The organism is Apolloniradiicaulis salifontis (assembly GCF_053756655.1).
This window is the reverse complement of sequence record NZ_CM132387.1, coordinates 285,068-341,925: the sequence shown is the minus strand read 5'-3', so window position 1 is coordinate 341,925 and position 56,858 is coordinate 285,068. Positions and strand designations below refer to the sequence as shown.

The 56,858-nt window shown below is 67.0% G+C and carries 48 protein-coding genes (2 of these 48 running past the window's edge); 15 read left to right on the top strand and 33 right to left on the bottom strand.

Annotated features, from left to right (window positions below; translation table 11 throughout):
* The 3 genes from ACWCOP_RS01560 to ACWCOP_RS01550 form a co-directional block, all read right to left on the bottom strand.
* Positions 1–1,856, bottom strand: the 5' portion of a protein-coding gene (locus ACWCOP_RS01560; RefSeq protein ID WP_478249465.1) for an error-prone DNA polymerase. It extends 1,393 nt beyond the left edge of the window; only the first 1,856 of its 3,249 coding nucleotides appear in the window; the start codon lies at positions 1,854–1,856; the stop codon falls past the left edge of the window.
* 154 nt (positions 1,857–2,010) lie between these two features.
* Positions 2,011–3,543, bottom strand: a complete 1,533-nt coding sequence (locus tag ACWCOP_RS01555; protein WP_478249464.1) for a Y-family DNA polymerase — start codon at positions 3,541–3,543, stop codon at positions 2,011–2,013.
* On the bottom strand, positions 3,479–4,342 hold the full coding sequence (locus ACWCOP_RS01550; protein WP_478249463.1) for a hypothetical protein: 864 nt from the start codon (positions 4,340–4,342) through the stop codon (positions 3,479–3,481). Before ACWCOP_RS01550 ends, ACWCOP_RS01555 begins: the two co-directional genes overlap by 65 nt.
* A 404-nt stretch (positions 4,343–4,746) precedes the next feature.
* Between ACWCOP_RS01550 and ACWCOP_RS01545 the strand changes: the two genes are divergently transcribed.
* Both ACWCOP_RS01545 and ACWCOP_RS01540 read left to right on the top strand, forming a co-directional pair.
* Positions 4,747–4,902, top strand: coding sequence for a hypothetical protein (locus ACWCOP_RS01545; protein WP_478249462.1), 156 nt, complete (start codon positions 4,747–4,749; stop codon positions 4,900–4,902).
* Between the two features lie 133 nt (positions 4,903–5,035).
* The gene (locus tag ACWCOP_RS01540) at positions 5,036–5,167 is read left to right on the top strand and encodes an entericidin A/B family lipoprotein (RefSeq protein ID WP_478249461.1); all 132 of its coding nucleotides are present in this window, start codon (positions 5,036–5,038) and stop codon (positions 5,165–5,167) included.
* Positions 5,168–5,351: 184 nt separating this feature from the next.
* Here ACWCOP_RS01540 and ACWCOP_RS01535 read toward each other — a convergent pair whose 3' ends face one another.
* Positions 5,352–5,606, bottom strand: coding sequence for a GlsB/YeaQ/YmgE family stress response membrane protein (locus ACWCOP_RS01535; protein WP_478249460.1), 255 nt, complete (start codon positions 5,604–5,606; stop codon positions 5,352–5,354).
* A 336-nt stretch (positions 5,607–5,942) separates the two neighbouring features.
* Here ACWCOP_RS01535 and ACWCOP_RS01530 point away from each other — a divergent pair, with 336 nt between their 5' ends.
* The 4 genes from ACWCOP_RS01530 to ACWCOP_RS01515 all read left to right on the top strand — a co-directional run bounded on the left by ACWCOP_RS01530 (position 5,943) and on the right by ACWCOP_RS01515 (position 8,283).
* A complete protein-coding gene (locus ACWCOP_RS01530) occupies positions 5,943–6,383 on the top strand; it encodes an RrF2 family transcriptional regulator (RefSeq protein ID WP_478249459.1) in 441 nt (146 codons plus the stop codon).
* A 140-nt stretch (positions 6,384–6,523) separates the two neighbouring features.
* Positions 6,524–7,171 carry a peroxiredoxin gene (locus ACWCOP_RS01525; RefSeq protein WP_478249458.1) on the top strand — a complete coding sequence of 216 codons (648 nt, stop codon included), beginning with the start codon at positions 6,524–6,526 and terminating at the stop codon, positions 7,169–7,171.
* Between the two features lie 83 nt (positions 7,172–7,254).
* Complete coding sequence (locus ACWCOP_RS01520; protein WP_478249457.1) at positions 7,255–7,743, top strand: DsrE family protein; 489 nt, start codon at positions 7,255–7,257, stop codon at positions 7,741–7,743.
* 54 nt (positions 7,744–7,797) lie between these two features.
* Complete coding sequence (locus tag ACWCOP_RS01515; RefSeq protein ID WP_478249456.1) at positions 7,798–8,283, top strand: prepilin peptidase; 486 nt, start codon at positions 7,798–7,800, stop codon at positions 8,281–8,283.
* Between the two features lie 16 nt (positions 8,284–8,299).
* Here ACWCOP_RS01515 and ACWCOP_RS01510 read toward each other — a convergent pair whose 3' ends face one another.
* The 19 genes from ACWCOP_RS01510 to ACWCOP_RS01420 all read right to left on the bottom strand — a co-directional run bounded on the left by ACWCOP_RS01510 (position 8,300) and on the right by ACWCOP_RS01420 (position 30,731).
* Entirely contained in the window at positions 8,300–8,806 is a 507-nt protein-coding gene (locus tag ACWCOP_RS01510) for a hypothetical protein (protein WP_478249455.1), read from the bottom strand.
* Positions 8,803–9,546: a type II secretion system protein N gene (gspN, locus tag ACWCOP_RS01505; protein WP_478249454.1), complete on the bottom strand. Its 744-nt coding sequence runs from the start codon at positions 9,544–9,546 to the stop codon at positions 8,803–8,805. The genes ACWCOP_RS01510 and gspN overlap by 4 nt, the downstream gene beginning before the upstream one ends.
* A complete protein-coding gene (gene gspM / locus ACWCOP_RS01500; RefSeq protein WP_478249453.1) occupies positions 9,543–10,049 on the bottom strand; it encodes a type II secretion system protein GspM in 507 nt (168 codons plus the stop codon). Before gspM ends, gspN begins: the two co-directional genes overlap by 4 nt.
* Positions 10,046–11,320, bottom strand: a complete 1,275-nt coding sequence (gene gspL, locus ACWCOP_RS01495; RefSeq protein ID WP_478249452.1) for a type II secretion system protein GspL — start codon at positions 11,318–11,320, stop codon at positions 10,046–10,048. The genes gspM and gspL overlap by 4 nt, the downstream gene beginning before the upstream one ends.
* Entirely contained in the window at positions 11,321–12,313 is a 993-nt protein-coding gene (gene gspK / locus ACWCOP_RS01490; protein ID WP_478249451.1) for a type II secretion system minor pseudopilin GspK, read from the bottom strand.
* Positions 12,310–12,972, bottom strand: coding sequence for a type II secretion system minor pseudopilin GspJ (gspJ, locus tag ACWCOP_RS01485; protein WP_478249450.1), 663 nt, complete (start codon positions 12,970–12,972; stop codon positions 12,310–12,312). The genes gspK and gspJ overlap by 4 nt, the downstream gene beginning before the upstream one ends.
* Positions 12,969–13,334, bottom strand: coding sequence for a type II secretion system minor pseudopilin GspI (gspI, locus tag ACWCOP_RS01480; RefSeq protein ID WP_478249449.1), 366 nt, complete (start codon positions 13,332–13,334; stop codon positions 12,969–12,971). The genes gspJ and gspI overlap by 4 nt, the downstream gene beginning before the upstream one ends.
* Positions 13,331–13,867, bottom strand: a complete 537-nt coding sequence (locus tag ACWCOP_RS01475) for a GspH/FimT family pseudopilin (RefSeq protein ID WP_478249448.1) — start codon at positions 13,865–13,867, stop codon at positions 13,331–13,333. The genes gspI and ACWCOP_RS01475 overlap by 4 nt, the downstream gene beginning before the upstream one ends.
* Before the next feature lie 8 nt (positions 13,868–13,875).
* Positions 13,876–14,343, bottom strand: coding sequence for a type II secretion system major pseudopilin GspG (gene gspG, locus ACWCOP_RS01470; protein WP_478249447.1), 468 nt, complete (start codon positions 14,341–14,343; stop codon positions 13,876–13,878).
* A gap of 29 nt (positions 14,344–14,372) precedes the next feature.
* On the bottom strand, positions 14,373–15,599 hold the full coding sequence (gene gspF, locus ACWCOP_RS01465; protein WP_478249446.1) for a type II secretion system inner membrane protein GspF: 1,227 nt from the start codon (positions 15,597–15,599) through the stop codon (positions 14,373–14,375).
* Entirely contained in the window at positions 15,586–17,070 is a 1,485-nt protein-coding gene (gene gspE, locus ACWCOP_RS01460) for a type II secretion system ATPase GspE (RefSeq protein ID WP_478249445.1), read from the bottom strand. Before gspE ends, gspF begins: the two co-directional genes overlap by 14 nt.
* A 3-nt stretch (positions 17,071–17,073) precedes the next feature.
* A complete protein-coding gene (gene gspD / locus ACWCOP_RS01455; RefSeq protein WP_478249444.1) occupies positions 17,074–19,077 on the bottom strand; it encodes a type II secretion system secretin GspD in 2,004 nt (667 codons plus the stop codon).
* Between the two features lie 22 nt (positions 19,078–19,099).
* Complete coding sequence (locus ACWCOP_RS01450; protein WP_478249443.1) at positions 19,100–20,029, bottom strand: type II secretion system protein N; 930 nt, start codon at positions 20,027–20,029, stop codon at positions 19,100–19,102.
* Between the two features lie 147 nt (positions 20,030–20,176).
* Complete coding sequence (locus ACWCOP_RS01445; RefSeq protein ID WP_478249442.1) at positions 20,177–22,777, bottom strand: TonB-dependent receptor domain-containing protein; 2,601 nt, start codon at positions 22,775–22,777, stop codon at positions 20,177–20,179.
* An 83-nt stretch (positions 22,778–22,860) separates the two neighbouring features.
* A complete protein-coding gene (locus tag ACWCOP_RS01440) occupies positions 22,861–25,644 on the bottom strand; it encodes a beta strand repeat-containing protein (protein WP_478249441.1) in 2,784 nt (927 codons plus the stop codon).
* A 308-nt stretch (positions 25,645–25,952) separates the two neighbouring features.
* On the bottom strand, positions 25,953–27,710 hold the full coding sequence (locus ACWCOP_RS01435) for a SulP family inorganic anion transporter (RefSeq protein ID WP_478249440.1): 1,758 nt from the start codon (positions 27,708–27,710) through the stop codon (positions 25,953–25,955).
* 3 nt (positions 27,711–27,713) lie between these two features.
* Positions 27,714–29,435, bottom strand: coding sequence for a bifunctional protein tyrosine phosphatase family protein/NAD(P)/FAD-dependent oxidoreductase (locus ACWCOP_RS01430; RefSeq protein ID WP_478249439.1), 1,722 nt, complete (start codon positions 29,433–29,435; stop codon positions 27,714–27,716).
* A gap of 66 nt (positions 29,436–29,501) precedes the next feature.
* Positions 29,502–30,392 (bottom strand): MBL fold metallo-hydrolase, encoded by an 891-nt coding sequence (locus tag ACWCOP_RS01425; protein WP_478249438.1) that lies wholly within the window; start codon positions 30,390–30,392, stop codon positions 29,502–29,504.
* A gap of 15 nt (positions 30,393–30,407) precedes the next feature.
* Positions 30,408–30,731 carry an ArsR/SmtB family transcription factor gene (locus ACWCOP_RS01420; RefSeq protein ID WP_478250712.1) on the bottom strand — a complete coding sequence of 108 codons (324 nt, stop codon included), beginning with the start codon at positions 30,729–30,731 and terminating at the stop codon, positions 30,408–30,410.
* Between the two features lie 208 nt (positions 30,732–30,939).
* Between ACWCOP_RS01420 and ACWCOP_RS01415 the strand changes: the two genes are divergently transcribed.
* From ACWCOP_RS01415 to ACWCOP_RS01405, 3 genes are read left to right on the top strand one after another with little or no spacing between them, the layout of a single operon-like run.
* A complete protein-coding gene (locus tag ACWCOP_RS01415) occupies positions 30,940–31,371 on the top strand; it encodes a YeeE/YedE family protein (RefSeq protein WP_478249437.1) in 432 nt (143 codons plus the stop codon).
* Positions 31,372–31,384: 13 nt separating this feature from the next.
* A complete protein-coding gene (locus ACWCOP_RS01410; protein WP_478249436.1) occupies positions 31,385–31,795 on the top strand; it encodes a DUF6691 family protein in 411 nt (136 codons plus the stop codon).
* A 56-nt stretch (positions 31,796–31,851) separates the two neighbouring features.
* Positions 31,852–32,646: a DUF1295 domain-containing protein gene (locus ACWCOP_RS01405; RefSeq protein ID WP_478249435.1), complete on the top strand. Its 795-nt coding sequence runs from the start codon at positions 31,852–31,854 to the stop codon at positions 32,644–32,646.
* A 3-nt stretch (positions 32,647–32,649) separates the two neighbouring features.
* On the opposite strand, the gene ACWCOP_RS01400 is transcribed toward ACWCOP_RS01405, so the two are convergent.
* The 4 genes from ACWCOP_RS01400 to ACWCOP_RS01385 form a co-directional block, all read right to left on the bottom strand.
* On the bottom strand, positions 32,650–32,850 hold the full coding sequence (locus ACWCOP_RS01400; protein ID WP_478249434.1) for a hypothetical protein: 201 nt from the start codon (positions 32,848–32,850) through the stop codon (positions 32,650–32,652).
* A 90-nt stretch (positions 32,851–32,940) separates the two neighbouring features.
* Complete coding sequence (locus tag ACWCOP_RS01395) at positions 32,941–34,359, bottom strand: hypothetical protein (protein WP_478249433.1); 1,419 nt, start codon at positions 34,357–34,359, stop codon at positions 32,941–32,943.
* A gap of 100 nt (positions 34,360–34,459) precedes the next feature.
* On the bottom strand, positions 34,460–36,391 hold the full coding sequence (locus tag ACWCOP_RS01390; protein WP_478249432.1) for a hypothetical protein: 1,932 nt from the start codon (positions 36,389–36,391) through the stop codon (positions 34,460–34,462).
* Between the two features lie 166 nt (positions 36,392–36,557).
* Positions 36,558–37,508, bottom strand: a complete 951-nt coding sequence (locus ACWCOP_RS01385) for a hypothetical protein (RefSeq protein ID WP_478249431.1) — start codon at positions 37,506–37,508, stop codon at positions 36,558–36,560.
* A gap of 162 nt (positions 37,509–37,670) precedes the next feature.
* Here ACWCOP_RS01385 and ACWCOP_RS01380 point away from each other — a divergent pair, with 162 nt between their 5' ends.
* The 3 genes from ACWCOP_RS01380 to ACWCOP_RS01370 all read left to right on the top strand — a co-directional run bounded on the left by ACWCOP_RS01380 (position 37,671) and on the right by ACWCOP_RS01370 (position 43,714).
* The gene (locus ACWCOP_RS01380; RefSeq protein ID WP_478249430.1) at positions 37,671–39,773 is read left to right on the top strand and encodes a glycosyltransferase family 2 protein; all 2,103 of its coding nucleotides are present in this window, start codon (positions 37,671–37,673) and stop codon (positions 39,771–39,773) included.
* Between the two features lie 61 nt (positions 39,774–39,834).
* The gene (locus ACWCOP_RS01375) at positions 39,835–42,273 is read left to right on the top strand and encodes an FtsK/SpoIIIE family DNA translocase (RefSeq protein WP_478249429.1); all 2,439 of its coding nucleotides are present in this window, start codon (positions 39,835–39,837) and stop codon (positions 42,271–42,273) included.
* Positions 42,274–42,346: 73 nt separating this feature from the next.
* On the top strand, positions 42,347–43,714 hold the full coding sequence (locus ACWCOP_RS01370; RefSeq protein ID WP_478249428.1) for a M24 family metallopeptidase: 1,368 nt from the start codon (positions 42,347–42,349) through the stop codon (positions 43,712–43,714).
* Positions 43,715–43,738: 24 nt separating this feature from the next.
* On the opposite strand, the gene ACWCOP_RS01365 is transcribed toward ACWCOP_RS01370, so the two are convergent.
* Together ACWCOP_RS01365 and ACWCOP_RS01360 are read right to left on the bottom strand one after the other, a co-directional pair.
* Positions 43,739–44,212, bottom strand: coding sequence for a thermonuclease family protein (locus tag ACWCOP_RS01365; protein ID WP_478249427.1), 474 nt, complete (start codon positions 44,210–44,212; stop codon positions 43,739–43,741).
* A 133-nt stretch (positions 44,213–44,345) separates the two neighbouring features.
* A complete protein-coding gene (locus ACWCOP_RS01360) occupies positions 44,346–46,502 on the bottom strand; it encodes a TonB-dependent receptor domain-containing protein (RefSeq protein ID WP_478249426.1) in 2,157 nt (718 codons plus the stop codon).
* Positions 46,503–46,691: 189 nt separating this feature from the next.
* Here ACWCOP_RS01360 and ACWCOP_RS01355 point away from each other — a divergent pair, with 189 nt between their 5' ends.
* Positions 46,692–47,711 carry a DUF6607 family protein gene (locus ACWCOP_RS01355; RefSeq protein WP_478249425.1) on the top strand — a complete coding sequence of 340 codons (1,020 nt, stop codon included), beginning with the start codon at positions 46,692–46,694 and terminating at the stop codon, positions 47,709–47,711.
* Positions 47,712–47,789: 78 nt separating this feature from the next.
* On the opposite strand, the gene ACWCOP_RS01350 is transcribed toward ACWCOP_RS01355, so the two are convergent.
* The 4 genes from ACWCOP_RS01350 to ACWCOP_RS01335 form a co-directional block, all read right to left on the bottom strand.
* Complete coding sequence (locus ACWCOP_RS01350; protein ID WP_478249424.1) at positions 47,790–48,965, bottom strand: acyl-CoA dehydrogenase family protein; 1,176 nt, start codon at positions 48,963–48,965, stop codon at positions 47,790–47,792.
* Between the two features lie 272 nt (positions 48,966–49,237).
* Positions 49,238–50,665, bottom strand: coding sequence for an efflux transporter outer membrane subunit (locus tag ACWCOP_RS01345; protein ID WP_478249423.1), 1,428 nt, complete (start codon positions 50,663–50,665; stop codon positions 49,238–49,240).
* Complete coding sequence (locus tag ACWCOP_RS01340; protein ID WP_478249422.1) at positions 50,662–53,793, bottom strand: efflux RND transporter permease subunit; 3,132 nt, start codon at positions 53,791–53,793, stop codon at positions 50,662–50,664. The genes ACWCOP_RS01345 and ACWCOP_RS01340 overlap by 4 nt, the downstream gene beginning before the upstream one ends.
* Before the next feature lie 14 nt (positions 53,794–53,807).
* Entirely contained in the window at positions 53,808–54,899 is a 1,092-nt protein-coding gene (locus tag ACWCOP_RS01335) for an efflux RND transporter periplasmic adaptor subunit (protein WP_478249421.1), read from the bottom strand.
* 170 nt (positions 54,900–55,069) lie between these two features.
* Between ACWCOP_RS01335 and ACWCOP_RS01330 the strand changes: the two genes are divergently transcribed.
* Complete coding sequence (locus ACWCOP_RS01330; protein WP_478249420.1) at positions 55,070–56,062, top strand: helix-turn-helix domain-containing protein; 993 nt, start codon at positions 55,070–55,072, stop codon at positions 56,060–56,062.
* Between the two features lie 4 nt (positions 56,063–56,066).
* Positions 56,067–56,858, top strand: partial view of an alpha/beta hydrolase gene (locus tag ACWCOP_RS01325; RefSeq protein ID WP_478249419.1) — the 5' portion only. It continues 459 nt past the right edge of the window; only the first 792 of its 1,251 coding nucleotides appear in the window; its start codon is at positions 56,067–56,069; its stop codon lies off the right edge, out of view.

Here is a 56,858-nt window from a genome sequence, read left to right as displayed (position 1 = left end):
AGATAGGGGTGAACCATGTCACCCTGGATCGGGCCGGGACGCACGATCGCCACCTCGATCACCAGATCGTAGAATTTGCGCGGTTTCAGGCGCGGCAGCATGGTCATCTGCGCCCGGCTCTCGATCTGGAAGACGCCCAGCGTGTCGGCCTTGCAGATCATGTCGTAGACGCGGCTGTCCTCGGCCGGAACTTCTGAAATGGTGAGATCGCGGCCATAGGCCTCTCTGATGATCTCAAAGCTCTTCTGGGTGGCGGTGAGCATCCCCAGCCCCAGCACGTCCACCTTCATCAGGCCCAGCGCGTCGATATCCTCCTTGTCCCATTCAATGGCCGTGCGCTCGGGCATGGCGGCGCGGCGCACCGGCACGATCTCGTCCAGGCGCCCCAGCGTGATGACGAAGCCGCCGGGATGCTGGGAGAGATGGCGGGGAAAGCCCTGCAGCGCGCGCGCCGCCCCCAGCGCCCGGCGCAGGGCGGGACTGTCGGGATCCAGGCCCAGCTCATCGCGGATCACCGCGTCGGTGATCCCCTCGCGCCAGCCCCATACCGCTTTGGACAGCGCCGCGATGACGTCGCCGGACAAACCAAAAGCCTTGCCCGCCTCGCGGATCGCGCCGCGGGGGCGATAGCAATTGACCACCGCGGTCATGCCGGCGCGCCGGCGTCCGTACTTTTGATAGACGTACTGGATCACCTCCTCGCGGCGCTCATGTTCGAAATCCACGTCGATATCAGGCGGCTCGCCGCGTTCCGCCGAGACGAAACGTTCAAACAGAAGGTCGATCTTGGAGGGGTCCACCTCGGTAACGCCGATGGCGAAGCACACCGCGGAATTCGCCGCCGAGCCTCGCCCCTGGCACAAAATGCCCTGGCTGCGCGCAAACCGGATGAGATCGTACACGGTGAGAAAATAGCTGGCGTAATCAAGCTGCTCGATGAGCCCCAGCTCGTAATCGATCGCCTTGCGGGTCTTGTCCGGCGTGCCTTGCGGCCAGCGGCGCGCCTCGCCTTCGCCTGTGAGCCGGCGCAGGGTCTGCATGGGCGTTTCGCCCGGCCCGATCACTTCGTCGGGATAGTCATAGACCAGCTCGGTGAGTTGAAACTCGATTGCGTCGGCGAGTGCGGCGGTGCGCGCCACCGCCTCTTCATAGCCGGAAAACAGGCGCGTCATTTCTGCGCCGGATTTCAGATGGCGCTCGGCGTTGGCCTCCAGCATCCGGCCGGCCGCCTCGATCCTCACATGCTCGCGAATGCACGTGACCACGTCCTGCAGAAGCCGGCGTTCGGGCGCGTGATACAGCGCGTCGGTGGTGGCCACGGTCTCCACCCCCAGATCCAGCGCCAGCCGGCTCTGGCGCAGAAGCCGCGCCCCGTCGCGCCCGTCAAAGCGGCGCACCAGCGCCAGATGCACCGGGCTGGCGCTGGCCCGCACGAAGGCCGCGGCGCAGCTCATCCAGCAGGCGTCCTCGTCGGGGGGCGGGATGAGGATCTGCACCTGATCCTCGCCCAGCTGCTCCCCCGCGGCCGCGAGGCTGACATGGGGATCGCCCGGCTCCCCGGCGAATTGCGCATCGGTGAGAAAGCGCGACAGGCGGGCGTAGGCGGTGCGGTTTTTCGGCAGGCAGACCAGCTCCACCCCCTCGCCCGTCACCAGCCGGCATCCCACCAGGATCTTCACCCCGTGCTCACGGCCCGCCAGATGGGCGCGCACCACGCCGGCAAGCGTGTTGCGATCGGCCACCGCCAGGGCGGCGAGCCCCAGGCGCGCCGCCGTCTCCACCATCTCATGGGGATGGCTCGCCCCGCGCAGGAAGGAGAAATTGGTGGCGGCGGCGAGCTCGGCGAAAGCGGTCATGGCGAAGCCTTGAAGCGTTGCGTCCTTCGAGGCTTTTGCTTTGCAAAAGACTCCTCAGGATGAGGACAGTCAGCGTCCAAATTCATCCTCATCCTGAGGTGCGAGCCAAAGGCGAGCCTCGAAGGACCGGCGGGATGGAGCGCTCCGCGCTCCATCACCCGGCTCCGTGGACGAACCAGGCGGGACGGTCGGTTTCGCGCCCGTAGAGGCCCTCGCGGTAGAGCCAGAAGCGGCGGCCTTCGCCCGTCTCGACCCGGAAATAATCGCGCACCTTGCCAGGGCCCGAGCCCGGCGGGGCGCGCCACCATTCAGGCGCGATGCGTTCGGGGCCTTCGGCGCGCAGGACCGTGTGGCGCACCCGGCGCCAGGTGAAGAGCCGCGGCGGCCCGTCGGGAATCTCGGCCACCGCCTGCGCCGGTTCGGCGCGCTCGAAGATCAGCAAGGGCCGGCGCTCCAACCGGTTCGGCCAGGCGCACGGCGGCGCCCCCGCCCCCACCCCGGCCCAGCGCGCAGCACGTTCGGGGATATGGCTGTTTCCCGGACGGGCGCGCCGGGCGGCGCCCTCGCCCAGGCGGGCATCCAGCCGGTCGGCCAGGCGGGCCGCGTCGGAACTGGCGCCGGCCTCGCCGGTGAGATCGGTCTGGGCGTGATCCAGGCGCCGGGCGAGCGCCGCGCCGGCCTCCACCAGATCGATCCCGAAGCCGATATCAATGCCGGACCGCTCCAGCCGCTCGCCCATGAGGCGGGAGAGATGGGCCGGGTCCCGGCTGGGCGCCGCCGCCCCGATCATGAGATCGCGCGCCGCGCCGTCCACCCGGTACAGCGTCAGGCGCAGGCGGGTGGCGCCCAGACCCTCGGCCTTCAGCGCCTCGCACAGCTTTTCAATGGCGCGCGAGACTGCCTCCTTGATGGCGCTTTGCGTCTGCAAGGCTTCCGCAAACCGCACCCGCGCGCGCAGATCGGCCTGGGGCTTCAACGGGGTGAGGGTTTCACGCTCGGCGCCGGACGCCTGATCGAGGCGGCGCACCAGCGCCAGGCCGAAACGTTTGGCCAGCGAGGCGCGCGGCAGACCCAGAAGATCGCCGGCGGTCGCCAATCCGAAGCGGCGCAGCCTGGCGGCCGTATCGCCGATGCGCAGCGCCTCCACCGGGACCGCGTCCAGCGCCGGGCGCGCCGCATCGACGCTGACCCAGCCGCACCGGGCCTGAACGGCGCTGGTGCGCGCCAGCGCCCAGGCCAGCCCGATCGTGGGCGCGGCGGCGGCGCTGGCGGTGAGGCCCAGAGCACGCGTCTCGTTCACCAGCTGGTCGAGCAGGCGGTCCTCGCCGCCAAAGACCTGCGCACATCCGGTGATGTCCAGCAGCACCCCGTCGAGGCCCGGAGTGAGCGCATCCGGCGCGGTCCACGGCGAGAACCGTCCGCACCAGCGCGCAAAGCGAATGAGCGCCGCCCGGTCGCCCCCGGAATCGGCGGCGCGCGCGGCCATGAGCGGCGCCAGGGCGCGCGCATCGGCCACATTCATGGCCGGGCTCAATCCCGCGCGCTCGGCGTTGGGCGTCAACGCGTAAAGCCGCTCCCCGCCGGCGCCGGCCTGCGTGAGCACGAAGGGAGTCGCCTCGCTGTCAGCCGGTTGCGGCTTGAGGCGCTCGGTGGGCCAGCGCGGCAGGCTCAAGGCGGCGTAGCGCATCGTCTTCCCATTCCAGTTCGAACCGGTCCGGCGCGCCGCCGCGACGGCGCTCCAGCACGGCGATGAGTTTCTGGCTTCCAAGCCCCTGCAGCCCGCCCGCCCCGCGCCAGGGCGCCGGCGCGCCGGGCGAGGCGGCGATGCGCCAGCGGGTGAGCGCGGCGCTGGTCCCGTCCGCGTCATGGGCGCGCGCCACCAGGATCTGGCCGCCCTTGGCCTTCGCCGCCGCATGAAGACGACGCGAGGCGGTGAGGTCATAGCCCCTTGCGGCGCCGGCCTCGCCGAACACCAGCGCGCCAGCTTTCAACGCCTCCTCCATGGCCCACAGCGCGTCCGCGCCGGGGCGCGCATCCACGCGCATGAGGCGGGCCGGATCGAGCCCGGCCTGGCGCAGCCCGTCGGGGCACGGCGCGCCGAAATCAAGCCGGCTCTCCCCGCTGGCGCGCACCCAGACCAGCAGGCGGTCGCCGGGCAGGCCCGCCAGCCAGCGCACTGCAAAGGCATAGGCCGCCGGCGCATCGAGATAGGTGTGCGGCCTGAGATCATGGAGCCCGGCCTGGGCCCGGAAGCCCGCCAGCGGATCGGCGTCGTTCGCCGCCAGAGCGGCGGGAGAGGCCGCAAGAGAAGCCGGCGTGCGCGGCGCCTCCAGGCGCGGCCGTCCCGGCTGCACGAAACCGTGCCCGTCCGCCTCAAGGGCGGCGATCTTCGCCTTCAGCGCAGCCAGGCGCCCTGCCCGTTCGAAGACGGCTCCGGACCCGGCGCGCAGGCTCTCGGTCTCGCGCTCGCGTGCGGCGCGGGTCATGGGACGCTCTCCCGTCATCACCGGATCAAAACTCGCCGCCGCACCCGTGAAGGCGTTTCGGCGGGCTTTCCAATTTCTATGTTCTATTTTTGTTCTTGTCCCTGACGGAGTCAAGGGCGCCATGCGGGGGAAATCGCCCCCGCTCCATCAGCGCATCGGCGTGGCGAGTCCGGTAAAAACCCAAGCTAAACTGGAGTAATTAAGAACTCGATTTAGTTCTTTATAAGAATCTTGCGGAAAATAATATATTACAAATATATAGTTTCAATTTTTATTTATTCGTGCTTTATGAGCTCACCCATAGCCAGCGTGTGTTCATCTCCGGGCGTGGGCGCTTTGCGTCCCAACGTCAAAATTCATTTCCGCCCGCGCCCTGTGCGCGGCCGCGGGCAGGAGACACGCCCATGACCCGAAACCTTTCACCCCGTCTGCTCTATGGCCTCGCCGCCGTCCTGCTCGTGCTTGTCGGTGCGGTCGGCTATGCGCTCTGGCGCGACAGCCAGACCCGTTCCATCGAGTTCTCCGTCGGCGACAATGGCATCTCGATCTCGGAAAACTGATCCAGTTTCGAGCCTCCACAGCGCCACGACCGCCCTGTTTTCATCCGCATTTTTTTAATCAAGCAGCTGACGCGTACCGCGCGTATCATGCGCCGTATCGTCAATGATCTGCCCTCACACAGGAGACATGCCCATGTCACGCATCGCCACCCTTTTCGTCTGCTTTCTCATGCTCGTCAGCCTGACCGCCTGCAACACGATGCGCGGCGCCGGCCAGGATCTGGAAAACGCCGGCGAAAGCGTCCAGGACGCCGCCGAGGGCTGATCCAGCCCGCCTTCAACAGAAAAACGCCCCGCCGGAGCTTCCGGCGGGGCGTTTTCATAAAGCCCGGACGAGCGCCCCGCCTGGAGCGATTGAGGTCGATTCTGATCGCCCAATATCGCTCTAGACCTTTGACTTGCGGCCTTTGCGAACCGCGAACCCAGCACCCGCTTTCGCTGAAAAGACGCTAGATGCGCCGGATCAGACGCAGCAGCAGCAAAATGATCACAGCGCCCACCGTGGCGCCGATGATTGAGCCCACAATGCCTTGACCGCTGGCGATGCCCAGCTGACCGAACACCCAGCCGCCGACAAAGGCTCCAATGATCCCCACAACGATATTGCCAAGCAAACCCAACCCATAGCCCTTGACGATCAGTCCGGCCAACCAGCCGGCGACCGCGCCGATAAGCAGCCAAATCAGTAACGTTTCAATTGTCATTTTAATATTCCCGATGCCTGGATGGCACGTACTTATAATACACGAAATTTAACTTTAATGCACTTTTAAATTTATAAAATCTTCTTTGTATCCCACACCCGGCCTTTAGGCGTTTCTCTAAGCCAGTTCTGCATCCATAGCTTTTCGCCGACGCCGGGCGGGTGTTCGATGTCCGCTTGAATGCGGGCGCCTCCTGCGCCTTCCGGCTTGGCCCTGCGCCGGGCGGCCGGCCGGACGGGAGGCCGGCCGGCGGGTTTGTGCACCCGGGCGCGCCCCGATATACAAGCGGTCCGGCCCCGGCGACAGGACGCGTGGCTCACACCTGTGGAGGCGGCGATGCGTCTGACCAATTTCTCCAACTACGCCCTGCGCATCCTGCAGTTCGCGGCGGTCCGCGATCCTGACCATGTGCGCATGGAGGACGTGGCCGCCGCCCACGGCATCTCCCGGCACCATCTGCTGAAGGCGGCCAATTTCCTGGCCAAGAAAGGCTTTCTGGAAATCGTGCGCGGCCGCGGCGGCGGCGTTCGCCTGGCCCGCCCGGCGAACGCCATCAGCGTCGGCGAGGTGGTGCGCCAGACCGAAGGGCCCATCGAGCTGGTGGAATGCTTCAACGCCCAGACCAATACCTGCCCGCTGATCGGCGTATGCCGGTTGTCGGCTGCGCTGAAACGGGCCCTGGCCGCGTTCCTGGACGAGCTTGACCCCGTCACCATCGCCGATATCGCCGCCAACCGGGAGGCGCTGTCCCTGCGCCTCGGCCCGCGCGGCGAATAGGCCGGACCTATGCGGCGCCATGCCGCTATCGAAAGGGGCTATACCCGGCATCGCTAAAAGTAGTAAGATAAATACGAGTTTTAGGGAGATCCTCTCCAGACGCCGCCGCATCCCGCGGCCCTGACCGAATGGAATGACCTATGAACACGCAACCCACCGCCGCCCGCCTGCCCGGCATCAACCAGCCCGCGCCGGACTTCACCGCCCCCACCACCCATGGCGAGCGCTCGCTCGCCGATTACAGGGGCAAATGGCTGATCCTGTTTTCCCACCCGGCCGACTTCACGCCGGTCTGCACCACCGAATTCATCGCCTTCGCCAACGCCCAGGAGCGTTTTGCGGCGATGAACACCGAGCTACTCGGCCTGTCCATCGACAGCCATTTCGCCCACATCGCGTGGATGCGGAACATCAAGGAAAAGTTCGGCGTGGAGATCAAATTTCCAATCATCGCCGACCTCTCCATGGCCGTGGCCGGCGCCTACGGCATGATTCAGCCGGGCGCCTCGGACACGGCGGCGGTGCGCGCCACCTTCGTAATCGACCCTGAGGGCGTGCTGCGCGCCATGGTCTACTATCCCATGAGCAACGGCCGCTCGATCGAGGAGTTCGTGCGTCTGGTCCAGGCGCTGCAGGTCTCCGACGCCGAGAAAGTGGCGACCCCGGAAGGCTGGACGCCGGGCGACAAGGTCATTGTCCCGCCGCCCGCAACCGCCGACGCCGCCGAAGCGCGCGGCGGCGAGGGCTATGAAACCGTGGACTGGTATTTCTCCAAACGCGCCCTCTGACGCCGGAGCCGGCGGCGGGGTTCGCCCCGCCGCCGATGCGCCCCCAACCAAAGCCCCCCGAACGACCCTGAACGGAGCCCACCATGACCCTCTTCCTGGCAGCCCTCACCGGCCTGGCCCTGGGCGCCGCCGGCGCCCAGCCGGCCGAACCCGCCGACATCCGGACGGCTGAAGCCCGGACCGCCGAGGCCCCGACCGCCGAGGCCCCGGCGCACATCCTCACGGTGATCACCACGCCCGACCCGCAGACCCAGCTGATGGCGCTGATCCTCGCCCGCGCCAGCATCCAGGCCGGGGCCGGCGGGCAGGTCCTCCTGTGCGGCCCGGCGGGCGATCTCGCCCTCTCAGAACCGCCCGACACGGCGACCGCAGAACAGGCGCCCCGCGGCGCAAGCCCGCACGGCCTTCTGACCGGCCTGATTGAACAGGGCGTCACCGTGGAGGTCTGCGCGATTTATCTGCCCAACAGCCCGCATCGCGAAGAGGATCTTCTGGAGGGCGTCACCGTGGCGGCGCCGCCGGAGATCGCCGCGATCATGACCGCGCCGCACACGCGCTTGTTCACCTTCTAAACCGAGCATCGCCAAGGTCTTGGCGGGCGGGCGCGGGGCGTTCATAAGACGGGGATGGACCCGCTCGCCCTCGCCTTCACGCTCGGCCTGCTCGCTGCGCTCGTCGCGCTGGCGATCATCGACGCGCGCACATTGCGCCTGCCCGACAAGCTGACCCTGCCGCTGATCGCCACCGGGCTGATGGCGGCCTGGGTGCTGGAGGCGCCGGTCTGGCTGCACCTTTTGGGCGCCGCGCTGGGCTATCTCACTTTGGTGGCCATCGAGACAGGGTATCTCAAAGTGCGCGGCCGGGCGGGACTGGGACGCGGCGACGCGAAGCTGTTCGCCGCCGGCGGCGCCTGGTGCGGCGCGCTGGCCCTGCCGCTCATCCTGCTGGTGGCGAGCGCCTCGGCGCTGCTTTACGTGCTGGTGATGCGCGTGGCCGCCGGGCGCCGGTTTCAGGTGGATCTGATGATCGCCTTCGGCCCGTTCCTGGCCTTCGCCATCGGGCTGATCTATCTGCTTCAGGGCGCCGGACTGACGGGCGCGGCCGGGTTCTGAACGCCCGCCCACCCCCTCATCCCCCGCGCGCCATGCAGCGGCGCACGCCGCCCAGGGGCCGCACGATCTCGGTCCCGTCCAGGCGCCGGGTGCGCAGCACCGCCTCCTCCAGACGCTGGCCCGAGCGGGTCTCCTCGCCGACGCGGCCGGTGAGCGTGTAGGTCATGTTGCGCTGCGCATCGAGATAGATGCGCCGGAAACGATCGCCGGGGACCATCTCGGCCGACTGGGGCGAGACGCCCAGCTCCACCACCTCATCGTCCTCGATCAAACGCACCAGGCGGCGGGTCTCGCTTTCAAACAGCACGAAATTGTTCGGCTCGCGCACCTCAAACAGAAAGAGGCCGCACTCGCCCGGCGCCAGGGTTTGCGCCGCCAGAGCCTCGCGCGGCCCGGCGGCGTCCGCCGCGGCGCCGCTCTGCATCGGTCCGGTCTCGGGATTTTCACCTGTCCGGGCGCCCGGGCCCGCCGCGCAAGCGGTGAGCGCAACGAGCAGCGCAGCGGCGAGTAGAAGCGATTTCATGGTGCAGTCTCCTGAGATCCGCCCTCGGCGATGAAGCCCTCGCCCTGCTGATCGAACCCCATGAGCGAGAGCGCCGCAATGATGTCGCGCTCAGCGGTCCGAGCCTCGATGCGCCAGCGCGGACCGGCGGTCGGCAGGCGCACCCGCCCGGACAGGACCAGCGCATCGCTGCGTCCGGAAACCAGCAGCGCCACGGTCTCCCCGTCGCACGTCAAATCGCCCGTCAACATCGGCAATTGCGCGCCATAGCGCTCTCCGACGGACACCAGAGCCGCGCTGGTCACCCGCCCTTCCGCCTCCAGGCAGGCGCCGGCGCCATCCAGCACCAGCCGCTCGATCTCCACACGCGCGCTTTCTCCAGCCGGCAGATCGGCCGCCGCCAGGGCCGAAATCGCATCAAGAGCGACGACGCCCGCGGCATCCTCGAACCGCGCGCCGCCGCCGCTCAGCGTCACGCGGCCGGCGCCGCGCAGGGCGGGGTCGGCGACGCTCACGTCGAACACAGCCCGGCCGGTCAGAAGCGGCGCAGGGCGAAGCCGCGCCTCCACATGGGACAGAGCGAGGCCGCCCGCGCGCACCCGGCGCGCCGAGGCGTTCCAAACCGTGCCGGTGACCATTCCCGCTTCAATCCCGGCGGGCCGTGCGGCGACGTCATAGACCAGGCGCGCCGGCGCTCCCGCCACCGCAAAGCCGATGAAGGCGGCGAGCCCCAGCAGCGCGTAGAGGATCCAGCGGGTCACGGCGCGTCTCCGGGGCGGCGCACGATGATCTGGGCGCGCACGACATTATCGCCCTCCCGGTCGAAGCTGGCGCGCTCCACCACCACGCCGTCCTCGCGCGACAGATCGGCGAGCCACGCCATCAGCCGGTCCGCCGGCGCGGCGTCGAACCAGACGCCAAGCGCGCCCGCGTCCAACGGCTGGACCCGCGAGATCGGCAATTCGCGCGCCGTGGCGGATGCGCCCACCAGCGTGCGCAACGGCGTTCCGCCGCCCACCGCCTGCGCCTCGCTGGCGAGCTCTTGATAGCGCGCCACACCGGCCAGCACGGTCTCGTAATCGGCCACCGCCGCGTCATGGGCCCGCCGCGCCTCGGCGCGCCAGGACAGCGCCGGCGCGAGAACCGCATACCACAGCACCAGCGCCGCCAGCAGCGCGGCGAGGCCCGCCAGCAGAAACTGTTCGCGGGCCTCGCGATCGGCCCAGGCGGCGCGCGCCGGCGCCAGAAGATCGCTCAGGCTCATGGCAGCCTCACCGTGAAATCGCCCACCACCCCGGTTTCGGCCTGGCGCGCGCCGCCGTCCTCCAGCACCACGTCCAGGGTCCCGGCGCGGGTGCGCAGGCGTTCAAACACGTCAAACCCGGAATAGCGCGCGCTCACCTGCAGCGCGCCGCGGGCGGAGTCATAGCGTATGGCGGTGACCTCCACGGCCTCCTCGCCTTGCGTCAGCCGGCCCAGCGCCGCCGCCAAAGCGAGAAAATCCGCCCCGCCATCCGGAGCGCCCACCCGGGCGAGTTGCTGGCGCAGCTGGGTCTGGACCCGTGTGACCCGGCCCACTTCGGGGAAAGCCTCCTGGAAGACGGCGATTTCGGCGTCGCGATAGAGGCCGGTGCGGTGCTCGTAATACATCGCCTGACCGCCCGCCAGCGCCGTCACGCCCAGGCAAGCGGCGAGGCCCAGAACCGCCGCGGCGCGCCAGGGCGCCAGCAGCTCGCCCCAGTTCAGATCCGAGGCGAGCCCGGCGCCCAGCACCGGCGCCAGGGTCTGCAGCCAGGCGGGGTCCAGCCCGGCGGCGCAAAGGCGCAGGTCGGGCGCAGTCGCCCGGGTGATCTCCACGGGCGTTCCCTCCGGCGCTGCGAGCGCGGGATCGACCCCCTCGCTCACCCGCACCGTTTTCGGCGCCAGGCGCGCCGTGAGGGCGGGCAGGACGAAACCGGCGAGATCGGCTTCGATCGCGCCGCATAGCGGCGTGTTCAGCGCCGCGTCGGCATCGCGCGGGCCGGTGTCGCGCCCGGCGGCCTCACTCGCTCCGGCGTGCGTCTTGAACAGGACCCGGCCGCCGGACTCGAACACGAACAGATCCGCATCGCCGGCCTCTGCGGCCAGGGCGTCGGGGACGGCGTAGACCGGCTTGATTCCCGCGCCGGCGGCGAGGCGGCGCCAGGCGTCGCGCAGCGCGGTGGACACCCCGGCGACCATGCGCAGGCCATCAGGGGCCCGCGGGCCGATCTCCACCGCCGTCTCCTCCAGCCCGCCGGCCAGATGATCCTCGATCAGGAACGGCGCGGCGCGCCGTGCATAGCGGTCCGATCCGCCCGGCGCCGCAACCCGGCGCAGAAACACCGCCTCGGCCGGCAGAAGCGCGACGGTCCGGTCGGGCCGGGCGCCCTTCAGATCGGGCGCCTGACCGGGCGCCATACGGCCCTCGTCGAGGATCGCGCCCTCGCAGACCAGCGCCCATCCGGCGTCGGCCGCCTCGGCGTCGGCGGAGAGGGTGATGACCAGAACGCTCATCTAGAAGGCTCCAAAGCGTTCGCCATGGCGGGCGATCCGCCCGGTGTCCTGAAGTTCGGCCAGCTGGCTCAGGGTGAAGCGCGTGTCGTCGACTCTCACATCCACCTCCATTTCGAACCAGCGCGTGGTGACGCCCACCAGAGCCTGATCTTCCGCCCCGGCCTCCAGGCGCGCCATCAGCGGCTCGGCCCAGAACGCCTCGATCGTGTCATAACCCTGTGGCGGCCTTCGGAAAAGCACCGCTTCGGCGTCGGATGCCGAAAGCCGCCCTTCGAACGCAGCCGAAAGCAGCGGCGCCTGGCCCGGCTCCAGCGTGTTCACATTGAGCGGCGGCTGGGCGTCGTCGGGCCGCACGCACAGCCAGGGCGAAAGCGCGCGGTAAAGATCCGGCGTCATTTCGGGCAAGGCGAGCATTTCCTCCAGCTCCTGGAAGGGCTGGTTCGCCGCGCGGTAGGGCGGGTCGAAGCGGGCGTAGACATCATCCTCCGCGCCGCCGAGCTCAGGCCTCGTGTCGGCGTCGATCCAGTCGATCATCTGGGCCTTCAACCGCTCCGCGGCGCCCCGGGGCAGGCCGATCTGGTCGGTGAGGCGGGTGAACATGGCGCCGGCGCGCCCCTGGCGCGCCTGAACGGAGGCGGCGTCCTCGTCGTCACCGGCCTGCGCGTGCAGGGCGTTGATGTTGAAGCAGTTATTGCCGTCGCGAATGGTCCCGGAAATGCGCCCGCGCTCGATCTCGAAGACATGGGGGCCTTGGCGCCAGAGCGCCGTGGGACGGGTCACCTCGCGCTCCTGCGCCACGGATCGGGCGAGCACGCTTTCGGCGAATTCGCGCGCGCCGCGGGCGTACCAGCGGGCCTGATCGCGGGAGTCGATCTGGGCGGTGCGGAACACCGCAAAGCGCGTCACGTCGGTGAGCTGCACCGCCACGGCCGCCATGAGCGCCACCAGAAGCAGCGCCGCGATCAGCGCCGTGCCCTGTTCGCCGCGCCTCATGGGATCGCCCCCGCGCCGGGGGTGAGGGCCACATGCTCCAGCGCGCCGACGCCCGCGAGGGTATAACGCAAACGCACGGCGGCCGGCGGCGGTGCGGCCGCGCCTGCGCCGGCCGCACCGCTCGGGCCGATCCGGGCCTGGTTCAACCATCCGGCGCCGCCGAACACCTCCACCTGCAGATCGCTCACCCCGTCGGCCATGAGCCGGCGGCGCGGGTCCGCGCCGCGCGCTGCGTCGGGATAGGCGTAGGCCTCGCGCCACAGCGCGTCACCGTCATAGAGCCAGACCACGCGCTGCAGGGTGGAGCGGGGCTGGTTGGCGCCGGGATTGGCCCAGCCGGTGCGGGTGAAGACCAGCACTTCACGCATCGCCTCCCCGCCGCCGCGCACCAGCTCGGTCCCGCGCGCATCAGCGGCGAAAACCCGCGGGTCTTCAAGACCTTCGCCAGTGCGCGCCGGGCGCATGACGATCTGGCCCATATCGGCGGTGAAGAGCGCGCCTACCCGCTGGGCGGTGTCGATGCGGGCGAGCGCCGCCTCGGTCTGCGCCTTGCCGCGCAGGGCCGTGGTGAGAAGCCCCACGGAGATCGCGCTCACCAGCGCGAAAACCGCTACGGCGGCAAGGACTTCCAGCAGAGTGAAGCCGTCCTCGCGGGTCATGGCCGGTCCTCGCGCAGGAAGGTGACGAGGCGGGCGGCCTCGCGGCCCTGATCGGTTTCAATCACAAGGGTGATCTGCGAGAGGCCGGGATCGCCGGCGGCGCTGGTTTCAAGGCGCCATTCAAAGCTGCGCCCGGCGAGGTCGTAGGCGCCGGAGCGGTCGCTCAGGGGGGCGCCACGGCTCTGGGCGATCTGCGTGCTGAGGATATTCTGCGCCGCCAGTCCGGCCAGCGTCGCGTCCTCCGCCATCGTGGCGGCGCGCACGCCCGTGGTGAGGGCGTTCATCAACGCCACCCCCGCGATGGCCAGGACGGCCAGCGCGGCGAGCATTTCAATCAGGGAGAATCCCGCCTCGCGCCTCATGGCTGCGGCGCCCGGAGCTCGTGGTCGTAGCGCACCGCGCCGTCATCGCCGCGGCGGATCTCCGCGATCCCGTCCGCGCCCTCCAGGCGGTAGGCGAACGGGTCGTCGAACCCGGCCGGATCAAACCAGACCTGCGGGACGACGGGCGGAGCGTCATCGCGAGCGGCGGCGTCGCCGCGCCGGGCGACACCGCCCTCCAGAAGGCTCAGCACCAGGTCTGGATCGGAGAACCGCACCGGCTCCAGCGCGGGATGGTCGCGGCGCACCAGCCAGGCGGCCTCGCCATGGCTCATGAAACGATAGCCGCGCCCGTCAGGATCGGCGGAGAACCCCACCAGCGCGCCGGACACCAGCGCCTCGCGCCGGGCCTCGGCCAGGGAGCGGACCAGGCGGGCGCCGGCCTCCTCCTCCGGGCTGTCGCCGAAATCTCCCATGATCACAACGGCGGTCGCCATCACCGCCACGATGGCGAGGGCGGCCAGCATCTCCAGCAGCGAGACGCCGGCGTCACGGGAGGCGAGGCCGGGACGCATTGGGGCTCCTAGCGCTCCTGATCCGGATCCCAGTTGCCGATATCGGCGTTCTCGCCTTCTCCGCCCGCACGCCCGTCGGCCCCGAAGGACCAGATGTCGAAGCGGCCGTACTCGCCGGGGATCACGTACTGATAGTCATTGCCCCAGGGATCGGTGGGCAGCCGGTTGATGAAGCCGCCGTCGGGATAGCGCGCGGCCAGGCGCGGCTCGTCCGGCGCAACCACCAGAGCGTCAAGGCCCTGCTCGGTGGTGGGATAGGTGTTCAGGCTCAGCCGGTACATCTCCACCGCGCTTTCCAGCTGGCTGACGTCGGCGCGGGCCTTTTCCATCATCGCCCGATTCTGGCTCGGCAGGACGTTGATGACGATGATGGTGGCGAGAATGCCGATGATCACCACCACCACCATGATCTCGATCAGGGTCAGGCCGGCCTCACGGTCGTTCAGGGCCTGCTCGTCGTAAGGGCGCATCATCATGGGGTGTCTCCCGGTGTTCGCCGCGCGCGTCAGAGCAGCACGGCCGTGTTCAGTTGCAGGATGGGCAGAAGGATGGACAACACGATCGTCACCACGATGGCGGCCATGGTCAGGATGATGCCCGGCTCCAGAAGCGATAGTCCCGTGGTGACCGCGCCGTCCACATCGCCCTCCAGGTGTTCGGCGGCGCGCTCGAACATCTCCGCCAGCCGGCCCGAGCGTTCGCCGGCGGCCACCATATACACCATGATGGGCGGGAAGAAGCGGGCGCCCCGCAGCGCGTCGGCGAGGCCCTTGCCGGTCTCCACCTGATCGATCACGCCCTTGAGCATCTCCTGGACGACCAGGTCGCCGCTGGCGCGCCGCGCAGAGCGCAGAGCGTCCGGCAGGACCGCGCCGGAGGCCACGAGAATGCCCATGGTGCGGGCGAACCGCGCCGCCTCGACCTTCTTGTGGAGCCCGGAAATCACCGGCGCGGAAAGCCGCAGGCGGTGGACCGCACGGCGCACCGGTTCACGCCGCATGGCGAGGACATAACCCGTGGCCAACAGCGCCGCGCCGACCGCGAGAACCGGCCAGGCGCCCTGCAGAAAATCAGACAGGCCGATCATGATCCGGGTGATCAGCGGCAGGTCCAGTCCCATGGAGTCAAATTGCTCGGAGATGCGCGGCACGATCGCCACCAGAAGCGCGATCACCACCAGAAGCGCCACCACGCCCAGCACGGCCGGATAGACCAGCGCCGCGCCGACCTTGCGCTGCAGCGCGTCGGCCTGTTCGAGATAATCGGCCAGCCGGTCCATCACCAGACCCAGCCCGCCGGCGCTCTCACCGGCGGCCACCATGGCGCGGTAAACGCCGGGAAAGGAGCGCGGATGGGCGGCCATGGCTTCGGAGAGGCGCTCGCCCTCGACGACCTTGGCGCGCACCTCCATGAGGACCCGGCGCATGGCCGGGCTGGCGGCCTGACCGCCCACCAGGCCCACCGCCTCCTCCACCGGCATGTTGGCGCCCACTAGGGTGGCCAGCTGGCGGGTGGTTCCCATGAGCTCGCGACGGGACAGGGCCTTGGGCTGATTGAGCGCCCGCCAGACGCCGGACGCGCGCGCGCCGCCGGAGTCCGCCCGCGACAGCGCCAGCGGCGCCAGGCGCCGCCGCCTCAGCTCGCGCCGGGCGGCCTGTTCTGAATCGGCCGAGAGCAGGCCCCGCGTCTTCTTGCCCGCCGCGTCGAGGGCTTCGTATTCAAACGCCGCCATCGCGCTCGCCGTCCTCGCGGCACACTCGCATCACTTCGGCGAGGCTGGTTTCGCCGGCGCAGGCCAGCTTCACGCCGGAGCGCCACAGCGTGTCACGGTCCCGGAACGCCGCGGCGGCGAGGTGCTGCTCGCGCGCATCGTCATGGATCAGGCTGCGGATCGTGTCGTCCACAGCGACGACTTCGTACACGCCGCGCCGGCCGGAGAAGCCGGTCCCGCCGCAGGCCGGGCAGCCCTTCGGCCGGTACAGCGTCACCGCCGCTTCCGGGTGGGCGTCCAACAGGCGGCGCTCGGCGGCGTCGGCCTCATAAGGCGTCTTGCAGGACGGGCAAAGCCGGCGCACCAGGCGCTGGGCGACGATGGCCGAGAGTGTGGAGGCCAGAAGATAGCTCTCCACGCCCATGTCGCGCAGGCGAGTGATCGCGGCGACGGCGGAATTGGTGTGCACGGTGGAGAGCACCATGTGGCCGGTGAGCGAGGCCTGGATGGCGATTTCGGCGGTTTCCTGATCGCGGATCTCGCCCACCATCACCACGTCCGGGTCCTGGCGCAGGATGGCGCGCAGGCCGGCGGCGAAAGTCATGCCGACCTTGGCGTTGACCTGGGTCTGGCCGACGCCGTCCACGGCGTACTCCACCGGGTCCTCCACGGTGAGAATGTTGCGGGTCTGATCATTGAGAAGATTGAGCCCGGCGTAGAGCGTGGTGGTCTTGCCTGCGCCGGTGGGTCCGGTCACCAGCACCACCCCGTTGGGCTGGGCCAGCGCCTTCCTGAAGTCCTCGAACTGGGCGTCGGCCATGCCCAGCTGCTCCAGCGTGAACAGCGCGCTTTCCTTGTCCAGAAGGCGCAGCACCACCCGCTCGCCATAGCGCGAGGGCAGAGTGGAGACGCGCACGTCCACGCCCTTGCCCGCAAGGCTCAAGGTGAGACGCCCGTCCTGGGGCACGCGCTTTTCGGCGATGTCCAGACGCGCCATCACCTTGATCCGGCTGATCAGCGGCGGCGCCAGGCGCGCCGACAGACTCACCGTCTCGCGCAGCACGCCGTCGACGCGGAAGCGCACGGCGACCTTGTCCTCGAACGGCTCCACATGGACGTCCGAGGCGCCCATGCGTACAGCCTCGGCGATCAGGCCGTTGATCAGGCGGATGATCGGCGCGTCGCTGGCGCTGTCGAGCAGGTCTTCGGTCTTGGGAATCTCGGAGATGATCTCCGACAGGCTCGCCTCGCCCTCCTCGGCGCTTTGCTGGTTCATCGACGCGGCGAGGCCGTCGAACGCGTAGATGTCCGACAGGGCGGTGTCGAAGGTTTTCGCGTCCACCGGGCGCACCGGATAGGCCGACCCGGCGGCGCGGCGCGCCTCGATCAGGTCGGCCGGGTCGGCGCCCTGGCGCAGAAGAAAGACCGGCGCCTCGCCAGGCTGCAGCGCGATGCCGTTTTCACGAGCGAAGGCGTAGGCGAGCGGCTTCAAGCGCTAATCCTCGGGCGTGGCGGAGGCTTCAGGGGTCTCGGGCAGCGGGCGGTCGAACGGATCTGCGCCGCCGAGCATGAGATCGACGATCTCTTCAAGGCTGGACAAGCCATCGGCGGCCAGTCGCTGCTCGCCCACGGCGAAGTTATAGCTGTCGCGCGTCACCCGGCGCATGTCGGCGGCGTTGCGCACGATGGTCGGCCGGATGAAGACCATGAGATTGCGGCGCACCTGGGACCTTGATTCATTGCGGAACAGGCGCCCGGCCACCGGGATGCGCGACAGGCCCGGCACGGAATCGTCCAGCAATTGCTCGTCGCGCTCGATGAGGCCGCCCAGAACGATGATCTCGCCATTATCGGCCATGACGGTGGTCTCGATCTCGCGCTGATTGGTGATCAGCTCCTGAAAATCGGCGCTGACCGGACCGGCGACCGAGCTGACTTCCTGGCGGATCTGCAGGCGGATGGCGTCGCCTTGATTGATCTGCGGGCGCACGGTGAGCTCCACGCCCACATCCTGGCGTTCGATCTGGCGGAACGGGTTGGCGTTGTTCGCGCCGAGCGCCTCGCCGGTGGTGATGGGGATTTGCTGGCCCACCAGAAGGCTGGCCTCTTCATTGTCCAGCACCATGAGCTGGGGCTTGGAGAGCACATTGCTCTGGGTGTCGGACTCCAGAGCATTCACGATGAGCCCGAACAGCGAGCCGTCATCGCCGATCTGGCCGCCCAGCCCGAAGGCGCCGCCGCGCACGCCCAGAAGCGAGCTGACCGCAAGATTGCGCAGGGAAAGCTGGTCGCCGGCGGCTTCTCCGGTGTCGGCAAAGCTGTCGGTGGCCAGCGCGCCGGTGAGCGCCAGAAGATCGGGCGAGCGCTGGCTTCCATAGCGGGTGTAAGCGAACGGCGTGGCGTCGTCGCCGTCGCCGGCCAGAAGGAATTGTACGCCGAGTTCGCGCGCGGCCTGGTCGGAGATCTCCACCACGATGGCCTCCACCTGAACCTGCGGCCGGCGTATGTCGAGCCGGCGCACCACCTGCTCCAGCTCGCGCAGCACATCGGGGGACGCGTTTATGATGATGGCGTTGGTGGGCGCGTGGTGGGCGATGGAGGCGCCGCGCGCGTTTTCACCCGCCGTCGGCGACAGGGTCACTGAAAACTGTTCCAGGATCGGCAGAAGCTGCGCGCCCTCGGCATGGTTGAGACTGATCACCCGGAAGGACTGGTTGGACCGGCTCACCGCGTCCACCCGCCGGACCAGCGCGATCATCTCGCCCACCGCGCGCGGCTCGCCGCGCATGAGCAGCGCGTTGGAGGCCGGCACGGCGGCGACCGACACGGCGAGGGAGCGATCATCCTCGCCCTGGCCCGTGCGGGTGCGCAGACGCTCTACGATGCCCACCATGTCTTCGGCCGGGATGTTCTCCAGAACGATCATCTCCACCGTGGAGGTGTCGCGGTCCATGGCCCGCAGCGCCTGTTCCACCGCCTCGATGTTCGAGGCGTAGTCCACCGCCACGATGAGGTTGGAGCCCTCCACCGCATTCGCCGCGCCGGACGCCGACAGAAGCGGGCCCACGGCGCGGATCGCGTCGCGGGCGCTGGCGTTGCTCAGGCGCACCACCGTTGTGAGAAAGACCTCGTTCTCGCGGTCGGTGCTCACCCGGGCGCCGGCGCGCGCGCCCTCCTGTTCGGGTACGATGCGGAACACGCCCTGCCCCACGCGCACCGCCGTGTAGCCGTTGACCCGCAGGGTGGACAGGAAGACCTGGAAGACTTCGTCCGGCGTCAGGGCCACCTGCGACGCGATGGTCACGCGGCCGCGCACCTCAGGATCAACGATGAAGGTGTAGCCGGTGAGCAGCGACACATCGTCGATCACCGCGGCGATCTCGGCGTCCCGGAAATTCAGCGTCGAGCGCTCCTGCGTCGACGCCGGGCCGGCGGCCAGGGCGGACAGCGCCAGGCTCAAGCTCAGAGCAGCCATCACGCCGCGCAAAATCACTGTCATGGTTCGCCCCCTCATAAGTCCCTCAACCGCCCTGGTTCAGCGCAATGGACAGCACCACAGGCGCCCCGTCGCGCTCGATCTCGAGCCGGGCCTCGCCGGCGGTTTCAAACGTGGCCGCCACGGCCTGCGCCGCCTGCGCGCCGTCAAGGCGCCTGCCATTGACCGAGCGTACGATATCTCCCGGCAAAAGTCCGGACGCGCGCAACACTTCCAGCCGGGTGTTCGCGCGCACGCGCAGACCGGTCATGGCGCCGCCCTCCAGCACCGGCTCCAGGCGCAGCCCGTCCACCCAGTCATCCGCCGACAGCCGGGCGGCCTGCGCCGGATCCGGCGCGCTGGTCAGGCCGGACGGTCCCGCTGACGCCGACGGCGCTCGGGCTTCAGGCGAGGCCGCGCCGCCGGATTCATACTCAGGCGCCGGGCGGACGCCCGGCCCGCTGTCCAAAGGGGCGGCGGAGGAGGGCCGGCGCGCGTCCTCGCGCAGATAGATGCTCTCGCGGGCGCCGCGCCGGTTGATGATCACATGGGTGTTGGTCACCGAGGCGAGCACGATGCCGGGGCTCACCTCGTCGCCCACCCGCAGCAGGCGCTGGCCCTGGCCGGGCACTTCGATGATCGCCACGCTGGCGCTGTCGCCGCCGTCCACACGGACGCCGCGCAGGCGGAAATTCAGCTGGCTTTCAGGCGCCGGCGCGTCGGCGGCGGTCTCCGCCCGCCCGCGCGCCGCGAACAGATCGTCAAGGCCGGCGGTGTCGACACGGCGGATGTCGGCGTCCATTGCGCGCGGCGCCTCGGGCGACGCGGCGATCCGGCGATGGTCGGTCCCGTAAAGCGAAAACCAGAGCGCCTCGGCCAGCAGCCAGGCGATCACGATCACAAACAGGGCCTCCGCCGCCCGCGGCGCGGCGCGAAGCCAAAACGGTTGGCGCGGCCCCGTCAGACCAGAAGTCATGGTGGCGTCTATGGCGTTCTGCAATTCATACTGGTTGATGACGTCATGCGAACATGGACGCAGGACGGTCGAAAAGTAAAGCAGCGGGCCCTGGTCAGGGACGCTCCACCAAGGCGGCGGAGCGTCCCCGTTCAGGCGCCCCTCGGCCTAGAAGCGCGCGGTCAGACTGACCGAGACCGAACGGCCCCGGGCGTAGGTGTCGAACTGCGTCTCGCCGATGGTCGGGTTCTGCTGGAACTCGATATGGTCTTCGTCCAGCAGGTTGCGGCCCTTGATGCTCAGAGACAGGCCTTCCCAGATGTAATCCAGCTCGCGATTATACGTCGCGTCCAGGATCACGCCCGGCCTCTCGATGACGTCGGGAAGCTCGGCGCCGGGCTGGCTCAGACCGCGTTGCAGAACGCGCTCGTCGACCCAGTTGACCAGGAGCGTGAACTCGTCCTGATCGGTCGACCAGCCAAGCTGGCCGTTGATGATGTTCTCCGGCGTGCCCTGCAGCACCGATCCATCCAGATTATAGGTGGACGCCGGCACCAGGGTGAGGCTCACCGGGTCGACGATCAGGTCGGAGTCCGACGCGCTCACCTCGGAGTCGGTGAAGGTGTAGTTCAGGCCGAAGCGCCAGCTGCGGTCCGACAGCCAGAAGATGTCCCATGGCAGCTCGAACTGATGGCGGTATTCCAGCTCGAGGCCCTGCACCACCGCTTCAGGCGAGTTGATGAAGGTGGTCTCGAACACGAAGGTGGAGGTGGAGAACTGCACCTCCTCGATCGGGTTGGAGAGCTCCTTGTAGAACAGGGCGCCGGTGATGAACTGATCCCGGCCCAGATAGTATTCCAGGCGCGCGTCGTAGTTCGTCAGCTCGGTGTCCGTGAGCCCGCTATTGCCACGGAAGATGCGGCCGCTGTCCGGATCGAAATAGCTCGACCGGGCCAGTTCGCGGAACTGCGGCCGGGCGATGGTTTCCGAGTAGCCCAGACGGAGCTGGAGGTTGTCGGCGAAGGTCCAGGTCGCGGTCACCGCAGGCAGGGTGTACTCGTTCTCCAGATCCACCGTGCCGGCGCCCAGATTGCCGAAGCGATCGAAGGTCTGAACCGACTGGGTGGCTTCCTCGCGGCGAACCCCCAGTGAAGCGCGGATGAAATCGGTCAACGCCACGTCGGCCTGAGCGTAGTAGGCGTCCACGTCCAGCTCACCGGCATAGGAGTCGTTGTTGGACACGATTTCCTGGAGCACGAACCGATTAGGATCAATATTGTCGGGCGAGAACAGGAAATCCGGCCGGGCGGCCCGCACATCGTCGGGCAGAGAGTTGCCGCCGGCGAAGCGGAAGCCGTAAAGATCGAACTCGCGGTCGGTGCGCGACTGATCGGCGCCGATGGAGAACACCGCCTCGCGACCGAAAAGGTCGGCCGTGTACGCCGCATCCGCCCCGAAGCTCGCGACTTCATCGGTGAGGTAGGAGAAGCGGATGTCGTAGCTGTTGGCCACGAGATAGGTCGGCAAGCCGGTGGCCGCATCGACAAAGCGGCGCAGAGACCGCTCGTACGGCGCATCGCGGGTCGATTCCGCCAGCGCGCCGCGCCAGCTGAGTTCGAGAGGGCCGAAGCCGTGCTCGCCCGTGAGCTGGACCATGGTCAGGCCACGCTCGTACCAGCCGGTGTTTTCGTCGAAGATCTGGCCGGTGGAGCCCTGAGCGTTGAAGTCGGTGCCGGTGGTGATCTGGGACTGCTTGGTGGTGTCGTGGCTGTAGAACACCAGAGCCTGCACGTCGTGCTCGCCATAACCCAGCGAGATCGAACCCAGCGCATTCGTCGCCGCATCGAATTCGGTGATACGCGCCACCTGATCGTTGCCGATGATGTCGCCCAGCACCCGCTGGCGGGTGGCTTCACGGTTCGTCCAGCCGGCGTCGTATCCGGCTGTTCCGATCACGCCCACTTCCAGCTCGCCGAAGCTGAAGGTCCGCCCGGCTTCGAAGCTGAGCGAACCGCCCGGAAGGATTTCGGAGTCCTGGATCACGCTGACCGGCGAGTTGGTCAGGCTCTCGCCGATATACTCGATATCCTGCGGCGGCTGATTGTTGAAGCTTTCGCCGTTGGCGAAGATGCGCTGAATGCCGCGCGGAAGATCACGCAGACCGTCGTTATAGCCGGTCCAGTCCTGATCGGAGCCGGAGTGGACGAGGCCCTGCTGGAACGTGGCTTCGCTGTTGTAAGAGACGCCCGTTTGGATGCTGAAGAAGCCCTCGTCCGGCCGGCCCAGCGTCGTCATGTTGATGAGACCGCCGCCGAATTCACCGGGAAGGTTCGCAGAATAGGTCTTCTGGACCTCGATCCCGGCGAGCAGGTCGGCCGGAATCAGATCCAGGGGAACCGTGCGGCGCAGGGGCTCCGGGCTCGGCAGGGACGAACCGTTGAGCAGCGCGCCCGAATACCGGTCACCCAGGCCGCGGACATAGGCGAAACGCCCGTCCACGATGCTGAGGCCGCTGACCCGGGCCAGAGCGCCGGCCGCGTCGGAGTCGCCCACGCGCTCCAGATCCTCGGCCGACAGGAAGCTCGCCACCTGGGACGTCCGGCGCTGGGGCTCGGGCACGAACTGGTAGCGGACGACGATCACATCGTCGGTTTGTTGCGGGGCCGCGTCGGTCGTGTCGTCGGCGGCCTGGCGCGCATGGGCGACCGACGGGGCGAGCAGAACGCTCGACGCCAGAAGCGCATTACGCATGAATTTAATCGAGTACATCGTCGGAACCTTTTCTCGTGTCCTCTCCGGTAGGCGGCGTGAGGCCGCCGGCGCACGAAGCGCCGGCGGCTGTTCAAGCCCGCCTAGCAGGGGTCGGACGCCTCCAGACCGCAGGACCACCCGGCCCACCAGCGATCGGACGTGTTCTGCACCGCGCCGATATAGGAGACCGGCCGGAAGAACGGATCGAGCGTGGTGACGTCGAACACTGTCGCCGCATTTTCGGCCGAGCCGTTGACGAAGGTCGAGGTCAGGGTCGAGGCGACGTTCGTGGTGTTGTTCGAGCCCTGGGACACCGCGCCTTGCGCCGCGGCGGCGTCGGAGTTGCCGGTGTTCAGGCCGCCATCGCAGTCGAACAGAACCGAGTCGAAGCTGGGATCGACGCCGACGCCCTGATAGCCCGCAGCGCCGTTGCCGGCGGAGCCTTCAAAGCGGAAGCACTCCTTGCCGTAGTCCACCACGCCGTTGACGTAGCGGCCCACGGTGCCCGTGTTCAGACGGAAGGCGTTGGAGCGGTTGCCCACGAAGGTGAAGTTGGAGACCCTGGCGTTCGACAGCGGGGTGACGCCGTTGCCCGCGCTGGAGGCCTCGACGATGTTGTCGCCCAGGCTGCTGCTCTGCACGACGATGGCGAACTGGATATTGCCCTGGTAGCCGTTGTCGGTGTCGATGGAGTCGTCCTTGTTCCCGGTCAGGACCAGGTTGCGGACATTGACGTTGCCGCCGAAGAACTCGACGCCGTCATCCTCGTTATTATGAACCTGGATGTTCTCAACAACCGTGCCCCGGCCGATGCCGCCGAACGTGATCCCGTTCAGCTCATTGCCCTGGGTGTTGATCGCAAAGCCGGCGTATTTCAGCTGCAGGAAGCGCAGCGCGCCGGAATTGTCGTCGGCGTCGGCGCCGCCATAGATCGCGTCGGGGTTGGTGACGCCCTCCACAACGTTTTCGCAACTCACCGTACCGGGGGTCGCAGTACCGCTGAGGCAGCGATTGATCGGGGCCTGGCCGAGCAGGACGAGTCCGCCCCATTCGGCGGTCGCCGTGGCGGGATCAACCTGGTTGTCGCGAAGATCATTGCCCGAGGTCATGATCACCGGGTTGTCGCGGGTGCCGTTCACGAAGATCTGCGAACCGCGATTGACCACGATGTAGTCCTGGCCGCTTTCGCCGAAAATCGTCACGCCGGAGTCGATGGTCAGGACAGCGGCGTCCCCGCCGGCGCGATTGCCGTCGGCGCCCGTATCCATGCCGATATCAACGCGTCCATTGACCTCGTAAAGATTGCCGCGGGTCAGGCGGAGGTCAGAGGTCTGCACGCCGGAAATGCTGCAGATGGTCTGGCCATTCAGCACGTTGCCGGTGTTCGTCGTGCCCGTGGGGCAGGTGACCGGCGGGAAAAGACCGAAGGTCCAGCCTGCGGCCCAGTTGGAGGTTTCCGTTTCCGACGCGCTGAAGGCGCCGGCGTAGGAGGCCTGTTGGAAGAACGAGCCCAGCGTGGTCGGATTGACCGCGGTGATCCCCTGTTCGACCGGGCCGGGGAAGAGGCGCGCGGCCAGCGAGCTTTCGCCGATCTGGTTGTTTGCGTCCGCCGCGATCGCGGCGCTAGGAACGCCCGCAACCGAGTTGGAGGTCGCGATTCCGCCTTCGCAATCGAACAGAACCGACTGGAAGCTCGGGTCGGTGGCGGCGTTGAAGCTGGTGTTTCCGTCGCCGGCGCTGGCTTCCCAGCGGAAGCATTCCTTGCCGTAGTCCACCACGCCGTTGACGTAGTTGCCCACGGTGCCCGTGTTCAGGCGGAAGGCGTTGGAGCGGTTGCCCACCAAGGTGAAGTTGGAGACCGTGGCGTTCGACAGCGGGGTGACGCCGTTGCCCGCGCTGGAGGCCTCCACGATGTTGTCGCCGATATCGTCGTTCTGCACGACGATGGCGAACTGGATATTGCCCTGGTAGCCGTTGTCGGTGTCGATGGAGTCGTCCTTGTTCCCGGTCAGGACCAGGTTGCGGACATTGACGTTACCGCCAAAGAACTCGACGCCGTCATCCTCGTTGTTGTGAACCTGGATGTTGTTCACCTCGGTGCCTTGGCCGATGCCGCCGAAGGTGATGCCGTTCAGCTCGTTGCCCTGGGTGTTGATCGCGAAACCGGCGAAGCGCACCTGCGTGTAGCGAAGAATACCCGTGCTGTCGTTGGGATCTCCGCCGCCGTAGACCGCGTCGGGGTTGGTCACGCCTTCAACGATGTTTTCACAAGCGTTCGTGCCGGGCGTGGCGCTACCGCTGAGGCAGCGATTGATCGGGGCCTGGCCGAGCAAGACGAGTCCGCCCCATTCGGCCGTGCTCGACCCGCCGGTGTCGCCGGGATTGGCGGCGCGGCGCTGAATGTCCGCCTGGCTGGTCATGATGACCGGAGCCGTCGCCGTGCCCAGAGCTTCGATCTGCGAGCCGCGATTGACCACGATGTAGTCGGCGCCCGAGGCGCCGAAGACCACCGCGCCGGCTTCAATGGTCAGACGGGCCGATTGGCCGCCGGCCCGGTTGCCGTCCGCGCCGGTGTCGGAGCCGACATCCACACGTCCGTCGATGCGATAGGCCACGCCGTCAACGGCGGGCAGCGTCAGGTTGGCCAGGATCTGACCCGTGATTTCGCACGCCGTAAAGGCGCCGACCGAGCCGGACTGGGTGAAGCCGCTCGGGCAGGTCGCGGTCGAACCGCCACCGCCGCCGCCGCCGCCGCCACCGCCGCCCGGCAGCGTGCCCGGATTGCTCGCGCCCGGAGATGCGATCTCCGAGCCTTGGGAACACGCCGCGATCACGGCGCAGGACGCTCCGGCCAGAAGCAGCTTGAGTTTGGAAACGGTCGTCATGGATTACCCCCCGGGGAGTTTGATGGCGCTACACTCGAAGACGTCGCGCCGGAAAAAGTCGCAAGGCGCGAGCGATCAGCCCGGAAAAGACAGCATGTTTGTTACGACCAGATCGCATTTCGATGACGCACCGATGACACCCAGCGCGGCGAAGGGTTAACACTCTTCATCGCCCGGGCGTATGCCCCGCCCGGCGCCGCGATCACCCTGTCCCACAAGGCCTTCGCACCGGTGTGGCTTTGGCGCCAGGGGCCGCTGCCGCATATGTGAAATTTAGATGACGCAGGCAGGGTTTGCGTGAATTGGCGCTATTGCGCCGCAGCATCGCTCGGCGAGGCGCGGAGCGAGTCCGGATCGAGTTTCGCGACCGCGGCGTACTGGCTGAGGAAGACCTCGCCGGTGAGCGCTTCGAGAAAATGCGAGCGTTTCAGCGCGTCCATCACAGGGCCCTTCACCTCTGAGAGATGCAAGGAGACGCCGGAATCGGCCAGGCGCGCATTGATCGCCTCCAGGCTCTCAAGAGCCGAGAGATCGATCTGGTTCACCGCCGGGCACATTAGGATGAAATGCTCGATGGCCAGGTTCTCCGCCACCAGGGCGTAGACCCGATCCTCAAGATAGCGGGCGTTGGCGAAATACAGGCCCTCATCGACGCGCAAGGTGAGAATCTTCGGCGAGGTCTGCACGCTGTGGCGGGTGATGTTGCGGAAATGCTCGGTGCCCGCCACCTGACCCACCACCGCCGCGTGGGGCCGGCTGGTGCGGTAGAGAAACAGCGCCAGCGACAACACCACGCCGGCGGTGACCCCGGTCTCGACGCCCATGGCCAAGGTCAGCGCGATGGTCGCGGCCATGGCGGCGAAATCGGGGCGCGAATAGGTCCAGGCCCGCTTCAATGCACCAAAATCAACCAGACTCAGCACCGCCACGATGATCGTCGCGGCGAGCACGGCCACGGGCAGGTTCGCCAGAAGCGGTGTGAGGAACAGCGTGGCCAGCGCGATGCCGCCGGCGGTGAAGGCGCCGGCGGCGGGCGTCGCCGCGCCGGCGTCGAAATTCACCACCGAGCGCGCAAAGCCGCCGGTCACCGGATAGCCGCCGGAAAACGCGGCGGAGATGTTCGCCGCGCCGAGGCCCACCAGTTCCTGATCAGGATCGATGCGCTCGCGCTTCTTGGCCGCCAGGGTCTGGGCGACGGACACCGATTCCACAAAGCCGATGACGGAGATCAGCATGGCCGGTCCGGCCAGCAGCAACAGGAGATCGACATCGAAGCTGGGCGCGGACAGGGGCGGCAGGCCGCCGGGCACGGCGCCGACCAGCGCCACGCCCGCCGCACCGAGATCCAGCATGATGACCGCGCCGATGGACACCCCCACGGCGAAGACCGGTCCGGCCTTTGTAAGGATGTCTGCGGCGCGCTTCGGCAGTCCGAGCTTGAGCAGCAGCGGCTTTAACCCCGAGCGCACCCAGAACAGAAACGCCGCCGCCGAGACGCCGATGATGACGGTGGGCCAGTGGGGATTGGTGATCTCTGCGCCGAGGCTCAGCGCAAGATCATAGAGGTTATGACCGCTCGCCGACACGCCGAGAATGTGGCGCAGCTGGCTGGCCGCGATGATGATCCCCGACGCCGTGATGAAGCCGGAGATCACCGGATGGGAGAGGAAGTTCGCCAGAAAGCCCAGACGGAACACGCCCATGATCAGAAGGAAGACGCCGGACAGGAAAGCCAGGCTCATGGCCGCCACCGCGTAGCCCATGGTCCCGGTTTGCGCGATCTCGCCCACCGCGGCGGCGGTCATCAGCGACACCACCGCCACCGGCCCCACGGCCAGCGCCCGGCTTGTTCCAAAGAGCGCATAGGCCACCAGCGGCAGGATCGAGGCGTAGAGGCCCGCCTCCGGCGGCAGGCCGGCCAGAAGGGCGTAGGCCAGGGACTGGGGAATCAGCATGAGGGTGACGATCACCGCCGCCATCATGTCGTCGCCGAACTTGGCCCCGTCATAGCGCCGCCCCCAGTCGAGAACGGGGAGATATCGGATCAGGAATGCCGGCGTTTTCATGGATTATGCGTCTTCACCGAGGGGGCGGCGTTCGGTCTTCACCAGCCATTCGCGGCCGCGAAGCATGGCTTCAAAATAAACCGTTGGCAGCATTTTCTCTTTCAGAAACCAGGCCAGGCGCGTGGGCCGGGTTCCATCCACCAGCCATTTTGGAAAGGTCGGCATCAGCTTTCCACCATAGCCGAACTCGGCGAGCACGACCTTGCCGCGCTCCACGGTGAGCGGACAGGAGCCGTAGCCGGCATAGACCGCGCGCGGCGCCTCGCCTTCAAGAACGGAGACCACGTTCGCGGCCACCACCGGCGCCTGGGCGCGCACCGCCGCGGCGGTCTTGGCGTTGGGCGCCGAGCACGCATCGCCCAGCGCGAAGACATTGGCGTATTTGACGTGCTGCAGGGTTTCCGGAGACACCTCGATCCAGCCGCCCTCGCCGGCCAGCGGGCTCTCTCTGACAAAATCCGGTGCGGTCTGGGGCGGGCAGACATGAAGCATGTCGAAGCTGCGCTCCACCCGCGTCGGCCCGGCCTCGCCCGCCGTCTCAAAGATGGCGACCCGGCTGTCGCCGTCCACGGCCACCAGCTTCGAGCCGAACTTCAGATCAATGCCGTAACGCTCCACATACTCCATCAGCGCGGGCACGTAGGCGGCGACTCCGAAAAGGCCCGGCCCGGCGTTGTGGAACTCCACCTCGATGTCCTTGAGCACGCCCGCGCGGGTCCAGGCGTCACAGGATAGATACATCGCCTTTTGCGGCGCGCCGGCGCACTTGATCGGCATGGGCGGCTGAGTGAACAGCGCCCGGCCCTTCCGCGTCGCCTGCACCAGCTCGAAGGTGTAGGGCGCAAGGTCGAAGCGATAGTTTGACGTGACGCCGTTCTCGCCCAGCGTGTCGCGGAGCCCGTCGACCTGGTCCCAGTCAAGTTTGAGTCCCGGCGCCGCGATCAGCGCCTTGTAGGTGAGCCGTCGTCCGTCTTCCAAAATCACCTCGTGGCGGTCCGGCGCAAAACGGCTTACCGCGCTCTGGATCCAGTCGGCGCCTTCAGGAATGAAATCAGCCAGGGGACGCACGGTGTCGGCGCTCTTGAACACGCCCCCGCCCACCAGCGTCCAGCCGGGCTGGTAGTAGTGCTCCTCGCGCGGCTCCACGATCGCGATGGTGAGGCCGGGCCGGCGATTGAGAAGGCCCGCCGCCGCCGAGACGCCGCCGGCGCCGCCGCCGACCACCACCACGTCATAGGCGCGCGACGCGTCGGTATAGGCGGGGCCAGGGGCGGAATCAGGCTCGCCGCCCGCCTTCGCCCGGTTCTGCAGACGGGCCTCCAGGCGCGGCTTCAACCCCGACAGATCATAGCCCGCCGCCCCGGCGGCGCTGATCAGCGCCCCGGCGCCGGCGTGACGCGCCTCGCTCAGCGCCCAGACCATCGCCGAGCGCGTGCCGGTTCGGCAAAAGCCCAGGACCGGACCTGCGGCCGCGTTCATCGCCTCGGTGAAACGGTCAATGTCAGTGTCGGAGATCTGCCCGCCCAGGACCGGGATGTGGCTGTAATCAATCCCATGGGCGGAAGCGGCGGCCTCGATCTCGGCGGACGCCGGCTGACCCTCGTCCTCACCGTCGGGGCGGTTATTGATGATCGCCATGAAGCCCGCTCTGGCGGCGGTCTCCACATCGGCGGGGGTGAGCTGAGTGGCGGCGGTGAAAAACGGCGAGATCTGCTTCATGTCCATGACATGTCCTCCCGGGGGCACGCGGCGCGCACGGCGGCTGAGCCGCCGGAGCGCCTGTCGTCTGGCTTACAGAGTGTCGATGGGCAGCTTCATATAGCGCACCCCATTGTCTTCAGCGGGCGGCAACTCGCCGGCCCGCATGTTCACCTGGACGCTGGGCAGAATCAGAACCGGCATGGCGAGCGTCGCGTCGCGAGCCGCGCGCATGGCGACGAACTCGTCCTCGTTCACACCTTCATGGACATGGATGTTCTTCGCCTTCTCCTCACCCACGGTGGTGAGGAAGGCGAAGTCGTCGCGGCCCGGCGCCTTGTAGTCGTGGCACATGAACAGCCGGGTCTCGTCGGGCAGGGCGAATATCTTCTGGATGGAGCGATAAAGCTCGCGGGCGTCGCCGCCGGGGAAATCACAGCGCGCGGTGCCGTAATCGGGCATGAAGATCGTATCGCCGACAAATCCGGCGTCGCCGATCACATAGACCATGCAGGCCGGTGTGTGGCCGGGCGTGTGGATCGCCCTCGCCTGGATCGAGCCCACGGCGAACTGCTCGCCGTCCTCGAACAGATGATCGAACTGCGAGCCGTCGCGGGCGAATTCGGTGCCGGCGTTGAACACCTTGCCGAACACGTTCTGCACGGTCTTGATGTTGGAGCCGATGGCGAGCTTGCCGCCGAGCTGTTCCTTCAGATAGGGCGCGGCCGACAGATGGTCGGCGTGCACATGGGTCTCCAGGATCCAGTCCACGGTGAGGCCTCGCTCATGCACGTACGCGATGATCTCATCGGCGCTGGTCTTGGCGGTGCGCCCGGAATTGGGATCGTAATTGAGCACCGAATCCACGATTGCGGCGCGTCTGGTCTCCGGATCGGAGACAATGTGGGAGAAGGTGAAGGTCCCTTCATCAAAGAAGGTCTTCACGTCGGGCGTGGCGGTTTTGGCGGCGGTTTTGGTGGTCATGGGACCCTCCGTTTCCTAGTCTGCGGCCGGCGCGTCGGCGTCCGGTCCGAAGGCCGCGCACAGCGCGGTCATGAGCTTGTGCATGCGCTCGCCTTGTAAGGCGTAGAAGACCTGCTTGGCCTCCCGCCGCGTGGTCACAAGCCCCTCGGCGCGAAGCCTGGCGAGATCGCGCGACAGATTGGGCTGACGCACCCCGGTGCGCGCCTCGATCTGGGAGACCGAGCGCTCACCCTCCATCAGTTCGCAGGCCACAAGAAGCCGGTTGGGGTGCGACAACAGCTTGAGCGTGCCGGAGACCTCATCAGCCCGGTGGCGCAGCTCGTCGATATCCATATCCATCTTCACGGGCGCCTCCTTGCGGCTTTGAGTGAGGCCTTTTGTGCGAGCGCCTCTTGCGCTTCATCTCTACATATATCATTTTCGATAATTGATAAACAAAAAACTGCACCGGCCTACTGAACGTGCACAGCCGCAAAATACCCATGCTCAGAATTTCGCATTTCACCCCGGATCAAGTCGCGGCGCTGACTGCGGCAAAGAGGACATGATGGATTACGCAACTGAGTTCACACCCGTTTCGGCCACGATCGGCGGCGCCCTAATCGGGCTCGCCGCTGTGATCCTCATGGCCGGCAATGGCCGCATCGCAGGAATTTCGGGCGTGGTGGGCGGGCTGATCGCGCCGCGTCAGAGCGGCCCCGAGCGCGCCTGGCGCGCCGCCTTCATCGCCGGGCTGGTGCTGGCGCCGGTGCTCTACATGGCGCTCGGCCCCGCCATCGAGGTGACGATCCCCGCCTCCACCCCGCTGCTCGTCGCCGCCGGATTGCTGGTGGGTGTCGGAACCCAGATGGGATCCGGCTGCACGTCGGGTCACGGCGTGTGCGGCATCTCCCGCCTTTCGCCGCGCGGCATTACGGCGACGCTCACCTTCATGGCGAGCGGCGCGGTGGCCGTCTTCCTCGTCCGGCACGTGTTTTAGGAAGGTTCAAGCCATGACCCGTCTTCTCACCAGCCTGCTCGCAGGTCTCATCTTCGGGGCCGGCCTCATCGTCTCCGGCATGATCAATCCGGCAAAGGTCCAGAATTTCCTCGACATCACCGGGGCGTGGGACCCCAGCCTCGCGCTTGTCATGGGCGCCGCGCTGATCGTCACAGGCATCGGCTACAAGCTCGTGCTGCGTCTGCCGCACCCGCTTTTCGACACCAAGTTCCAGATCCCGGCCCTCACCGCCATCGACGCCAAACTCCTGGGCGGCGCGGCGATGTTCGGGCTTGGCTGGGGGCTCGCCGGCTTCTGCCCCGGTCCGGCGATCACCGCAGCGGCGCTGCTGCGCGGCGAGGTGTTCATCTTTCTCGCCGCCATGCTGGCCGCCATCGCGGGCTGGCGGTGGCTGAGACCCTAGGCCGGGACAAGAGGGACGGCGTGCGCTAAGTCACACCTGTGACCAGCGGAGGCTTCATGGACAGTATCGCTTTGCTCGGCGTCAATCTGGCGATCATTTGCACGGTGTTCGCCGGGCTCTGGACGCTGGCCCAGATCAATCGCGACCCCAGCTTCGTTGACGCCTTCTGGGCGTTCGGCGCGGCGCTCCTGGCGGTGTCGAGCTTCGTGCTCGCCGGCGGCTGGGAACCGCGCAAGGCCCTCATCGCCGCGCTGGTACTGGTCTGGGGATTGCGCCTGGGGACGCATCTTTTCCTGCGCTGGCGGCGCGAAGGCGCCGATCGGCGCTATGAAGGCCTGCTCGCCGGCGCACGCGAACAGCGCGGCTGGTCGTTCGGGCGCACGACGGCGCTCTTCGTGTTCGCGCCCCAGGCGGTGTTGTTGTGGGTGATGAGCCTGCCGGCCCAGCTGGGCCAGGTTTCGCCCGAGCCGGGGTTCACCGCGCTGGCCGCGATCGGCGCCGCGCTGGCGCTGTTCGGCATCGCCTTTGAAACCCTCGCCGATCTTCAGCTTCAGCGCTTCAAGGCGGATGCGCGCACCGAAGGCCAGGTCATGGACAAGGGGCTGTGGGCGTGGTCGCGCCATCCCAATTATTTCGGCGAGGCGCTGACCTGGTGGGGGATTTGGCTCATTGCAGCCGAAACCATGCCCGGCCTGTTCGCCGTCGCGGGCCCGGTGTTTGTCACGTTCACGCTGGTGAAATGGTCCGGCGCGCCGATGCTGGAGCGCGGGCTCCATCAATCCCGGCCCGGCTATGCGGACTATGTGAAGCGGGTCTCGCCCTTCATTCCCTGGCCGCCGAAGCGAGCGTGAGATCTAGAGGCGTGTATCGGGATTAAGCTCGCCGGGGCCGCTCAACTGGCCGGTGATGGAATCCAGACCGGCGCGCACCTGTGCGATGGTGTCGGGCGACGGGCTGATCGCCGCGTTTATCCGCTCCTGAAGCGCTTGCGGACAGACAAAATACGTACCCACCACAAGGCCGAGCGCGCAAATCCCTGAAATCATACGAACCATTGATAGCCTCCCCAGACTGACTGGAGGAAGCGTAACATTACAGATTCGTCATGAACAGCATTAATCGGGCTTGAGGTTTCAGACCGGCGATCATGCGCCGGCCAGCGCCTCGCGTTCGGTTTCGCCAGCCGCGTCCAGCACCGCTTTCAGCGCCCTGACGGCGTCGTGAACGCTTGTCTCCAGAAGAGCGGCGCTGCGCTCGGCGCGGTCGGCGGCGGCGTCGAACCGGTCGGCGGTTTGCGGGCCGGCGGCCGACATGATGCGGTCGGCGGCCGCCTCGATGCGCTGGGCGGCGCCGTCAATGCGCTGACCCATGGAGCCGGCGATGGCGTCAAGCTCGCTGCGAAAATGATCCAGCGCGTCGCCGGACCCGGCGCCGGGGATGGCCCCGGCGATGGCGCGCATTTCATGGCGGAACGCCGCGAGCTCGGCGGCCAGATCGGCGCCGCGCGGCGCGGGCGCCTCGGTGAGGCTCTCAAATCTGTCAGCGTCGGGCGCCGCCACAGCTTCGGCCGGCTCCCAGAGATCCTCGGCGTCGCCGAAAGGATTATCGACAAGGCTATTGGCGTCCGCCTTGAGGGCTTCGGCCTCGAACGCGTCGAGATCGGCCCCAAAGCGGCGCGCATCAAAGGAAATCTCAGCCGGCGGCGGACCGGAATAGCTGTCAAAGACGTCGTGGGCGTCGGCGTCCCAATCCGCATCGTCCTCCGGGCTCAGGCTCTCTGGCGCGGCCTCTTTCTCGGCCTCACTCTCGGAGAGCGCCTCCAGCCCGTCGTCCTGGCGCGCGATGTCGCTTGCAAAGGCGCGCTCAAGCTCCGCCAGAGCGCCGAGCACGTCATCCTCCACCTGCGCCTGCAGGCCGGAGGCGTCATCATCGTCGAGGCCCAGCGGGTGATCACCCCAGGCCGCGTCCGAGCCGGCGTCATCTTGAACGTCTTCGATGAAGCGCTCGCTGAAATCTCCGGACTCATCTTCACGAGGGTCAGCGTGAAGATCTTTGGCGTACGGACCCTCGCGGTCGACGGCTCGATCCGGGGCGATGCGCTGCTGGGACGGGCGCCAGGAATCCACCTCGAACACGTCGCTGTCATCAAGATCGAGCACCGCAGAATCGATGTCGAACGTGTCGCTGTCGTCATCGAACGCGGCGCGGGCGGCGGCGCTGGGCTGACCCGCCAGATTGTCCGCCTGGGGCTCGGCCGGCTGCCGGGCGAGCTGGGCGCGTTCAGGGTGATCGGCGCCGAACAGGGTCTCGCTCAGGTCCGCACGCACCGCTTCCACTTCCCCGGCGTCAAAGCGGCTGGCCGCGATCGCCCAGGTCAAAGGGGCGAGCCGCGCGAATCGCGCCCGCTCCGGGCCCGCGCCTGTCAGATAAAGCGCGGTGAACCGATCCACATGATCGGCCAGCGCCGCCTCATCAGCGCCAGGCGGCGCAGGCGGTCGCAGCTGGAGAATGAAAGCTTCTTCCCCGCTGAGCGCCGCAGCGGCGCCGATCGAAACATGATCCATCGTGTTCCGCCCCGGCACGCACCGCCGGGACCCTTCCCTTGAAACAGGGATAAGGTGTCGCCCGCTCCGCCTTGAAGAAACGTTAATCGCTTATCAACGCTCACCGCAGGACGGCGGACACTCCGGCGACAGACGCGCGCGCCGGCGAAACGGCGACGCCGTCCGAGTGCACGATGGCGACGAATTCGCGGCCCAGACGCGCGCCTGCAATGCGCGGCGCGTCGTCAATGGCGTGCACGATGAGACCCGGCGCATAGATCGGCTCTCCGGCCGCGCGGCCGATTTCGGCGCGCGCCACCTGGATCAGTGTCAGGTTCGACAGCGAGCGCACATCGGCGCCCGAGGCCGCGCCCTCGTCCATGACGAGGCGGTCGGCATAGACCCGCAAGGGCGCGCCGGCGTTGACCGGACTGGTGTTGACCGCCAGGAACGGCCCGGCGACAGGGCCGGTGACCCCGTCATCGGCCGATTGGAACACGAAGTTCATGGGGGCGCTGGACGGCACGAAATAGGCGAGGCTTTCCGCCGTCACCCGCGCGGCGATCAGGCGCTCGCGCCCTTCCAGATCGTCGGGCAGGCGCACTTCCAGCCCGTCGGCGAAAGCGGGCGGCAGGGCGGTGAACCCGCCGGCGCCGGCGCCGCGCGCGAACATCAGGCCGCTATCGGCGCTCAGCTGCACCGGATAGCGCTGCTGGCTGATCTCACAGCCGCCGTCTTCACGGTGACGCTGGATCACAACAACGACTTCATTGTTCAGCCCCTGACGTTCGGGCGGCAGGGCGACGGCGAACCGGTTGTCGACGCCTGCACGCAGGCGGCGCGAGTCGATGAAGTCGCCGTTCAGCTGCACATGGGCGATATTGGTATAGCCGCCCGGGCCTTCAGGCAGGCGCAGGTCCAGCGCCAGCGCCTCGGGCAGGAGGCCGCCCGGCAGCTCGGACAGCCCATAGTCGAAACGCCATTCGCGGCTGTCGGCGATCTGCTGGATCGAGGTGTCGACACCGAAGTGCTCCAGCGACACGAAGGCGCCCTGGTTTCCGCGCTGGTCGAAGATCACCGGGTCCACGGCGTCGCCGCTGGCGATAGAAGCGAGCTCGCTGGTGAGGAAGTGGGCGGTTTCAAATCGGCCGGGATCGGTGACGGCGATCATGGTCGCACCGGCGCGCCGCCACAGGCTGGCGCCCGCCTCGGAGCGCTCGCGCAGAACGCTGAAGCCGGCGCGGTCCAACGCCTCGGGAGAGGCGGCCAGGAACAGGCCTTTCATCGCCGGCTCGGCCAGGGCGGCGGCGTCGGACAGCGACACCATCTCCACATGATAGCCGTCGCGCACGAAATCGGCGCCCATGCGGGCGGCCAGCTCGAACCAGTCCTGGCTGTCATCCACGGCCAGGACGATGTTGCGCGGGGTCATGGCCAGCACGTCGCGCACCGATGACAACGGTCCGGGAAGATCGATCTCCAGTCCGGAGGACGCGTCAAACGCGATCACCGCGCCCATGGAGCGGTCATTGTGGCAGAGACCCTCGGGCAGATCGCCCATGAGCTGGAACGCCACGCGGGCGCCGGGGGCGTCGCGCAGCTCCCGGGTCAGGTCGAACACCCAGTTGAACTGACGCCGGCCGGGGCTGAGCACGCGCTCCATGACCCGTTCGCCGTTTACGGTGACGCGCAGCGCGGTGACCGCGCGCTCGCTGACATCCTGCTCGCCCGACAGAACCAGACGCACCGCGTCGGGCTGCTGATCGCGGACCATGGCGAGTTCGGTCGACGCGTAGGAGGGAAAGCCCGACACGATCAGTCCGTCATCATCGCCCGCATCGCCAAAGGTTATCTGGTGGCGGTTTGCGCCTTCGAAATCAGCCTGGGCGGAGGTGATGTTGGACAGGGTGCGTGTGACGAAAAGGCCGAACTCGCCCTGGCCTGCGTTCAGCTGGCCTGAGACAAAGAGCGTCGCCACGCTGGCGAGGGCGACAATGCCCAGCGATGCGGAGAACCACGGAAAGCGCCGCGTATACTCTTTATTCGTCTTCATGGGTCGACCCTTTCGCCCCGGGGCCAACCGGCCCCCCCACAAACCTTTACGGTTCATTCACCTTACTGGATGTGTCAGCCCAATAAGTCTCTTCCGTGACGCTTTCAGGCCAGGAACAGGCGGCCATGTGGTCAATTCATGACCGGGCCGTTCATAATCGGTTCAGCTAGAGCAAAAACCTGAAGCCCAGCTGGAAGGTCGCCCCTTCATAATCGCGGATGGAGATGTTTGATGCGTTCTCCAGATAGCCGCTGGAAACAAAAGCGGTGAGGCGCTGCGACACCTGACGCTCCATGCGCGCTTCGGCGATGAAGCGCTGGTCAGCGCGCGGCTCGGGAAACGCCGCCGAGAAGTCGGCGTCGTAATCCCGGTCGCGATAATCGGCCAGCAGCGACAATGACGTCTTCGCATCCGGCCGGAAGGTCAGCTCGGCGCTGGCGCGCACCTCGTCAAAGCTGAACGCGTCGTCCGTGGCGTCGGCGGTTTCGTGAAAGGCCGACAGGCGCAGCTCGGCGCGCTCGTCTTCAAAGCGGAAGAACTGCTCCAGCCCGAAACGGACCCGGTCGCTGTCCAGCCCGTCAAGGCCGGCGCGGTCGAAATCATATTGCGTCACCCGCACCCGCGCCACCGTCTCCAGCGACCGGTCGCCGGCGGGGCGGTAGCGCAGCTGGGCCTCGGCCTCGGGGCGGGTCCACTGCCGATCACCGTCGCGATTGAGCACGCTGACCTGGCCAAGAAGACGGACCTGCACCCGGTTTTCAGCAAACGTGTCCCAGTACTGCACCCGCGGGGTGAGCAGCAGCGAGTTCAGCTCGTCGCGGTCAAAATAGGTGCGCGCGCGCACCTGGCCCTGAACGCGCACCACCTTGCGGCCCTGGAGCGGCCGGATCCAGCTCGCCCAGGTGTTGGAATCAAGTCCGGTTTCCAGATCAAAGGCGGCGCCCAGCGGGCTCAGGACCTCGTCATCGGGCGAAAACGGATCGCTGCGGGCAATCATGTTTTCCGACCGCAGCTCAAAGCGGGCCTCCTGGGCGTGGCCGGCGCCGGCGAAGACGCTGAGCGCGCAGGCGGCGAGACCCGCCGCAGGCAAAGATGCGATCCGATACGAAAACGCCATGACGTCCCCCCCTTGAGCCTGCGGCGCGCGAAATCAGGTCTGGACCCAATTGACGCCGCAATTCACAGTAAACCATTCCTTAACGCAGACATACCTGTCCGTCTGCGGCGGCGGCGGGGCTCAAACAGGGCGATTTTCAGGCAAGGCGGGTCAGGCGGGACGATGGGCGACGACTCCAATAGCGGCGGACCACCAGTGCAGGACGCGCCCCCGGCGCCGCCGCGCCCGCAGTCGAAGCCGGAGGCGAAATCGTCACGCGAGTCCGGCGCCGACATCTTCAAGGCGCTGCTGCGCGGCCCGGAAGCCCCCACGCCGGCGGGTCCGCCGCCCATCACAGACCCTCCTTCCGGAGCTCCGGCCGGCGACGGCCGGATCGGGCGCGCCGATTTCGACACGATGGGCCGGCGCCAGGATTTCTTCCGCTCGGTGGATTCCGCGCCCAAGGGCGTCTCCATCGCAAGGCCGCGCATTGTTCAGGACGCCGCTTTGGTGGTGTTCGGGCTGATCAGCGCGGCGCTGCTGGCGATCCCGGAAGTGTCGCGCTGGGCCATCGCGCTAGAGATTCCCCGCGACTTTGTGGGTTTCTCCGCCGACCGGCTGAACGCGGTGCTGCCGGTGCGCAGCTTCCTTCTGGCCTTTTTCCTGACCTACGCCGCGTTCGCCTACGCCACGCCGGCCGGAAAGATGAAGCTGGCGCTTTTGTTCATTGTGAAGTTCGCCGTCGCCTGCGCCGTCGTGGACATGGCCAGCTGGGCGAGCTGGCGTTTCGCGGCGGCGACCTGGCCGATCCATTTCCAGCAATTCCTGGTGGGCATGGCCGGCCTGGCCATCTTTCCCCATACGCTCATCCGCAACGCCCGCCTGCCGGTGGATTCGGGCACGCCGAACCGGCGCACCGGCAAATTCCACGAGTACGCGCCGGTGTTCATAACCGGCCTCATCGCGGCGGTGATCGCCATCGTGGTGGCCACCGTCTATGAGGACCAGTCTGATTATTTCCGCTCCATCGCGCTTCTGGGCGGCATGGGACCGGGCGTGTTCCTGGCCCAACAGCTGATGACCGGCCAGCTCGCGGTGATCGGCTGGCTGCGCAACATGCTCTCACGGCGCCGGGCCTTCGCCCCGCCGGTGGCGGTGCTGATCCCCGCCCACAACGAGGCCCACCAGATCCGTGAAACGCTGATGGCGGTGGATGCGGCCGCCAAGCGCTATGCCGGCCCGGTACGCGTCATCGTGATGGAGAACAACTCCACCGACGAAACCGCCAAGCTGGCGGAGGCGACGCTGGCCACGGCGCGCCACATCACCGGCTATACGGTGGACGTCTCGAAAGTTCCCGGCAAAGCCCGCGCCCTCAATCGCGGCCTTGATCTGATCGAGGAAGAGTTTGTCGTGCGCATCGACGCCGACACCACGATCGGACCGGACGCCATTCACGTGGCCATGCGCCATTTCGCCAACGCCAAGGTGGGCGCGGTGGGAGGCCTGCCCATGCCCCACGAGGACGAGGGCCTGCTCTCGAAAGTGCGCGCCATCGAGGTGCTGCTGCGCCACGGCTTCGTGCAGGTGAGCTTTGGCGCCTTCGGCGGGATTTTCGGCCTGCCCGGCATGTTCGTGATCTACCGCAAGGCGGGCCTGGATGAGGCCGGCGGCTTTGTGGAGGGCATGAACGGCGAGGACACCGACATCACACTGGCCATGGCCTCGCTGGGATATCGCAACGTCTCCGACCCGAAGGCGAAATTCTACACCGAGACGCCGGACACGGTGGCGTTCCTGCGGGAACAGCGCACCCGATGGTTCCGCTCGCTCTACCATGTCACCGCCCATAACCGCTCGGTCCTGTTCAAGAACGGCTCGATCATCGGCTGCCTGGTGCTGCCCTTCACGCTTCTCAACGGCGCGCGGCGGGCGATGATGGCGCCGCTGCTGATCTACGGGATCCTGGTCTTCACCCTTTATGACGGCGTCTATGCGCACCCGGGCTTCGCCACGGTGGTGGCGGTGGTGCTGGGCATGCCCTTCATCCTGGCGATCGTCGTGCTGCTGATCTGGCGCCGGCTGGATCTGTTGTGGGTGTTGCCGCTCTATATGGGCTTCAGGTTCCTGCGCTCCTACTACACGCTGGGCTCCACGCTCTCGCTGATCTATCCGGCGAAGGGCGAGGACCGGGCCGTGGTGGCGGGCAAGCCGCGCTTCGCCGGCGGGCCGGAGGCGCCGCCTCCGGCGGCGAAACCGGGAGCGGGCGAAAAAACCCCCCGCTGAAGCTGAACCGGTTAACCGGCGTTTACCCCATTTGAAGACTCTGAGCGCCATTGTTCCGCTCATGTCTGCTCGCGCCGCACCCCTGTCCTCATCCGACGAGATCATCATCGCCCCGCCCGGGCTGATCGCGCGCGCCCGCACGCGCGCCTCCGGGCTGGCGCTGTGCGCGGCGGGCGTCTTCGCGCTCATCGCCGTGTTCAGCCATGATCCCATGGATCCAAGCCTCAACGCCGCCACCGCCGGACCGGCGGCGAACCTGCTGGGCGGGCCGGGTGCGATCGCCTCCGATCTGATCCTCCAGACGCTGGGCTGGTCGGGCGCCGCAGCCGCCCTGGCCCTGATCGCCTGGGGCCTGATCCTCATGGTGCGCGGCCCGCGCCGGCGCGGCGTCTGGCTGGGGCTGTTCCGCCTCGCCGCCGGCGCCCTGGGAGTCACCGGCTTCGCCATGGCGGTGAGCGCTTTGCCCATGCCGGTGGGCTGGCCGTTCGCGGCCGGGCTCGGGGGGCTTCTGGGCGACCACATGCTGGCGTCTGTCGCAGGGCTGATCGGCGCGATCCTGCCTGGGCCCTTGTTTCTCGCCGCCTCGCTGGGGCTGATGCTGGCGGTGTTCGGGGTGTTCTTCTGCTTTGGCTTGCGTCTCACCGACATTTCTGCGGCCCAGGACGCCGCCCAGCTCGCCTGGGCCACTGTGCGCGTCTGGATCGACCAGCTCACCCGCAACGCCCCGCGTCCCTGGCGCAAGGACGAGCGCGAGCCCGCGCCCGAACCCGACGGCAGCGCCGCCACCGCGCCGGGCTTCCTCAAACGCGCCGGACGGGCCGCCCGCGACGACAAAGACAACCACGGCGATCCCGGACCCATGGAGCGCAAGACCCCCGCCCCGCCCGCCGCTGCTGCAGATCGGCGCGCCCAGCCCAAGGTGGCCAGGAAGCGCACCGCCAAAGCCTCCGACCGCGAGGCGCGCGAAGCTCAGGGCGCCCTGCCGTTTGCAGACTCAGGCGGCTTTGACCTGCCGCGCCTGGATTTGTTGTCGCCCGCCCCGCCGCGCGCCGACGTGGTGGATTCCGACGCCATGGCCCAGAACGCGGAGCTTCTGGCCGGCGTGCTGGCCGATTTCGGGGTCAAGGGCGATGTGGTTCATGTGCGCCCCGGCCCGGTGGTGACGCTGTATGAGCTGGAGCCCGCGCCCGGTGTGAAGACCAGCCGGGTGATCAATCTCGCCGACGATATCGCGCGCTCCATGGCGGCGGTGGCCTGCCGCGTGGCCGTTGTGCCGGGCCGCAACGCCATCGGCATCGAACTGCCCAATCAGAGCCGCGAGACGGTGTTCCTGCGCGCGCTGCTGGCGTCGAAGAATTTTGAAGCCGCCAAGGCCGATCTGCCCATGGCGCTGGGCGAAACCATCGGCGGCGAACCCTTCACCGCGGACCTCGCCAAGATGCCTCACCTGCTCATCGCCGGCACCACCGGCTCGGGCAAATCGGTGGGCGTGAACGCCATGATCCTGTCGCTCCTGTACCGGCTGCCGCCGGAAGAATGCCGCATGATCATGATCGACCCGAAAATGCTGGAGCTGTCGGTCTATGACGGCATTCCCCACCTTCTAAGCCCGGTGGTCACCGACCCGCGCAAGGCCGTGGCGGCGCTGAAATGGACCGTGCGCGAGATGGAGTCGCGCTATCTGAAAATGTCCAAGGTGGGCGTGCGCAACATGAAGGGCTTCAACGAGAAAGCCCGCGCCGCGCGCGAGGCCGGCGACGTGCTGAGCCGCACCGTCCAGACCGGCTTTGACAAGGAAAGCGGCGAGCCGGTCTACGAGACCGAAATCATCGAGCCCGATCACATGCCCTATATCGTCGTGGTGATCGACGAGATGGCCGACCTGATGATGGTCGCCGGCAAGGATATCGAGGGCGCCATCCAGCGCCTGGCCCAGATGGCGCGCGCGGCCGGCATCCACCTGATCATGGCGACCCAGCGCCCCTCGGTGGACGTGATCACCGGCACCATCAAGGCGAACTTCCCCACGCGCATCAGCTATCAGGTCACCTCCAAGATCGATTCGCGCACCATTCTGGGCGAGCAGGGCGCTGAACAACTCCTGGGGATGGGCGACCTTCTCTACATGGCCGGCGGCGGCCGCATCCGGCGCCTGCACGGCCCCTTCGTGTCCGACACCGAGGTGGAGGACGTGGCGGCCTTCCTCAAAGAACAAGGCACGCCGGAATATCTCGACGCGATCACCGAAGACACCGATGACGAGGGCGGCGCCGGCGACATCTTCGGCGGCGGCGAAGGCTCCGGCGACGATCTGTTCGACCAGGCCGTGGCCGTGGTGGCGCGCGACCGCAAGGCCTCCACCAGCTATATCCAGCGCCGCCTGCAGATCGGCTATAACCGCGCCGCCAGCCTCATCGAGCGCATGGAGGACGAAGGCATGATCGGCCCCTCCGACCATGCCGGAAAACGCGAAATCTTCCTGCCCGAACGCGAGAATTAAGGCGCGGCCAGGCTTGCCCCGCTTGACCCTGCCTATACTCTGAGCGCGACACGGGCAGGGAAGGCTTTAAGCCATGCAAATCGATCTCGGGCGCTGGACGTGTGCGGTCGCAGCGCTGCTTCTCCTGAGCGCGCTCCCGGCGCCAGCCGCAGGCGCCGGGCAGGCGGCCCAGGCGGAGACCGGACCCGGCGCGCCGGACATCCTGCCCCTGCGCGAACGCGCGGAAGTGATCGACCGGATCCTCCAACACCGCCTGGAGACGCTGATCCCTGAGATCATGGCGGCCGAGGGCGTCGACATGTGGATCCTCATGGCGCGCGAGTATTTCGAGGAGCCGGTGGTCGCCACCATGCTGGATGCGCGCAGCATGGCGGCGCGCCGGCGCACCATCCTGATCTTCTATGATCCCGGCGAAGGTCAGCCGGTGGAGCGCCTGACGGTGAGCCGCTACGGGATGGGCGGACTGTTCGAACCGGCCTGGGACCCTGATGTGGAGCCTGACCAGTGGCGCGCCGTCGCCGATATCATCGCGGCACGCGAGCCTGGCCGCATCGCCTTCAACACGTCCGATCTCACCGCCTTCGCCGACGGCATGACGCTGAGCCAGCATCGCGCCATGACCGCCGCCCTGCCCCCGCATCACCGCGACCGTCTGGTGTCCGGCGAAGGCCTCGCCATACGCTGGCTGGAGACCCGCACCGAGCCGGAGCTGGCGCTTTATCCGGGCGTGGTGCGCCTCGCCCATGACATCATGGCGCGCGCCTTCTCCACCCAAGTGATCACGCCGGGCGAGACCACGGCGGACGACGTGGTCTGGTGGTATCGCGAAGAGGCGTCGCGGCTAGGGCTCGCACTCTGGTTCCACCCGTCCGTGGGTATTCAGCGCGAAGGCGCGGAAGGGATGTTGAGCGGCGAGGTGGTGATCGAGCCCGGCGATCTTCTGTGGACCGATTTCGGGCTCACCTATCTCAGGCTCAATACCGACACCCAGCAGCTGGCCTATGTGCTCAAACCCGGCGAGACGCAGGCCCCGGCGGGCCTCAACCGCGGCCTCGCCAACACCAACCGCGTGCAGGACATTCTGGTGGAGGCGTTTCAAACCGGCGACAGCGGCAATGCTGTGCTGGCGCGGGCGCGCGAGCGGGCGATCGCAGAGGGGCTCGACCCGTCCATCTACACGCACCCGATCGGGCTGCACGGACACGGGGCGGGGCCGGCGATCGGGTTCTGGGACAATCAGGGGGCCGATCCGCGCGGCGCCGGAGCGATCCGCCCGAACACCGCCTGGGCGATCGAGCTGACGTCCTACGGCGCGGTTCCCGAATGGGGCGGACAAAGGGTCGATTTCCGCTCGGAAAAGAACGCCGTCTTCGACGGCGAGACCGTGCGCTATCTCGACGGCCGCCAGACCGAGCTGATCCTTATTCCGCCAAGCCCCTGAGGCGCGCAGGGCTCGCCGCGGCGATCACGCCCGCCCGGCGCAGCTGATGCGGCCGTAGCGCGCTTCAGCGTGGCCGGAGGCGATGAGCGCGCAGCTGGCGTCTCGGCCGTCGGCCTCGCAGCGGGCGATGGTGCGGCCATAGGTGTCGCGGCCCGACGGCGCGCAGGTCAGGCCGCCTGCGGCGAAGGCCTGCAGCGCCGCTCTGGCCGCATGGGGATCGCCGTCGACGCATGTCCGCCCCGAACGGCAATGGCCGGTCATTTCAGGCGCGTCGATCCCGGCCAGGCGGACACGCTCGCCGGCGCAGTCCAGCGTATCGCCGTCGATGACCCGCAAGGGCTCGCAAGCGAACGCCGCCGCGCCGCCGCCGTCACCTGCGGCGACAGCGAACGATCCCGCACCCTCGGCCGTCGAGCTGATGTGCGAGCGCACATCGGGTTGAAGCAGGACGAACGCGGCCACGGCCAGCAAGATGGCGGTGCGCAGCGTACGAAGCACGCGCGCACGCCCGCGACGCTTTTTTGAGAATACGTAGACCTGACCCATTCTCCCCTCCGTCCAAGGATGGGAGTCAGGGTGAGGTCATTGGCTTAACGTGGACCTTAAAGGATGGGTTAAGGCGCCGGGCGCCCTACCAGCCTCCCGTCCAGGTCAGATCGATGCGCACCGAGCGGCCGGGTTCGGAGACGCCGGCGAAGACGCGTTCGAAGTCCTCGTCGAACACGTTGTCCACGCCCAAATCGATGCGCACGCGCTCGCCCTCGAACGGCCGCCAGCCGGCATAAAGGTCGAGGACCGTGTAGCCGTCGCGTTCCGCGGCCGGATCACGGGTCTTGTCGAACTCGCCGGCGAAGCCGAGCCGGCCGCCCAGGGTCAGGCGCGCGGCGTCCAGGCGGTAGCGCGCGGTGACATGGCCCATGATGGGTTGAAGCGCGCCCAGCGGCTCGCCGGTGGCCGTGTTCTCGCCATCCACCTCATAGACCGCGCCGGACAGCTCCCACGGGCCGTTCGTATAGGCCGCCGCGATCTCGAAGCCTTCCAGCTCGGCGCTGTCGAGATTTTCCGAAAAGCTCGTCCCCGCAGAGCACGGCGCGAAGAAGGGCGGCGCGAAGCAGGTCGGCGAGAAGGCGAAGTCCACCGAGAGATTGATCAGGTCTTCGGCCTCGGTCGTGAACCAGGCGCCCTTGATCTCGAACCGGTCATTGGCGGTGAACAGGCCCTCGCGGTTGAACCCGGCGCCGATCTCGAAGGTCTCGGTGGTCTCCGGCTTCAGATCGGGATTGGAAATGAACTCATTCGTGATGAAGTTCGGCGGGCCGAGCACCGGGTGCGGCAGCGAGAAATGGGTGTCGGAGAGATAGAGCTCGTTCAGGGACGGCGCGCGGAACGCCTCGCCCCAGCTGGCGAAGACGCGCACGGTCTCGTTGGGCGCCCAGGTGACCGCGAGGCGCGGGGAGACCGCTTCGTCCTCGTTTGAATCCTGACCCTGCGTCTCGCTTTCGAACCGGTCAAAGCGCACGCCGGGCAGCAGGATCAGCTCGCCCGCTCTGCGCAGATCCACCCGCGTCTCCAGCTGCGCCCAGGCGCCGGTGAAGCGGGTCGTGCCGCTGGGCACGCCGCCGCGGGAGTTGTCGGGCGTGGCGCTGTCAAAACCCTCCTGCTCGTCCTCATAGGTCTCCGCGCCGGTGACCAGCGCCATGTCGAGGCCGCCGAGCGCGAACTCGGCGCGGTTCTCTGCGCGAATCCCCACCGTGGTGAGATCGCGCTCGATGAAACGGTCGATGAGCGGATCGACCTCATCCACCTCGCCCACATTGTGGTAGGCGGTGGCCTCGAAATCGATCAGCGGACTGGCGGGATCAAACGCCAGCGTAGCGCGATAGGAGTCCGCGGCGACATCCTTGCGCACCAGCGGGTTGAGCCCGTCGACCCCGGCGGCGCCCTGGCCGTTATTGGGCTCCAGCGCCTCATTGCGGAAGCTCAGCCAGCCCAGCTCCAGCTCCACCGCCTCGGTGACATCCCATTCCCCGGCCAGAAGGCTGGAGACGATCTCGTCCTGCGCCGGGAGGTCATCGCCGGAGCCTAGGGCGATATCGCCGGACTGGCGCAGGGACAGCGCAGCAATGCCTTCGAAGGCGCCGGACTGGCCGAACACGGCCGCCGAGCCGCGGCTTTCCTCATTCACCGAGCGATAGCCCAGCGAGGCGCGCGCGCCGAAGGTCTCGTCGTCCTGCAGGAGATCATCGGCCTCCAGCGTTTCAAACGCGATGACTCCGCCTGAGGCGCCTGAGCCGTAGAGCGCCGAGGCCGAGCCGCGCACCGTCTCCACCCGGCCAAGAAGCGGCGGGTCCAGGAACAAGACGCCGTCATGGGCCGAGGCGAAATTCTGCCGCGCCCCGTCCACCAGCATCGTCACGCTTTCCCGGCCGAAACCACGCAGACTGATCGTCTGCCCGGTGCGCCGCGGTCCGCCGGCGACCTGCAGGCCGGGAATATCCTCCAGAAGCTCGGCGAGATCGGCGGGCCGCTCTTCTTCCAGGGCCGCGAAATCGATGGCGCTGGCCAGACCCGGATAGTCGAAATTGGAGAGCTTGGTGCGCGTGGCTGTGACGACGATGACATCGCTGGCCTCGGTCTGGGGATTGGCGTCGGCGCCAGCACTCACCCCTGTGTCCGCTCCTGCATCGGCGGCGGCCACGCCTGCAAGGCTCAAGACGAGCGCCGCACTGCTCGCCCCCAGCGTGAGCATGTTTCGAAAGACACTGTGGCTTTTTGCCTGCAACACCATGATCCTGGCTCCTATATGCAACTGGTTCGCATTTGCGGGTCTTATAGATCGAGCACTTTTGCGATTGCAAGTCGGAATCGTTCGCAATAAGAAATGTGTCATCGGGCCGTACAGTCGCCGCACCGGCGGCGCCGGTCCGGAACGGTTCACATCGACAGACGGAGCCGGCGCGCTGCGCCGGGCAGGGACATGATCACGACGCTGAAAACGCTTCTCATCACCGGCGCGGCGGGGATCGCGCTGACCGCTTGCACCACGGCGCCCCAGGGCCAAGCTGGCCTGGGGCAGACCGCGCCGACGGCCTCTGCGGAGACAGAACGCGCGCGGTTCGAGGCCGACCGCCAGGCGATCCTCGCCATGGCGGGAGAGTACGCTGTGACGTTCGATTTCACCGAAGTGCTGCCGATCCAGCCCGGCTATGAGCTGCAGGAGCCGAAAATCACGCCGGCGCGCGAAGTGGTCTATGTGATCGAGGACGAAGGCGACTTCATCGCGCTGCAGCACCTTCTGCTGGTCGGCCCGGAAAACGAGCCCACCGTGATCAAGCATTGGCGCCAGGACTGGGCCTATGAGCCGGACCGGTTGATGGCCTATCAGGGCTTCAATCGCTGGCGGATGCTGGACGTCGACGCCGCCGAGGCGGCCGGCGCCTGGTCGCAAACGGTCTATCAGGTGGACGATTCCCCGCGCTACGCCGGCCTGGCGCGCTGGGAGCACGCCCCCAACGCCGCCACCTGGGAGCCGGGGCCCAGCTATCGCCCCCTGCCCCGCCGCGACGCCACCACGCGCGATGATTACGATGTCATCGAGGCGGTGAACCGGCACACGATCACCGCCTGGGGCTGGACCCATGAACAGGACAATTCAAAGCTGGTCCTGCGTGACGGTGATCCGCGCGAGCTGGTGCGCGAGCATGGGCTGAACACCTATGTGCGCACCGATCTCTCCGGCGACGGCGCGGCGCAGGCCTACTGGACCGCAACGCAGGAATATTGGGCGGACGTGCGCCAGGCGTGGGACGCGATCATGCTCGCCGACAGCTTCAGCACAGAGGATGATGCGGACGGCACGCTGCTCTACGGCCCGGTCCTGAGCCAGGGCCAGGCGGTGTTTTTCCAGGCGAGAAGCGCCGACGACGCCTTCGCCGAGGCCGCGCAGATCATCGAGACCCGCGTGACCGTTGAGGGTGAGCCGGTGGAGGTGCGCTGACGCGCGATCTGAAAAAGCGGGCCCCGGCTGTCTTGAACAGCGTCGCACATCTTGCAGGAAGCGCGATCGGGGGCCCGCCTAAAGGCCCATCTGCTTGGCGGCGAGGTCGCGCATGATCTCCTCCGACCCGCCGCCAATGGCCATCACCTTCACCTCGCGATAGATGCGCTCCACCGCGCAGCCGCGCAAATACCCCGCCCCGCCCAGGATCTGCATCGCCTGGCTGGCGCAGAACTCGGCGGTGGTGGAGGCCAGGACCTTGGCCTTGGCGAGCTCGGCGGCCGGCATGGGGCCGCCGGCGTCGCGGGCCTCATTGATGCGCCAGGCGATCATCTGCAGATAGGCGTCCAGAGCGTCGATTTTTGCGCTCATGTCCGCGATCTTGTGGCGGATCGCCTGGTGCTTGATCAGCGGCTTGCCGAAGGTTTCGCGCTGCTGCGCATAGTCAACGGCGTCATCCAGGCAGCGCCGCGCCATCCCCAGGCACCCGGCCGAAAGGCTCAGGCGCTCATAGTTGAAATTGTCCATGATCGCGAGCAGGCACGCGCCTTCCTCTCCCAACTGCGCCCCCGCCGGCACGCGGCAGGCGTCGAAATGGAGCGTGGCGGTGTCTGAACACCACCAGCCCATCTTTCGCTGGATCGGCGTGCGGGTGAAGCCCGGCGCGTCGGCGGGCACGAGGAACAGGCTGATCCCGCCAAACCCGTCGCCGCCGGTGCGCGCGCCCACCACATACCAGGCCGCCTTCATGCCGCCGGTGATGAAGGTCTTCTCGCCGTCGATGATCCAGTCATCACCGTCGCGCCGCGCGCGCGTCTTCAGGCGGGCGAGGTCCGACCCGCCCGACGGCTCTGTCATGGCCAGCGCGCCGCCCGCCTTGCCGGAGACGATGGGTTCGAGAACTTCAGCTTTCTGGTCTTCGGCGGCCAGCTGGACGATGGGCCCGGTCATGATCCCGCGCGAGCCCAGCGAGGCGTTCACGCCTCCGACCCCGGCATAGGCGAGCGCGACCCCGGCGTCGAAGCGCATCAGGGCGTCGTCAAACCCGTTTCCGCCATATTCGGAAGGAATGCCGAAGCCGAACAGGCCCAGCGCGCCGGCCTTCTCGTGGAGCGCCCAGGGAAAATCACCGTCCTCGTCCCAGGCGTCGGCGAAGGGGGCGATCTCGGTCTCGACAAAGCGCTCCACGGTCTCACGGAAGGCCTTGCGCTCAGGCGTATCGAACGGCCGTGCCGGCGGCTGGGACTTCATCATGGCGGCGCTCCCCTGTGATTTTCAGGCGAGCCTAGCGCGCTTCGCGCCGATGTCGACGCGGCGCCGCGAAGCGAAACGCCGCATTCATTCGCCCAAGCCTGGCGCCGACGGGCGAAGGCTGGTGACATGAGTTCCTGAGCCGCCTCCACGGCATTGAGCGCTCGCCTGCTCGCGCGGCATAATGAGACCCCGCCGTCCGACAGGTTGGAGGGTCAAATCAACCCTGGAACCTCGCCTCAGCTGGAAGGAAACACGGGGTCACGTCAGCCACATCAATCAAAGGCCGACCAGCCACCTCCCAAAGCGCGGTATACGTCGACCTGCACCACAAGAAGCGCCTGCTGCTTTTGCGCGATTTCCGCATTGAGCGCGGTCAGGCGAAGACCGGCGTCCAGAGCAGGAAACAGGCTGTCCGTATTGGAACGGTATCGCAGCTGCGCAAGTTCATAGGCGCGCTCACGATCCCTTCGCGCCTCTATCAGGCCATCGAACTCGCGTGCAGTGTAGATGTAGGCGGCGAGCGCGGCTTCGACCTCGGCCAGGGCGTTGAGAACCGCGGCGTCATAGTCCGCGCCGGCCGCACCGAAGCGGCTGCGGGCGATGGTGATTTCAGCGCGTTGTGCGCCGGCGTTGAAGATCGGCAGCCGGAAGCCGACGCCCAAGGACCCCGTCTGGCTTCCCGCGTCAAAGAGATCCTCGATATTGGCGGAGGCCAGACCCGCAGCGCCGGTGAGCGAGAAACTCGGGAAGAGATCGGCCATTTCAACACCGATCTGCTCGCTGGCGGCGGACAGGCGGCGCTCGGCGGCGCGGATGTCGGCCCGTCTGCTTAGTAGGTCGCTGGGCAGGCCGACGGGAATGCGCGCGACGGCGCTCATCTGCGGCCCGCTGGCAAGCAGTGCATCCATGACATCTGCCGGCGGCTGACCGGTAAGAACGGCGATGCGCGCCGCGGCCGCACGCTGACCCGACAGCAGCTGATGGCGCCGGGCCGTGAGCTCGGTCACATCGGCGCGCGCTCGAACCAGGTCGAATTCCCGCGCCAGGTCACGCTCCACAAGCAATTGCGTCAGCTCCACAGACCGGGAAGCCAGCTCGATATTGCGCCCGGCCACGTCGAACTGTGCCTGGAGCCCGCGCAACTCGGCGTAAGCGATCCCGAGTTCGGCGAACACGGCGACCATGACGGCGCGGCGATCTTCTTCGCTCGCCTCCAGCCGCGCCTGGGCGGCGGATTCAAGCCGGCCCAACCGTCCGAACAGGTCGAGCTCCCAGTTCAGGTTCAAGCCGAGATCAAACAGATTCTGATTTGACGGCGCGCCTGGCGGCGCACCCAACCCGCCCGCCGTTTCGCTGCTTTGCAGGCTTGAGGCGGAGGACGATCCAGTCAGGTCGGGCAAACCGCGCGCCCGCGCGATCGCCCGGCTTGCGCGCGCTTCCTCCACCCGGTGAACGGCAAGGCGGATATCGGTGTTCGACCCGGCCGCCGTCTCGATCAGCGCGGTCAGCCTTGGGTCCTCAAAGCGTTCCCACCAGGCGGCCTCCGCCGCAACCGAGGTGTCGATCAGCGCCTCGTCCTCGAGCGTGATGTCGCTGAAGCGCATATCAACGGAACGTGAAGGCGCGGCGTAATCCGGACCCACGGCGCAGCCGGCCACAAGCGCCACCAGGAGCGGGGAAAGGAGTCCAAGCCGCCTCATGCCGTCGCACCTTTAGTGGAGATGGCGGGACCCGCGCGCTCGCGTCCACCGGTGGGTTTGATGCCGAAGAACAGGCAGTAGAGCACCGGCGTGAGCCCCAGCGAGATCAGCAGCGTGCCGAGGCCGAGGCCGAACGCGAGCGCGCTCGCCATTCCGAAAAAGAGGATGTCCTTTGCGATGATCAGCGGAAGAAGGCCGATCACCGTGGTTATGGTCGACATCAGGATCGGCCAGAGCCGGCGCTGACAGGCGCTGATGACTGCGGCCGCCGGATCGCGCCCTTCCTCTCGCAGTTCGATATCGATCCGGTCCACCAGCACGATGGAATTATTGATCAAAATCCCCACCAGGGCGAACAGTCCCAGGATCACCATGAACCCGAAGGTCGCCTGCATGACAAACAGGCCGACCGCGGCGCCGATAATGACAAAGGGCAAGGTGAGCAGGAGAACAGCGGGCCGCTTGAACCCGTTGAACTGCAGCACGAGTACGATCAGGAAGATCGAGAAGATCAGCGGCATCGTCGCCGCGAGCGCGGCGTTAGTGGCGTTGATCTCGTTGAGAAGCCCGTCGAACTCCGTGTAATGGCCCGGCGCGAGGGTTTCGTTGAAGGCCTCAAGTCTCGGCGCGAGGATCGGGACCATGTCCTGCGGCGTCAGGTTCGGATTGCGGCCCTGGATGGTCACGGTGCGCATCAGATCTTCGCGCTGGATGAACGAGTATCCGTCCGCGCGCTCGACGCTGGCCACCTGGGACAGCGGGATGGCCTCGCCTGTGGCTGAAGAGAACACCGAAGAGGTTCGCAATCGGTCGATGCTTGATCGCTCCGCGCCGGTGCTGCGGATGACGATCGGGATCACTTCGTCGCCGTCGCGGAACTGTGAGACCGGGCTGCCGGACGCGAACTGAGCGAGCAGGCCGGCGATGTCGGTCGAGGTCACCCCGGCGATGCGGGCGGCCTGCTGGTCCACACGCACGTCGAGCCGATCAATCCGATCATACCAGTCAGACCAGACGTCCAGAGTGCCTGGAACATCCAGCAGCATGCGCTCCAGTTCGGGGGCGCGTTCAAACAGATAGTCGGCGTCCGGGCCCTTCAGCTGTATCTCGATCACGTTGGGGTCCGACTGGCCCAGAAACATGCGCGACACCCGGGCGTTTACGTCCGCCACCGAGGTCCTGAAGTCATTCCTCAGCTGGGGAATGGTTGAGATCGTGGCGTCCAGATCGGTCATGTTTATGACGATGAAGCCCTTGTTCGGCGCCGGATCGACCGGCGCGAGAGACAGGACGAAGCGCGGTCCGCCAAAGCCCACATAGGCGGCGTAGCTTATGACATCGGGATAGCGGTCCTCGTCCCCGATGATGGCCATCATCTCTCGAAGGCGCGCCTCGGTGGTGCGCTCGGTGACCCCCGGGGGCAGGTCGACATAAACCAGAATCTGGGCGCGATCGCTTTCGGGCAGGAATTTCTGATTGATGGTCCCCATCAGCATCGCGCTTAGAACCAGAACGGTCAGCATGAAGGCGACATAGATCCATCGAAACCGGATGAGCACCGACAGAATGGCCCCGTATGCGCCCTCGGCGCGGGCGAACAGGCGCTCTGAACCGGAAGGCCTCCGCTCAGTCCCATCGGCCAGCGCAGCCGCCGGCAGCTTGACGAAATGGTAGCAAAGCGTCGTCGTGACGGTCATCGCGAAGACCCACGAGATCGACAGCGATATCAGGATGACCTGCGAGATGGAGCGCGTGTATTCAGCCGAGGCGGTGTTGGCGATCATCAAGGGCAGGAAGACGGCGATCGTGGTGACCGAAGAGGCCAGAAGCGGCAGCGCCAGTTCAGAACCGGTCTGCCTGATCGCAATATCGCGGTCCCCATGCTCACCCAGGCGGCGCTTGAAGTCCTCTGAAATGACGATGCCGTTATCAACCAGAAGGCCCAGCGAAATGATCAGGGTCGCAAGGCTCATGCGCTCCAGCTGCATGCCGAACACACCCATCACGCCAAGCGTGGCGAGGATCACCGCCGGGATGATGGATCCGACGATGAGCCCGGTGCGTATGCCGAGGAAAATGATGACGACGATCAGCACGATCGCCAGAGTTTGCAGCATGTTGATCGAAACGCCGTAAACCGCCCCGCCGACCTGGTCGGCCTGGTAGGTGATGACATCGAGATTCAGACCTGCCGGCAGGGTCTCGCGAAGCGCATTGATGGTCTGAGTGGCCCTGCGCGAATAGTTCAGGACCGACTGATCCGACCGCATCGCCAATGTCAGGACCAACGCTTCATGGCCGTTGAAGAAGGCCTTGTTGCGCGGCGGATCGACATAGCCGTGCCGGACGGTGGCGACGTCGCCGAGCCGCACGAGCCCGTCGGCTCCCGGAACACGCAGGAGGGTGGCCTCGATATCGGCCAGCGAACGGTAATCTCCGGTGGGATCCATTATGAAGGCCGTCTCGCCCGTATCGATCTGCCCGCCGGGCTGAATGATGTTCTGGCTCTGGATGGCGCCGATGAAATCGGCTGGCGCAAAGCCGATCTGGGACGCCACCGAGTCTTCATACTCGATGAAAATCTGCTCCGGCTGCACGCCGACGATCTCGACCTTCTTTGTGCCGGGAATGGCGAGCATCTGGTCGCGCAGATGCTGGGCGTAGTCGTAGAGCTCCCGCTGCGGATAGTCGTCGCCCCAGAGCGCGAGCGTGATGATCGCGACGTCACCGAATTCGTCATTGATGACCGGCGGGTTGGCGCCGTCAGGCAGGCGCGCCGAGGCGTCCTCAATCCGCTCGCGCATCTGGTCGAAGATCTGACTGAGATCGGTGTACTGATCGTCGATCACCGGGTGGATGATCGAAACGCCGTCCATCGAGGTGGAGCGGATCTCTTTGAGCTCGGGAAGGCTCGTAAGCGCCTCCTCAAGCGGCTTTGTCACCAGCATTTCCACGCGGGCGGCGTCAAGGCCGGGAAAAGTGGTCACGACGACGGCTTCGCGAACCAGTATCTCCGGGTCTTCGCGTGCGGGCAGGTTGAAATAGCTGTACGCGCCGTAAACCATGATCAGGCCGACGATCAGCAAGACGGCTGACTGCTGGCGCAAGGCGAGTAGGGAGAGGTTCATAAAGGTGCCTGCGCCTATTCGTTGAACTGCTGAACGCCGACGCCAAGCGGGACCACCACGTCCCCGTCGCGCAGGGACGGCAGGCCACGCGCAACGATCCGGTCGCCAGTTTCAAGCCCGGAGACCACTTCAATCCCGCGATCGGTTATGCTCCCGAGCGACACGCTTCGCAGGGAAATCCGCCCGGTTTCCACATCGACGACGAAGACCCCGGCGGACGAGCCACGACCTGCTCGATAGGCGGTCAATGGAATAACGGGGCCACGCCGCGCCGCGCCGCTTTCCAGGCCCGGGGCCTCTACCCGCAATCCCGGCCTCAGTCCGGTGGAGTCGGCGAGCTGAAGCGTTACCGGATATAATCCCGAACGCCCGGCCGCATTGCCGACTTCGGTCACGGTGGCGGACCGCCGCACCCCGGACGGCCGCACAAGCACGTCGGTCTGGAAGCCCGGTACGAAAAGATCGAGCGCGGTCACGGGCAGGTTGACGACCGCCTCCAATCCGCCCTCATCACCAATCACCCGGTAGACGGGCTGACCTGCGGCCGCAGTTTGTGACGGTTCAATGAGCCGCTCTACAATTTGTCCGTCATACGGGGCTCTCAGGGTGGTCTCCGAGAGCCTTTGCCTCGCCTGTCCGATAGCCGCCTGAACGCTGCGTACGCGGGCTCTCGCTGTGTCCAGGCGGGCCGTCGCCGCATCGATCTCCGATCGCGAGACCGCCCCTGTACCGTCAAGGCCGACGAGCCGGTCATAATTAAGCTGCGCGTCGGCCAGCTCCGACTGCGCCCCGGCCAGGTTGGCGGCGAGTTCCTCAGCAGCCAGAGACAGTTCAGTGCTGTCGAGGCGAGCGAGAGTTTCGCCGCCGGCGAAGGTCTCGCCAAGATTTTTGCTTAGCTCCACCACCTGCCCGCCGCGCAGAAAGCTGAGGTCCGAGCGCTGAAGCGCCCGCAGGACGCCTGAATAGACCGGTGCGGAGCGGTCGTCGCTGGAGCGGACCTCGAACGTTTCGACCACACGAGGGGCCGGGCCATTCTCAGGAGCCTGATCAGAGCAAGCAGACAAGAACAGCAAGAAGGCCCCGGCCCCAATGGAAAATTGTTTCAATGCCTTCGCCCCGAACCATGCGACTATAGATCGCTTGCATTTTGATTTGGGTGAGCGGTTTTGCGAGTGGCGATTTGGGTCGCGGGGTGGGGATTTGGGTCAATCGCTGGGGGCGGTCTCGATTCAATGCCGAACCGGATGCAAGAAGAAGAAAAGCGGAGATTCGGAATTTGCGCGAGTACTCGACATCCATCGTAAAAGGGGCGACCTGCCCGATCCTCGACGTGTCCTTTGACGAGGCGGTCGCGCGGTCAGCCCTGTCTGACAAAGCAAAACAAAAGGCCGCGCTTAGCGTCACCAGCCACGACTTTGTCGCGCTCTGGGATTCGGTCATTGATCTAGCCGGACCGCGCTTTGACCCGCTTTCGCTTGGGCGAAAGATGGCGAATGGAACGATGGCGCCGATCTTCCTGGCCTGCACGTGCGCGCCCAATCTCAGGGTCGGCCTGGAACGGGTCGCCCGTTACAAGGCGCTGTTTGGTCCGGTCTTGATGGTCATTTCCAGTGACCGCGATCTCCTGCGCGTGGAGTTCAGGCCCGACGCCGACGATATCGAATTGCCGGCCTCTCTTACGATACCCATGAGCATCTTTGTCGTTGAAAAGGCGCGCAATCATTCGGCGCGCCACATCAGCCCGGCTTCAATATCCCTGCCGGAAAGCCGGTATGATCTGGCCGCAGTTGAAGCATATTTCGGAAGCCCTCCCCAATCCTTTGATGTCGTGGCGCTCGAGTTCACTGAAAAGGACGCGAACACTCGGTTTATCTCCGAGAACGAGGCTCTCTGGCTCGACGTCGAACGTGAGCTTGAACAACAGCTTCAGGACCGGAACGCCTCGGGGTCTTTCGCATCAATGGTGGAGGCTGCGATCCGGGCGGAGCTGTACGGAGGGCCGACGCATGCGGAGGCCGTGTGCAGGCGCCTCAGGATCAGCCGGTCCACGCTGCAGAGAAGGCTGAAGGATGAGGGATCCACTTTTCAGACCATTCTCGACCAGGTTCGATTCGAGCTGGCCGCCCGGTATCTCACAAAGAGCGAATTCAGCATGACCGAAATCTCGCGAATGATCGGTTTTCTGGATTCCAAATCCTTCTTCCGCGCTTTCAAGAAGCAGTTCGGCATGACACCTGAGGCCTATCGGTCGCGCCAGGCGAAGACTTGAGCTGATGGCTGTTCAGGGAAAAATTATCCTTGCGTCCTTGATGGTGCTGCTTGCGGTGGCGGGCTGCGCGTCGCCGCGGCTCCTGGCGCCGGCGCCCAGCCTCTACACCGTGCAGAACGGGTATCCCCAGGATGGGATCGCCGCACCATACCGTGAGCCTCGGGCGGACATGATCTTCGTGACCGACCGAGTCTGGGACGACGACAACAGAGTCTATACTGCGCAGCGATCCAGATCGATGACGGCAGGACAGGTCGTGGTCGATATCGGCCAGGGAACAAGCTGGGAAGACCTGATGGACCTGGCGGCGGGATCGCCGCCGTCGAGGGGCCAGCCAGAATTATCCCTCAGTGAGATCGATCGGCAGATCCGCTTTCCCGAAACCCCGCTTCCCTACCGGCTGGTGGACGGCGTCGTCGTTGAGGAGGCGGATATCGCCGAGGCCTATCAGGCGTCGCGGCTGGCGTTTCAGGACCTTGTCAGACGTCGATTATTGGACGCGAACACCGATACTGTACTGTTCTACGTGCACGGGTTCAATACAGGCTTTGACGACGCCGCCTTCGACCTGACGGACATCTGGCACTCTTCAGGGCGCGGCGCAGCCCCAGTCGTATTCAGCTGGCCAACGGTTGAAGGCAATTTGCTGGGTTATTTTTCGGCCCGCGAATCGGGGGAATTTTCGATCTTTCATCTCAAGGAGACCTTGCGCGCGCTGCGTGACATGGACGAGGTGAGAGCGATTAACATCATCGCCCACAGCCGCGGCGTTGATGTCACGACATCGGCTCTGCGC

Excerpts from the sequence above, each read along its gene's own strand:
- ACWCOP_RS01550 (WP_478249463.1), bottom strand. The coding sequence starts at position 4,342 with ATGACCCGCGCCGCACGCGAGCGCGAGACCGAGAGCCTGCGCGCCGGG.
- ACWCOP_RS01510 (WP_478249455.1), bottom strand. The coding sequence starts at position 8,806 with ATGAAATCGCTTCTACTCGCCGCTGCGCTGCTCGTTGCGCTCACCGCT.
- gspJ (WP_478249450.1), bottom strand. The coding sequence starts at position 12,972 with ATGACCCGCGAGGACGGCTTCACTCTGCTGGAAGTCCTTGCCGCCGTA.
- ACWCOP_RS01385 (WP_478249431.1), bottom strand. The coding sequence starts at position 37,508 with ATGGCGTTTTCGTATCGGATCGCATCTTTGCCTGCGGCGGGTCTCGCC.
- ACWCOP_RS01425 (WP_478249438.1), bottom strand. The coding sequence starts at position 30,392 with ATGACCACCAAAACCGCCGCCAAAACCGCCACGCCCGACGTGAAGACC.
- ACWCOP_RS01375 (WP_478249429.1), top strand. The coding sequence starts at position 39,835 with ATGTCTGCTCGCGCCGCACCCCTGTCCTCATCCGACGAGATCATCATC.
- ACWCOP_RS01390 (WP_478249432.1), bottom strand. The coding sequence starts at position 36,391 with ATGAAGACGAATAAAGAGTATACGCGGCGCTTTCCGTGGTTCTCCGCA.
- ACWCOP_RS01400 (WP_478249434.1), bottom strand. The coding sequence starts at position 32,850 with ATGGTTCGTATGATTTCAGGGATTTGCGCGCTCGGCCTTGTGGTGGGT.
- ACWCOP_RS01445 (WP_478249442.1), bottom strand. The coding sequence starts at position 22,777 with ATGTACTCGATTAAATTCATGCGTAATGCGCTTCTGGCGTCGAGCGTT.
- gspG (WP_478249447.1), bottom strand. The coding sequence starts at position 14,343 with ATGATGATGCGCCCTTACGACGAGCAGGCCCTGAACGACCGTGAGGCC.
- ACWCOP_RS01435 (WP_478249440.1), bottom strand. The coding sequence starts at position 27,710 with ATGAAAACGCCGGCATTCCTGATCCGATATCTCCCCGTTCTCGACTGG.
- ACWCOP_RS01420 (WP_478250712.1), bottom strand. The coding sequence starts at position 30,731 with ATGGATATGGATATCGACGAGCTGCGCCACCGGGCTGATGAGGTCTCC.
- ACWCOP_RS01350 (WP_478249424.1), bottom strand. The coding sequence starts at position 48,965 with ATGATGAAGTCCCAGCCGCCGGCACGGCCGTTCGATACGCCTGAGCGC.
- ACWCOP_RS01340 (WP_478249422.1), bottom strand. The coding sequence starts at position 53,793 with ATGAACCTCTCCCTACTCGCCTTGCGCCAGCAGTCAGCCGTCTTGCTG.
- ACWCOP_RS01430 (WP_478249439.1), bottom strand. The coding sequence starts at position 29,435 with ATGGACATGAAGCAGATCTCGCCGTTTTTCACCGCCGCCACTCAGCTC.
- ACWCOP_RS01395 (WP_478249433.1), bottom strand. The coding sequence starts at position 34,359 with ATGGATCATGTTTCGATCGGCGCCGCTGCGGCGCTCAGCGGGGAAGAA.
- ACWCOP_RS01345 (WP_478249423.1), bottom strand. The coding sequence starts at position 50,665 with ATGAGGCGGCTTGGACTCCTTTCCCCGCTCCTGGTGGCGCTTGTGGCC.
- ACWCOP_RS01475 (WP_478249448.1), bottom strand. The coding sequence starts at position 13,867 with ATGCGTCCCGGCCTCGCCTCCCGTGACGCCGGCGTCTCGCTGCTGGAG.
- ACWCOP_RS01515 (WP_478249456.1), top strand. The coding sequence starts at position 7,798 with ATGGACCCGCTCGCCCTCGCCTTCACGCTCGGCCTGCTCGCTGCGCTC.
- ACWCOP_RS01410 (WP_478249436.1), top strand. The coding sequence starts at position 31,385 with ATGACCCGTCTTCTCACCAGCCTGCTCGCAGGTCTCATCTTCGGGGCC.
- gspM (WP_478249453.1), bottom strand. The coding sequence starts at position 10,049 with ATGAGCCTGAGCGATCTTCTGGCGCCGGCGCGCGCCGCCTGGGCCGAT.
- ACWCOP_RS01380 (WP_478249430.1), top strand. The coding sequence starts at position 37,671 with ATGGGCGACGACTCCAATAGCGGCGGACCACCAGTGCAGGACGCGCCC.
- ACWCOP_RS01530 (WP_478249459.1), top strand. The coding sequence starts at position 5,943 with ATGCGTCTGACCAATTTCTCCAACTACGCCCTGCGCATCCTGCAGTTC.
- ACWCOP_RS01415 (WP_478249437.1), top strand. The coding sequence starts at position 30,940 with ATGGATTACGCAACTGAGTTCACACCCGTTTCGGCCACGATCGGCGGC.
- ACWCOP_RS01440 (WP_478249441.1), bottom strand. The coding sequence starts at position 25,644 with ATGACGACCGTTTCCAAACTCAAGCTGCTTCTGGCCGGAGCGTCCTGC.
- gspL (WP_478249452.1), bottom strand. The coding sequence starts at position 11,320 with ATGAGCGTTCTGGTCATCACCCTCTCCGCCGACGCCGAGGCGGCCGAC.
- ACWCOP_RS01355 (WP_478249425.1), top strand. The coding sequence starts at position 46,692 with ATGATCACGACGCTGAAAACGCTTCTCATCACCGGCGCGGCGGGGATC.
- gspF (WP_478249446.1), bottom strand. The coding sequence starts at position 15,599 with ATGGCGGCGTTTGAATACGAAGCCCTCGACGCGGCGGGCAAGAAGACG.
- ACWCOP_RS01525 (WP_478249458.1), top strand. The coding sequence starts at position 6,524 with ATGAACACGCAACCCACCGCCGCCCGCCTGCCCGGCATCAACCAGCCC.
- ACWCOP_RS01520 (WP_478249457.1), top strand. The coding sequence starts at position 7,255 with ATGACCCTCTTCCTGGCAGCCCTCACCGGCCTGGCCCTGGGCGCCGCC.
- gspK (WP_478249451.1), bottom strand. The coding sequence starts at position 12,313 with ATGAGGCGCGGCGAACAGGGCACGGCGCTGATCGCGGCGCTGCTTCTG.
- ACWCOP_RS01545 (WP_478249462.1), top strand. The coding sequence starts at position 4,747 with ATGACCCGAAACCTTTCACCCCGTCTGCTCTATGGCCTCGCCGCCGTC.
- gspI (WP_478249449.1), bottom strand. The coding sequence starts at position 13,334 with ATGAGGCGCGAGGCGGGATTCTCCCTGATTGAAATGCTCGCCGCGCTG.
- ACWCOP_RS01540 (WP_478249461.1), top strand. The coding sequence starts at position 5,036 with ATGTCACGCATCGCCACCCTTTTCGTCTGCTTTCTCATGCTCGTCAGC.
- ACWCOP_RS01370 (WP_478249428.1), top strand. The coding sequence starts at position 42,347 with ATGCAAATCGATCTCGGGCGCTGGACGTGTGCGGTCGCAGCGCTGCTT.
- ACWCOP_RS01405 (WP_478249435.1), top strand. The coding sequence starts at position 31,852 with ATGGACAGTATCGCTTTGCTCGGCGTCAATCTGGCGATCATTTGCACG.
- gspD (WP_478249444.1), bottom strand. The coding sequence starts at position 19,077 with ATGACAGTGATTTTGCGCGGCGTGATGGCTGCTCTGAGCTTGAGCCTG.
- ACWCOP_RS01535 (WP_478249460.1), bottom strand. The coding sequence starts at position 5,606 with ATGACAATTGAAACGTTACTGATTTGGCTGCTTATCGGCGCGGTCGCC.
- ACWCOP_RS01555 (WP_478249464.1), bottom strand. The coding sequence starts at position 3,543 with ATGCGCTACGCCGCCTTGAGCCTGCCGCGCTGGCCCACCGAGCGCCTC.
- ACWCOP_RS01450 (WP_478249443.1), bottom strand. The coding sequence starts at position 20,029 with ATGACTTCTGGTCTGACGGGGCCGCGCCAACCGTTTTGGCTTCGCGCC.
- ACWCOP_RS01360 (WP_478249426.1), bottom strand. The coding sequence starts at position 46,502 with ATGGTGTTGCAGGCAAAAAGCCACAGTGTCTTTCGAAACATGCTCACG.